General features: G+C 62.5%; 62 protein-coding genes, 2 tRNA genes and 2 pseudogenes (2 of these 66 cut by a window edge). 30 read left to right on the top strand and 36 right to left on the bottom strand.

Annotated elements, in window-relative coordinates:
• On the top strand, nt 1-403 hold the 3' portion of the coding sequence (locus JQ641_RS23045) for a hypothetical protein (protein ID WP_211998179.1). The gene continues 50 nt to the left of window position 1, outside the view; the window shows 403 of its 453 coding nt (coding positions 51-453); the start codon falls outside the window, past its left edge; the stop codon is at nt 401-403.
• Nucleotides 404-621: 218 nt separating this feature from the next.
• Nucleotides 622-765, top strand: a complete 144-nt coding sequence (locus JQ641_RS23040) for a hypothetical protein (protein WP_211998178.1) — start codon at nt 622-624, stop codon at nt 763-765.
• Between the two features lie 72 nt (nt 766-837).
• On the opposite strand, the gene JQ641_RS23035 is transcribed toward JQ641_RS23040, so the two are convergent.
• From JQ641_RS23035 to JQ641_RS23020, 4 genes are all read right to left on the bottom strand, one after another.
• Nucleotides 838-1,515 carry a nitroreductase gene (locus JQ641_RS23035; protein WP_211998177.1) on the bottom strand — a complete coding sequence of 226 codons (678 nt, stop codon included), beginning with the start codon at nt 1,513-1,515 and terminating at the stop codon, nt 838-840.
• A 227-nt stretch (nt 1,516-1,742) separates the two neighbouring features.
• Nucleotides 1,743-2,564, bottom strand: coding sequence for a universal stress protein (locus tag JQ641_RS23030; protein ID WP_211998176.1), 822 nt, complete (start codon nt 2,562-2,564; stop codon nt 1,743-1,745).
• A gap of 98 nt (nt 2,565-2,662) precedes the next feature.
• Nucleotides 2,663-3,490, bottom strand: coding sequence for a cell envelope integrity protein TolA (gene tolA / locus JQ641_RS23025; RefSeq protein WP_211998175.1), 828 nt, complete (start codon nt 3,488-3,490; stop codon nt 2,663-2,665).
• 64 nt (nt 3,491-3,554) lie between these two features.
• Nucleotides 3,555-4,373 (bottom strand): aldo/keto reductase, encoded by an 819-nt coding sequence (locus JQ641_RS23020; protein ID WP_211998174.1) that lies wholly within the window; start codon nt 4,371-4,373, stop codon nt 3,555-3,557.
• A 297-nt stretch (nt 4,374-4,670) separates the two neighbouring features.
• Here JQ641_RS23020 and JQ641_RS23015 point away from each other — a divergent pair, with 297 nt between their 5' ends.
• Entirely contained in the window at nt 4,671-4,979 is a 309-nt protein-coding gene (locus JQ641_RS23015; protein WP_211998173.1) for a DUF1127 domain-containing protein, read from the top strand.
• On the opposite strand, the gene JQ641_RS23010 is transcribed toward JQ641_RS23015, so the two are convergent.
• Both JQ641_RS23010 and mgtE read right to left on the bottom strand, forming a co-directional pair.
• Nucleotides 4,976-5,323: a helix-turn-helix domain-containing protein gene (locus JQ641_RS23010; protein WP_211998172.1), complete on the bottom strand. Its 348-nt coding sequence runs from the start codon at nt 5,321-5,323 to the stop codon at nt 4,976-4,978. The two genes, JQ641_RS23015 and JQ641_RS23010, sit on opposite strands and share 4 nt — an antisense overlap.
• A 167-nt stretch (nt 5,324-5,490) precedes the next feature.
• Entirely contained in the window at nt 5,491-6,924 is a 1,434-nt protein-coding gene (gene mgtE / locus JQ641_RS23005) for a magnesium transporter (RefSeq protein WP_211998171.1), read from the bottom strand.
• A 101-nt stretch (nt 6,925-7,025) separates the two neighbouring features.
• Between mgtE and JQ641_RS23000 the strand changes: the two genes are divergently transcribed.
• The gene (locus tag JQ641_RS23000; RefSeq protein WP_211998170.1) at nt 7,026-7,844 is read left to right on the top strand and encodes a polysaccharide deacetylase family protein; all 819 of its coding nucleotides are present in this window, start codon (nt 7,026-7,028) and stop codon (nt 7,842-7,844) included.
• A gap of 148 nt (nt 7,845-7,992) precedes the next feature.
• The gene (locus JQ641_RS22995) at nt 7,993-9,276 is read left to right on the top strand and encodes a polysaccharide deacetylase family protein (protein WP_502754984.1); all 1,284 of its coding nucleotides are present in this window, start codon (nt 7,993-7,995) and stop codon (nt 9,274-9,276) included.
• Between the two features lie 10 nt (nt 9,277-9,286).
• On the opposite strand, the pseudogene JQ641_RS22990 reads toward JQ641_RS22995, so the two are convergent.
• Together JQ641_RS22990 and JQ641_RS22985 are read right to left on the bottom strand one after the other, a co-directional pair.
• Nucleotides 9,287-10,694 (bottom strand): annotated as a pseudogene (locus JQ641_RS22990) (aspartate aminotransferase family protein).
• A 176-nt stretch (nt 10,695-10,870) separates the two neighbouring features.
• Complete coding sequence (locus JQ641_RS22985; protein WP_211998168.1) at nt 10,871-11,257, bottom strand: hypothetical protein; 387 nt, start codon at nt 11,255-11,257, stop codon at nt 10,871-10,873.
• Nucleotides 11,258-11,471: 214 nt separating this feature from the next.
• On the opposite strand from JQ641_RS22985, the gene JQ641_RS38070 reads away from it, so the two are divergent.
• From JQ641_RS38070 to JQ641_RS22965, 5 genes are read left to right on the top strand one after another with little or no spacing between them, the layout of a single operon-like run.
• On the top strand, nt 11,472-11,864 hold the full coding sequence (locus JQ641_RS38070) for a type II toxin-antitoxin system RelE/ParE family toxin (RefSeq protein ID WP_349628607.1): 393 nt from the start codon (nt 11,472-11,474) through the stop codon (nt 11,862-11,864).
• Nucleotides 11,783-12,157 carry a hypothetical protein gene (locus tag JQ641_RS38065; protein WP_249150611.1) on the top strand — a complete coding sequence of 125 codons (375 nt, stop codon included), beginning with the start codon at nt 11,783-11,785 and terminating at the stop codon, nt 12,155-12,157. Before JQ641_RS38070 ends, JQ641_RS38065 begins: the two co-directional genes overlap by 82 nt.
• A 1-nt stretch (nt 12,158) precedes the next feature.
• Complete coding sequence (locus JQ641_RS22970) at nt 12,159-12,725, top strand: type II toxin-antitoxin system VapC family toxin (RefSeq protein ID WP_211998167.1); 567 nt, start codon at nt 12,159-12,161, stop codon at nt 12,723-12,725.
• Nucleotides 12,722-12,925, top strand: coding sequence for a type II toxin-antitoxin system RelE/ParE family toxin (locus JQ641_RS38060; RefSeq protein ID WP_502754980.1), 204 nt, complete (start codon nt 12,722-12,724; stop codon nt 12,923-12,925). The genes JQ641_RS22970 and JQ641_RS38060 overlap by 4 nt, the downstream gene beginning before the upstream one ends.
• Nucleotides 12,925-13,191, top strand: coding sequence for a helix-turn-helix domain-containing protein (locus JQ641_RS22965; protein WP_349628606.1), 267 nt, complete (start codon nt 12,925-12,927; stop codon nt 13,189-13,191). The genes JQ641_RS38060 and JQ641_RS22965 overlap by 1 nt, the downstream gene beginning before the upstream one ends.
• 96 nt (nt 13,192-13,287) lie before the next feature.
• Here the strand turns inward: JQ641_RS22965 and JQ641_RS22960 are convergent.
• Nucleotides 13,288-13,372: transfer RNA gene (locus tag JQ641_RS22960), tRNA-Leu, on the bottom strand.
• Nucleotides 13,373-13,469: 97 nt separating this feature from the next.
• On the bottom strand, nt 13,470-13,712 hold the full coding sequence (locus JQ641_RS22955; protein ID WP_074276133.1) for a FliM/FliN family flagellar motor switch protein: 243 nt from the start codon (nt 13,710-13,712) through the stop codon (nt 13,470-13,472).
• A 74-nt stretch (nt 13,713-13,786) separates the two neighbouring features.
• On the opposite strand from JQ641_RS22955, the gene lipB reads away from it, so the two are divergent.
• Together lipB and JQ641_RS38055 are read left to right on the top strand one after the other, a co-directional pair.
• On the top strand, nt 13,787-14,515 hold the full coding sequence (gene lipB, locus JQ641_RS22950) for a lipoyl(octanoyl) transferase LipB (protein ID WP_211998166.1): 729 nt from the start codon (nt 13,787-13,789) through the stop codon (nt 14,513-14,515).
• Between the two features lie 17 nt (nt 14,516-14,532).
• Nucleotides 14,533-14,670: pseudogene (locus JQ641_RS38055) on the top strand (LysR family transcriptional regulator); the annotation flags it as partial.
• On the opposite strand, the gene JQ641_RS22945 reads toward JQ641_RS38055, so the two are convergent.
• Genes JQ641_RS22945 through JQ641_RS22930 form a run of 4 tightly spaced genes read right to left on the bottom strand, consistent with a single transcriptional unit; the run spans nt 14,667 to nt 17,825 of the window.
• A complete protein-coding gene (locus JQ641_RS22945) occupies nt 14,667-15,113 on the bottom strand; it encodes a hypothetical protein (protein ID WP_211998165.1) in 447 nt (148 codons plus the stop codon). The pseudogene JQ641_RS38055 and the gene JQ641_RS22945 overlap by 4 nt on opposite strands.
• 10 nt (nt 15,114-15,123) lie before the next feature.
• Nucleotides 15,124-16,557, bottom strand: a complete 1,434-nt coding sequence (locus JQ641_RS22940) for a TIGR01777 family oxidoreductase (protein ID WP_211998164.1) — start codon at nt 16,555-16,557, stop codon at nt 15,124-15,126.
• The gene (locus JQ641_RS22935; protein WP_211998163.1) at nt 16,554-17,231 is read right to left on the bottom strand and encodes a DUF4166 domain-containing protein; all 678 of its coding nucleotides are present in this window, start codon (nt 17,229-17,231) and stop codon (nt 16,554-16,556) included. Before JQ641_RS22935 ends, JQ641_RS22940 begins: the two co-directional genes overlap by 4 nt.
• A 36-nt stretch (nt 17,232-17,267) precedes the next feature.
• A complete protein-coding gene (locus JQ641_RS22930; RefSeq protein ID WP_211998162.1) occupies nt 17,268-17,825 on the bottom strand; it encodes a GbsR/MarR family transcriptional regulator in 558 nt (185 codons plus the stop codon).
• A gap of 177 nt (nt 17,826-18,002) precedes the next feature.
• On the opposite strand from JQ641_RS22930, the gene JQ641_RS22925 reads away from it, so the two are divergent.
• From JQ641_RS22925 to JQ641_RS22910, 4 genes are all read left to right on the top strand, one after another.
• The gene (locus JQ641_RS22925) at nt 18,003-19,526 is read left to right on the top strand and encodes a PAS domain-containing hybrid sensor histidine kinase/response regulator family protein (protein ID WP_211998161.1); all 1,524 of its coding nucleotides are present in this window, start codon (nt 18,003-18,005) and stop codon (nt 19,524-19,526) included.
• A gap of 173 nt (nt 19,527-19,699) precedes the next feature.
• Nucleotides 19,700-21,652, top strand: a complete 1,953-nt coding sequence (locus tag JQ641_RS22920; protein WP_211998160.1) for a diguanylate cyclase — start codon at nt 19,700-19,702, stop codon at nt 21,650-21,652.
• Nucleotides 21,653-21,843: 191 nt separating this feature from the next.
• Entirely contained in the window at nt 21,844-22,068 is a 225-nt protein-coding gene (locus JQ641_RS22915; protein WP_211998159.1) for an MJ0042-type zinc finger domain-containing protein, read from the top strand.
• A 70-nt stretch (nt 22,069-22,138) separates the two neighbouring features.
• The gene (locus tag JQ641_RS22910) at nt 22,139-22,954 is read left to right on the top strand and encodes an RMD1 family protein (RefSeq protein ID WP_211998158.1); all 816 of its coding nucleotides are present in this window, start codon (nt 22,139-22,141) and stop codon (nt 22,952-22,954) included.
• A gap of 27 nt (nt 22,955-22,981) precedes the next feature.
• Here the strand turns inward: JQ641_RS22910 and JQ641_RS22905 are convergent, their stop codons facing one another.
• From JQ641_RS22905 to JQ641_RS22885, 5 genes are all read right to left on the bottom strand, one after another.
• Complete coding sequence (locus tag JQ641_RS22905; RefSeq protein ID WP_192733768.1) at nt 22,982-23,122, bottom strand: hypothetical protein; 141 nt, start codon at nt 23,120-23,122, stop codon at nt 22,982-22,984.
• A gap of 66 nt (nt 23,123-23,188) precedes the next feature.
• Nucleotides 23,189-23,488 carry an acylphosphatase gene (locus JQ641_RS22900; protein ID WP_211998157.1) on the bottom strand — a complete coding sequence of 100 codons (300 nt, stop codon included), beginning with the start codon at nt 23,486-23,488 and terminating at the stop codon, nt 23,189-23,191.
• Complete coding sequence (locus JQ641_RS22895; RefSeq protein ID WP_211998156.1) at nt 23,489-24,355, bottom strand: isocitrate lyase/PEP mutase family protein; 867 nt, start codon at nt 24,353-24,355, stop codon at nt 23,489-23,491. It abuts the gene before it with no gap.
• 114 nt (nt 24,356-24,469) lie between these two features.
• Nucleotides 24,470-26,485 carry an acetyl-CoA carboxylase biotin carboxylase subunit gene (locus tag JQ641_RS22890; protein WP_211998155.1) on the bottom strand — a complete coding sequence of 672 codons (2,016 nt, stop codon included), beginning with the start codon at nt 26,483-26,485 and terminating at the stop codon, nt 24,470-24,472.
• A 161-nt stretch (nt 26,486-26,646) separates the two neighbouring features.
• Entirely contained in the window at nt 26,647-26,856 is a 210-nt protein-coding gene (locus JQ641_RS22885; protein ID WP_211998154.1) for a hypothetical protein, read from the bottom strand.
• A 168-nt stretch (nt 26,857-27,024) separates the two neighbouring features.
• Between JQ641_RS22885 and JQ641_RS22880 the strand changes: the two genes are divergently transcribed.
• The 3 genes from JQ641_RS22880 to JQ641_RS22870 all read left to right on the top strand — a co-directional run bounded on the left by JQ641_RS22880 (nt 27,025) and on the right by JQ641_RS22870 (nt 30,940).
• On the top strand, nt 27,025-27,570 hold the full coding sequence (locus JQ641_RS22880) for an HD domain-containing protein (protein ID WP_349628605.1): 546 nt from the start codon (nt 27,025-27,027) through the stop codon (nt 27,568-27,570).
• A gap of 81 nt (nt 27,571-27,651) precedes the next feature.
• Nucleotides 27,652-28,419, top strand: a complete 768-nt coding sequence (locus JQ641_RS22875) for a thermonuclease family protein (RefSeq protein WP_211998152.1) — start codon at nt 27,652-27,654, stop codon at nt 28,417-28,419.
• 67 nt (nt 28,420-28,486) lie between these two features.
• Nucleotides 28,487-30,940, top strand: a complete 2,454-nt coding sequence (locus JQ641_RS22870; RefSeq protein WP_249150610.1) for a hybrid sensor histidine kinase/response regulator — start codon at nt 28,487-28,489, stop codon at nt 30,938-30,940.
• 16 nt (nt 30,941-30,956) lie between these two features.
• Here the strand turns inward: JQ641_RS22870 and JQ641_RS22865 are convergent, their stop codons facing one another.
• The 5 genes from JQ641_RS22865 to JQ641_RS22845 form a co-directional block, all read right to left on the bottom strand.
• The gene (locus tag JQ641_RS22865) at nt 30,957-33,605 is read right to left on the bottom strand and encodes a bifunctional diguanylate cyclase/phosphodiesterase (protein WP_502754983.1); all 2,649 of its coding nucleotides are present in this window, start codon (nt 33,603-33,605) and stop codon (nt 30,957-30,959) included.
• Between the two features lie 165 nt (nt 33,606-33,770).
• Nucleotides 33,771-34,280 (bottom strand): hypothetical protein, encoded by a 510-nt coding sequence (locus JQ641_RS22860; protein ID WP_211998149.1) that lies wholly within the window; start codon nt 34,278-34,280, stop codon nt 33,771-33,773.
• 142 nt (nt 34,281-34,422) lie between these two features.
• A complete protein-coding gene (locus tag JQ641_RS22855) occupies nt 34,423-34,863 on the bottom strand; it encodes a PPC domain-containing DNA-binding protein (RefSeq protein ID WP_192733778.1) in 441 nt (146 codons plus the stop codon).
• Between the two features lie 90 nt (nt 34,864-34,953).
• Nucleotides 34,954-35,253, bottom strand: a complete 300-nt coding sequence (locus tag JQ641_RS22850; protein ID WP_211998148.1) for a hypothetical protein — start codon at nt 35,251-35,253, stop codon at nt 34,954-34,956.
• Between the two features lie 123 nt (nt 35,254-35,376).
• Nucleotides 35,377-35,751, bottom strand: a complete 375-nt coding sequence (locus JQ641_RS22845; RefSeq protein WP_211998147.1) for a tautomerase family protein — start codon at nt 35,749-35,751, stop codon at nt 35,377-35,379.
• A 111-nt stretch (nt 35,752-35,862) separates the two neighbouring features.
• Here JQ641_RS22845 and JQ641_RS22840 point away from each other — a divergent pair, with 111 nt between their 5' ends.
• Nucleotides 35,863-36,720 (top strand): LysR family transcriptional regulator, encoded by an 858-nt coding sequence (locus JQ641_RS22840; protein ID WP_211998146.1) that lies wholly within the window; start codon nt 35,863-35,865, stop codon nt 36,718-36,720.
• Here JQ641_RS22840 and JQ641_RS22835 read toward each other — a convergent pair.
• The 3 genes from JQ641_RS22835 to JQ641_RS22825 form a co-directional block, all read right to left on the bottom strand.
• Nucleotides 36,698-36,952: a hypothetical protein gene (locus tag JQ641_RS22835; protein ID WP_249150609.1), complete on the bottom strand. Its 255-nt coding sequence runs from the start codon at nt 36,950-36,952 to the stop codon at nt 36,698-36,700. The two genes, JQ641_RS22840 and JQ641_RS22835, sit on opposite strands and share 23 nt — an antisense overlap.
• Nucleotides 36,953-37,076: 124 nt before the next feature.
• Nucleotides 37,077-37,688 (bottom strand): LabA-like NYN domain-containing protein, encoded by a 612-nt coding sequence (locus JQ641_RS22830; RefSeq protein ID WP_211998145.1) that lies wholly within the window; start codon nt 37,686-37,688, stop codon nt 37,077-37,079.
• 165 nt (nt 37,689-37,853) lie between these two features.
• A complete protein-coding gene (locus JQ641_RS22825; RefSeq protein WP_211998144.1) occupies nt 37,854-38,117 on the bottom strand; it encodes a hypothetical protein in 264 nt (87 codons plus the stop codon).
• A gap of 571 nt (nt 38,118-38,688) precedes the next feature.
• On the opposite strand from JQ641_RS22825, the gene JQ641_RS22820 reads away from it, so the two are divergent.
• The 3 genes from JQ641_RS22820 to JQ641_RS22810 all read left to right on the top strand — a co-directional run bounded on the left by JQ641_RS22820 (nt 38,689) and on the right by JQ641_RS22810 (nt 41,569).
• Nucleotides 38,689-40,386: a PAS domain-containing sensor histidine kinase gene (locus tag JQ641_RS22820; protein WP_249150608.1), complete on the top strand. Its 1,698-nt coding sequence runs from the start codon at nt 38,689-38,691 to the stop codon at nt 40,384-40,386.
• Nucleotides 40,383-41,048: a response regulator transcription factor gene (locus tag JQ641_RS22815; protein WP_211998142.1), complete on the top strand. Its 666-nt coding sequence runs from the start codon at nt 40,383-40,385 to the stop codon at nt 41,046-41,048. Before JQ641_RS22820 ends, JQ641_RS22815 begins: the two co-directional genes overlap by 4 nt.
• Nucleotides 41,049-41,182: 134 nt before the next feature.
• The gene (locus JQ641_RS22810) at nt 41,183-41,569 is read left to right on the top strand and encodes a response regulator transcription factor (protein ID WP_211998141.1); all 387 of its coding nucleotides are present in this window, start codon (nt 41,183-41,185) and stop codon (nt 41,567-41,569) included.
• A gap of 907 nt (nt 41,570-42,476) precedes the next feature.
• On the opposite strand, the gene JQ641_RS22805 is transcribed toward JQ641_RS22810, so the two are convergent.
• From JQ641_RS22805 to JQ641_RS22795, 3 genes are all read right to left on the bottom strand, one after another.
• Entirely contained in the window at nt 42,477-42,656 is a 180-nt protein-coding gene (locus tag JQ641_RS22805) for a helix-turn-helix domain-containing protein (RefSeq protein ID WP_192733787.1), read from the bottom strand.
• A 107-nt stretch (nt 42,657-42,763) separates the two neighbouring features.
• Nucleotides 42,764-43,000 (bottom strand): hypothetical protein, encoded by a 237-nt coding sequence (locus tag JQ641_RS22800; RefSeq protein ID WP_211998140.1) that lies wholly within the window; start codon nt 42,998-43,000, stop codon nt 42,764-42,766.
• 668 nt (nt 43,001-43,668) lie between these two features.
• Nucleotides 43,669-44,247 carry a hypothetical protein gene (locus JQ641_RS22795; protein ID WP_211998139.1) on the bottom strand — a complete coding sequence of 193 codons (579 nt, stop codon included), beginning with the start codon at nt 44,245-44,247 and terminating at the stop codon, nt 43,669-43,671.
• Between the two features lie 426 nt (nt 44,248-44,673).
• On the opposite strand from JQ641_RS22795, the gene JQ641_RS22790 reads away from it, so the two are divergent.
• A complete protein-coding gene (locus JQ641_RS22790) occupies nt 44,674-45,333 on the top strand; it encodes a peroxiredoxin (RefSeq protein WP_211998138.1) in 660 nt (219 codons plus the stop codon).
• Between the two features lie 196 nt (nt 45,334-45,529).
• On the opposite strand, the gene JQ641_RS22785 is transcribed toward JQ641_RS22790, so the two are convergent.
• Nucleotides 45,530-47,266, bottom strand: coding sequence for a methyl-accepting chemotaxis protein (locus JQ641_RS22785; RefSeq protein ID WP_211998137.1), 1,737 nt, complete (start codon nt 47,264-47,266; stop codon nt 45,530-45,532).
• 109 nt (nt 47,267-47,375) lie between these two features.
• Between JQ641_RS22785 and JQ641_RS22780 the strand changes: the two genes are divergently transcribed.
• On the top strand, nt 47,376-48,815 hold the full coding sequence (locus JQ641_RS22780) for a cryptochrome/photolyase family protein (protein ID WP_211998136.1): 1,440 nt from the start codon (nt 47,376-47,378) through the stop codon (nt 48,813-48,815).
• A gap of 1 nt (nt 48,816) precedes the next feature.
• On the opposite strand, the gene JQ641_RS22775 is transcribed toward JQ641_RS22780, so the two are convergent.
• Together JQ641_RS22775 and JQ641_RS22770 are read right to left on the bottom strand one after the other, a co-directional pair.
• Nucleotides 48,817-49,692, bottom strand: coding sequence for a DMT family transporter (locus tag JQ641_RS22775; protein WP_211998135.1), 876 nt, complete (start codon nt 49,690-49,692; stop codon nt 48,817-48,819).
• 210 nt (nt 49,693-49,902) lie between these two features.
• Nucleotides 49,903-50,349: a hypothetical protein gene (locus JQ641_RS22770; protein ID WP_192733794.1), complete on the bottom strand. Its 447-nt coding sequence runs from the start codon at nt 50,347-50,349 to the stop codon at nt 49,903-49,905.
• Between the two features lie 244 nt (nt 50,350-50,593).
• Here JQ641_RS22770 and JQ641_RS22765 point away from each other — a divergent pair, with 244 nt between their 5' ends.
• The 3 genes from JQ641_RS22765 to JQ641_RS22755 all read left to right on the top strand — a co-directional run bounded on the left by JQ641_RS22765 (nt 50,594) and on the right by JQ641_RS22755 (nt 51,427).
• Nucleotides 50,594-50,848: a hypothetical protein gene (locus JQ641_RS22765; protein WP_211998134.1), complete on the top strand. Its 255-nt coding sequence runs from the start codon at nt 50,594-50,596 to the stop codon at nt 50,846-50,848.
• A 53-nt stretch (nt 50,849-50,901) separates the two neighbouring features.
• A tRNA-Arg gene (locus tag JQ641_RS22760) sits at nt 50,902-50,978 on the top strand.
• A gap of 50 nt (nt 50,979-51,028) precedes the next feature.
• Nucleotides 51,029-51,427: a hypothetical protein gene (locus JQ641_RS22755; RefSeq protein WP_211998133.1), complete on the top strand. Its 399-nt coding sequence runs from the start codon at nt 51,029-51,031 to the stop codon at nt 51,425-51,427.
• 56 nt (nt 51,428-51,483) lie between these two features.
• Here JQ641_RS22755 and JQ641_RS22750 read toward each other — a convergent pair whose 3' ends face one another.
• Together JQ641_RS22750 and JQ641_RS22745 are read right to left on the bottom strand one after the other, a co-directional pair.
• Nucleotides 51,484-51,915 carry a hypothetical protein gene (locus JQ641_RS22750; protein ID WP_211998132.1) on the bottom strand — a complete coding sequence of 144 codons (432 nt, stop codon included), beginning with the start codon at nt 51,913-51,915 and terminating at the stop codon, nt 51,484-51,486.
• A gap of 147 nt (nt 51,916-52,062) precedes the next feature.
• Nucleotides 52,063-52,542, bottom strand: a complete 480-nt coding sequence (locus JQ641_RS22745) for a hypothetical protein (protein WP_211998131.1) — start codon at nt 52,540-52,542, stop codon at nt 52,063-52,065.
• A 359-nt stretch (nt 52,543-52,901) separates the two neighbouring features.
• Here JQ641_RS22745 and JQ641_RS22740 point away from each other — a divergent pair, with 359 nt between their 5' ends.
• On the top strand, nt 52,902-53,285 hold the full coding sequence (locus JQ641_RS22740) for a VOC family protein (protein ID WP_192733798.1): 384 nt from the start codon (nt 52,902-52,904) through the stop codon (nt 53,283-53,285).
• A gap of 112 nt (nt 53,286-53,397) precedes the next feature.
• Nucleotides 53,398-53,745 carry a GrlR family regulatory protein gene (locus JQ641_RS22735; protein WP_192733799.1) on the top strand — a complete coding sequence of 116 codons (348 nt, stop codon included), beginning with the start codon at nt 53,398-53,400 and terminating at the stop codon, nt 53,743-53,745.
• 26 nt (nt 53,746-53,771) lie between these two features.
• Here JQ641_RS22735 and JQ641_RS22730 read toward each other — a convergent pair whose 3' ends face one another.
• A protein-coding gene (locus tag JQ641_RS22730; protein WP_211998130.1) for a cupin domain-containing protein crosses the window boundary here: on the bottom strand, nt 53,772-53,941 show its final stretch. 184 nt of this gene lie beyond the right edge of the window; the window shows 170 of its 354 coding nt (coding positions 185-354); its start codon lies beyond the right edge, outside the window; the stop codon is at nt 53,772-53,774.

The following is a 53,941-nucleotide window of genomic DNA, read 5'->3' as shown; positions in this document are numbered from 1 at the left end:
CCTGGCATTCCTGTCGATCCCGTCGGCTTTCGCAGCTGACATCCCATCGGAGCGCGATCAGGATGTGATGATCCGATCGACCCTGGCCTCGTTCAATGATGCCAACATCGCCAATAACTACACCGTGTTCATGGCCAAGACATCGCGGCAGCTCCAGGCGCAGGTGACGCCGGAAAAGCTTCAGACGATATTCGTCTCGTTCCGCGAAAAGCAGATGTTCTTCGACGACATCGTCACCGCCACGCGCGTCTCCTCCGAGCCGACCAAAATCGATGAAGAAGGCGTGCTGGTGCTCGCCGGCGCATTCAAGACCGACGAGATGAAGGTGACGTATCGCCTGCGTTTCGTCATGAATGCCAAGGTCTGGAAGCTGCTCGGCATCAACGTCAATACAAACACCTGAACCAAATTCTCGATTATCAGGCCGGTGACATCGATCACCGGCCTGCCGCGTCGCGATGCCGCGACCTACGGTTCCGACGGGACGTCGATGATGGCCAACGCTCGAGGGCGCACCACTACACGTTCCCTTGAACGAAACCGTTCTTCGACACGACGAAACGCTCCGGAAACAAAGCTGTCGCAATATCTGCCCATCAGCACCCGGAAAAGGAGGATGGAATGCGTAAATTCATTCTCGGAGCCATTCTGTTGGCAGTAATCTCAGTGCCTGTTTACAATTTCTTCTCGGCAGCCCGCGATACGAAAGCGGCAACCTTCTCCGAGCGGTTTGCTCCCATTCTCAAATCGCCGACCGCGAGCTGACGGGATAAAGGCAGTGAACTTGCTGGCATTTTGGCCGGCATTGGCCTCATGCATGCCGGCCCGTCTGCGCGCCTAATTCTCGAAACCGACGAACACCGTGGCTTCCTCGACAGACTTGCGTTCGGACACGACCGCATTTGCCGGGAAACTCTCATCCGGCCAGCCTAGCGCGATGCTTTTCATGATGACCTGATCGTCGGCTATTCCGGCGTGCTCGCGTACCACAGGCGATTGCATGATGCCCTGACTGTTGATCACGGCGCCCAGCCCGCGAGACCAGGCGGCATTGACCAGGGCGGTCGCCACGGCGCCGCAATCGAAGGGCGTATCGTCGCTACCGTCAAGCACGCGGTCATAAGTGATAATCACGCATACAGGCGCGTCGAATTGACGGAAGCCGCGCAACACCCAGTCCTGGCGCCTGTCCTTGTCATCGCGCGCGATCCCCATCGCGGAGAATAATTGCTTGGCGACCCCGACCTGCCTGTCGCGGTGCGGACCTGCAAAGGCCTGACCGGTGCGGAATTCGCGCGACTGAGGTATGCCCGCCACCATCCGCTCGGTGTTGCCGGCGCGGATCCGGTCCAGCGGTTCGCCGGTGATGACATAGAAATTCCAGGGCTGGGTGTTCATCGACGACGGAGCGCGCATCGCCAGGGCGATGATTTCCGCAATCAGCTCCCTGGGTACCGGATCGGGCTTGTAACCGCGGATACTTCGGCGACCGAGGATAACGTCATCAAACTGCATGTGTCTAAGTTTCCCGAGGTGACTTCTGAACTGGCCTGGATTTTCGCGGTTTCCTCGCCTTCGCGCAAGCCGGAGGTCGGCCGCCGTAGGGAGGATTAGCGACAGCGTAATCAGCCGTTCGGTCGAACACAAAAGCGGCAGATTACGCCTTCCGCCCTCCTCTTCGAGCTACGGCGGGACAAGTCGGCTCAATCCGCCGTACCAGCTGTCACCTTAATAAGGTCCGATCAATGCGACATCAATGTCGGTTTGGTCATCGAGGCAAGCATGCCACGCGTCGTCCCACCCAGAATAAATTCCCGCAGCCGGGAATGGCCGTACCCGCCCATGACAATGAGGTCGGCAGCTGTATCGGCCGCATATGACAGGATTGCATTGTAAACATCGATCTTGCTGACGGGGATGCGCTCAATCGTGGCGTTTACTCCGTGACGGGTCAGGTGGGTCGCGATGTCAGCACCCGGAAGGTCTGCGCTTTTGGCGCTCTGGGTGTCCGCAGCAACAATACTCGTCGTGCCGGAGCGGATAAGAAACGGCATGGCATCGGCGACCGCTCGGGCGGCTGCCCGGCTGCCATCCCAGCACACCATGACATGATCGAGTTTGAGCCGCTCCTTCTGAATAAAAGGCACGATCAGCACCGGTCTTCCGGATTCGAACAGCGCGGCCTCAAGGACGATATTCGTGGTTCGATGATCCCGGTCCCCTTCAAACTGGCCAATGACGGAAAGATCGAATCGTCTTGCGATAAGCGCAAACTGGGTTGGTCCGTCGCGGACGTCAGTTTCAATTCTGCGTGTTTCGGCTGAAACGCCGGCGCGACGCGTCGCCTCGTCAAACGCGTTGGCCGCGGCCTCTGCGCGTTTGTGAGCTTCAGCTTGCTGGGCTCGAATAAAGTTAGCGGACAGGTCAATGCCACCGAGCACTGCCGGATAGAAGGCCGTCCCCATGATGTGCGCGCCGAATGTTTCCGCAACCGACAGGGCGTAATTGGAAACGCCATCTTGCGACGTACCGTAAGACAGGTTGACAAGGATGTCTTTGATCATGGCTCTGCCTCCAGTTAGGTGATCGCGCATCTACCCGTTCATTTATCCAGGGCCGGCTACTCCCGTTAGTTCGCATCAAGAAAACGCATCGAAAAGTATCACGAACCCGCGAAATCCTGCACCGTAAAACTGAGGTCGAGCACCTTCCACTCGCCGTAACGGTCGGCCGGCAGCATCGCATAGGGCTGGCAGGCTTGCAGCGCGCTGATCGCGCTGCGCATCAAGAGCGGGCCCTTGGCGGAAGCGCTGGCCTCGATCAGCTGCGGCTCCGCCGCGAGCTTGCCGTCCTGGCCCATGAACACGCGCAGCTTGACCTTGACGTCGTCGGAGCCTTTCAACGCGGGCGGAAGTTTCGAGCAGGTCCGCAAGTGCCGCCGGAACGCCGCGACGACGCTTGAATTGATGTCGGCGGTCGTGGTCGCCGGCGCGTCGAAATTGTCTTTGCCCTTGTCGGCCGCTGACGGCGCGCTCGGTTCCATCGGCGGCGGCAGACCGAGCATGACGTTGTATTTGACCGACAGATCAGGCTCGGGCGGCTTGTAGGCCGGCGTCTGCGTCACTTCCTGCGGCGGCGCGGCGGGCTGCGGCGCCGGGCTCGGTGCGGCCAACGCCTGCTTCTGCGGCGGCGGCGGAGGTGGCTGTTGAACCGCAGGCGCCGCCGCGGCCGCGGGCTTGTCGAGCGCAGTGAAATCCGGTTGCGGCGTCGGGCTCGCAGCCGGTTCCGGCGTCTTCTCGATCTCGGCCTTCTGGGGGATGTCCTGCTTTTCAGGAATGTCTTGCGGCGCGACGATATCGACCGCGATCGACTCAGGTGCGGCCGCGCCGAACGGATGCACGTCGGAGAACACAAGCAGCAACGCCAGCAGCGACAGATGGGCAATCACTGAAGCCGTCATGTCCGAAGGTATGATCTGGCGCAGGTTCATCGTACCGAGACAATCGAAGGGCCTTGCGATGGGCTTTGAGCATACCGCCCGGCGCGACCGCTGCTCAATCCCATTTCGGGGCGAAGCCGAAATCGGTGAGCCGGCGATTGGCACTGCCCATCTCGGAAATCTCGCGCATGTCGGCGTCCGACAGTTCGAAATCGAAGATCTCGATATTTTCAGACAGCCGCTCCAGCTTCGACGTCCGCGGGATCGCCGCCACGTTCTGCTGCACCAGCCAGCGCAGGCAGACCTGCGCTGACGTCTTGCGGTAGCGGTCGCCGATCCGCAGCAAGGCCTGGTCGTTCTTGACGCGGCCCTTGGCGACCGGGCTATAGGCCACGACAGCCATGCCATGGCGCGCGCAGGCTTCCCTCACCTTGGCCTGGTCGAGATAGGGATGGTATTCGACCTGGTCGCAGACCAGCGGTTCCGGGCACGCCGCCACCGCCTCCTCGATCAGCGCCACGGTGAAATTGGAAACGCCGATATGCCGGGCAAGCCCAAGCTGCTTGACCCGCGCCAGCGCGCCCAGCGTTTCCGAAAGCGGCACCTGCGGATTGGGCCAGTGCAGCAGCAACAAATCGATCTCGGTCAGGCGCAACCTGGCGAGACTTTCCTTGGTCGATCGCTCGAGGTCGTTGGGCGCGAAATGCGTGGTCCAGATTTTCGTCGTGACGAACACCTCGCCGCGCTTGACGCCGGAGCCGCGCAGCCCCTCGCCCACTTCGCGTTCGTTCTCGTAGACCTGCGCGGTGTCGATGTGGCGATAGCCGAGCCGCAGCGCCTGCTCGACCAGCCGCGCGCAGGTTCGTCCGCGCAGTTCCCAGGTGCCGAGCCCGATCGCCGGGATTTTTGCGCCGTTGGCTTCGATGAAGTGCATCGCCCATTATGGGCCGTCGGCAGCTCAGTGCCAACCCGCGCAATACGTCGCTCGCCTCCAGGATGCGAGTCACAGCGGCACATCCCTTGATTTGGCGCGATTTCCGTGGTAGCTACGCATCATGATCAACGTCGTACGCACCGCGAACCGTAAAAACATGACCCGCTCTCGCTGGGCCGTGGAAGGAGTCGTGCGCTAGAAATTCGACGACGCGATCTTTTCACCAGGCCCCGCCGGCATCGGACGGGGCCTTTTGTTTGGCCATGCTCCCTGCCGGCGCAACAGCAGGAGCATCCGATGCCACCCCAACAGACGAACATCACATCCGGGACCGAGCGCGACGCCGCAGGGCTCGGCCTCGACCTGCCCATCGCATTCCCAGCGGCCACATCGCCGCGGAGCGTCCTCGGCTTGCTCAAGCGATATTGGCGTGCGTTTCAGGAGCGGCGCCAACGCCAGGGCTTGCGAGCCGGCTTGGATTGCCTGAGCGACAGACAGCTGATGGACATCGGCCTGACGCGCGGTGACGTCGACTGCATCACACCTCAACACGCCATCGACAGGATCAGAGATAGCGCGATGTACCTGTTGAGCCGTGGTGGCTAGATGGCAGCCGATTCCGTGGCGAGCGCGGCGAAAACCGTCTCCGGCGAATGGGCGATGACGGCGAGCAGCGCCCGCGCCGGACCGCGCGGCGCGCGTTTGCCCTGCTCCCAGTTCCGGATGGTCTCGACCGGCACGCCGAGCCGGGCTGCGAATTCGAGCTGGGTCAGGCGTGAGCGGCGGCGCAGGTCACGCACGGCCGGCAGCGGTGCGTTTTCGACGGCCGCAGCGGAGACAACGGCAGGCACCGCAAGCGCGGGTCCGGTCATAGCAGGCGCGAGCGGGAACTCCTGCCCGTCGCGCAGTTCCACGATCCGTCCGTCTGCCTTGAGCCGCAAGCGCTGCATGTTCGATTCCCGATCCGGGAATCATCGGCCAAGCGCGTTAAGGCCCGATTAACGATAGCCAGAGCGTTTTCAAGCGAAGTGGATACCGGTTCGCACAGCAATCAAGTTTACGCAGATTGCGTAGACTTATCTGCGGTAGAAAACGCGTCAAATAAAGACCGCCCACCTCACTTCAGCCCGAACCACAGCGTGGCGATGCCGAGGAACGAGAAGAAGCCGACCACGTCGGTGATCGTGGTGACGAAGGTGCCGGAGGCCACCGCCGGGTCGGCCCGCACCCGCTCCAGCACCATCGGGATCAGGATGCCGCCGAGCGCGCCGGCGATCAGGTTGACGACGATCGCAAGCCCGATCACGACGCCGAGGCCGGGGATCTTGAACCACGCCACCGCGGCGACGCCGGTGATCACGGCAAAGGCGAGGCCGTTGACGAGACCGACCATCGCCTCGCGCAGGACCACGCGGAGCGCGTTGTTAGAATGGAGTTCGCGGGTCGCCAGCGCCCGCACCGCCACCGTCATGGTCTGGGTCGCGGCGTTGCCGCCCTGGCTCGCCACGATCGGCGCCAGCACGGCCAGCGCCACCATCTTTTCCAGCTGGCCTTCGAACAGGCCGAGCACCGAGGATGCCAGGAACGCGGTCGCCAGATTGACCAGCAGCCAGTTGAAGCGGGCGCGCGCGATGGTCCAGACGCTGTCGGACAATTCTTCGTCGCTGGTGACGCCGCCGAGCGCCTTCAAGTCTTCGTCGGCCTCTTCCTCGATCACGTCGACGACGTCGTCGATGGTGATGACACCGACCAGCCGGTTGGTGGTATCGACCACGGGGGCTGCGACCAGATTGTATTTGCCGAACATCCGCGCGACCTCTTCCTGGTCGTCGAGCACGGAGACGCGGCGGCGGTCTTCCTCGATCAGGTCGGCGAGCGGCACCGGCCGCCTTGCCCGCAGCAACGTGTCGAGCGAGACCGCGCCCTGCCAGTGCTGGTTGCCGTCAACAGCGTAGATTTCATAGAACCGCTCCGGCAGGTCCGGGGTGTCGCGCATGTAGTCGATCGCCTGCCCGACCGTCCAGTCCGGCGGCACCGCGATGAATTCGGACTGCATCCGCCGGCCGGCGGAGTTTTCCGGATACAGCAGGCTGCGCTCCAGCGCGTCGCGCTCGGACGGCGGCAGCTTTTCGAGGATTTCTTCCTTGTCCTCCTCGTCGAGGCCTTCGAGCAGTTCGACAGCGTCGTCCGATTCCAGTTCGCGAACGCCCTCCGCAACCGTCTCCGGTTCCAGCTCTTCGAGGATTTCCTCGCGAACGGTTTCGTCGACCTCGTTGAGTGCGGAAAAGTCGAAATCGGTACCCGTCAATTCGACCAGCGCCACGCGGTCGTCGGGTTCGAGCGCGCCGATCACATCGCCGAGATCGGCCTCGTGCAATTCGGCCACAAACTCGGAAAGCGACGGGCGGTCGGCGGCCTTGATGGCGCGTGTGATGTCCTCGACAAACTCATGGCGGATTTGGCCGTCTTCGTCCCGCATCAAGGCGGGATCGAGCGTGGACCCGTCAACGGGTCGCGCGCCGGCTTGGGCAACGTCGATATCCTCGGCCATGCCGCGCCTCGCCGGTTTGACAGAACTTGCGTTTGAGTTATCGCTGCACGCATTACCCAATCGGGAACGCAAAGCGCAATGCTAAAGATGCACAACGGCTGATGACCCTAGGATTCACCAGGACGCTCTGCACAGCCATCGCGGCCGCGACGGTGTGGACCGCTGCGGCAAAGGCTGCCGAATGCCCGCGCAAGGACGCGCTCGGCACCTCACGGGTTCTGCGCGTCGATGCCGCTACCTCGCCGCGCGTCGGCCTTAAGAGCTTTCCGCAGACCCTGCCGTTGCAAGACCACGAGGTGGTCCTGACCTTCGATGACGGACCGTGGCCGGGCACGACGCCGAGAGTGCTGGCCGCGCTCGCGCACGAATGCGTGCTCGCCACCTTCTTCATGATCGGCAGGTCGGCTTCGGCGTACCCGGAACTGGTGCGCAGGATTGCAGCCCTTGGCCACACGGTCGGGCACCACACCTGGTCGCATCCCAATATCAAATACATGAAGCCGGATGCGGCCGTGGCCGACATCGACAAGGGCATTGCGGCGGTTGAAAAGGCGCTTCATGGCACCGCCTCGACCCCGGGGATCGCAGCAACCCCGAGCACGCCGTTCTTTCGCTATCCCTATTTCGAGATGACGCCGGCGACGCTGGACCTGCTGCAAAACCGCGGCATAACCGTGTTCGGCGCCGACCTCTGGGCCAGCGACTGGGAGCCAATGAAACCGGCCCAGCAGTTGAAGCTGCTCACCGAGCGGCTACAGGCCGCCCGCAAGGGGATCATCCTGCTGCACGATCCGAAGGCGCAAACCGCGGCCATGCTGCCGGCGTTCCTGCGCTATCTGAGAGACAACGGTTACCGCGTGGTCCATATCGTCCCGGCAGCCGCGGCGAGCACCGCCAGAGCTGTCCAAAACCCGAAATAAGTGTGGTATTTCGGCTATTAAGGCGGCATTCATGGCCCGCCGTTAAGGATTGCAAACAAGGCATTTTTCGAGTGAACCGAATACCGGTCCGCGCGGACCAAAGTTCGATTGGGAATGAAGCCGGGGTTCAATGATCGCTAGCGCAGGTATGGGGCTCCGTCAGCGGGCATCGATTAGTTTTTCAGCCGCAATTTCAGCCGCAGTTTTCCTGGGAGTGCTGACCGGCGCCACGGCGCAGGCCGCGCCGGCCGCCAATTGCCCCGGGCATCCCGATGCGATCGGCACGTCGCGCACGCTGGTGGTCGATCCGCGGCAATATCCGCTGATCGGCACCATGCAATATGCCAAGACGCTGCCGCTGGAAGATCATGAGGTAGTCCTCACCTTCGACGACGGTCCGCTGCCGAAGTACAGCAACCAGATCCTCGACATCCTCGCCGCCCATTGCGCCAAGGCGACCTTCTTCCTGGTCGGACGGCAGGCCAACGCCAACCCCGAAGGCGTGCGCAAGATGCGCGATGCCGGCCACACCATCGCCACCCATACCCAGAACCATCCCGGGAACATGAACCGGCTTTCGATCGATGGCGCCAAAAAAGAGATCGAGGACGGCATCGCATCGATCACATCAGCGCTCGCCGACGGCACCGCGCCGTCGCCTTTCTTCCGCATTCCGGGCCTCGGCCGTTCCGACGTCATCGAGGCATATGCCGAAGCAAAAGGCCTGCAGATCTGGAGCGCCGATTTTCCTGCGGACGACTGGCGGCCGGTCTCCTCGCAGCGCGTCTATGATCTCGCGATGCAGCGGCTCGAGGCCAAGGGCAAGGGCATTTTGCTGCTGCACGACATCCAGGCGCGCACCGTCGCCGCCCTGCCGCGAATTTTGCACGACCTGAAGGCCCGCGGTTACCGCCTCGTCCATGTCGTGCCGGCAACGCCGGACCGGCCCGCGACGCCGACCGAGCCGTCGCAATGGCAATTGCATCCGGTATCGGAGCAAGTGGCGACGTCACGCTGGCCCAAAATTCCGAATTTCGCCTATACCGCGGCTGCGGCCCTGCCCGCGCCCGCGCTGGCGGATTCCGATTGGCGCAATACGGCCCCGGTGGACCGCGCGCAGCGGCGCGCCTTGCGCGACGCGTTGTGGTCGCGGCAGGTGACGCTGGTGCTTGATCCGCCTGCGCTGCCGGTGCCGGCCCCCGGCGTGTTCAAGCTTCCGGAATCGATCCGCGTGACGATGCTGTATTCGCCGCCATCCGCGCGCAAGCTCGAGCCGACCGCGCCTGCCGCGCACGAAGTATCCGCCAAGCAGGCCGCACGCCCTGCCGAGCAGGCCAAGCACGCAAAACATGGCGGCAAAGGTGCCGCCAAACATGCTGCGCAGGTCAAGCCGGCCAAGAAGGTGCGCATGGCCGGCTTGAAGAAGCGTTAGAACTTCGGCTCTACCCCGCCGCCGACTGCGCACGGCCCAGCAAGCCGCGTTGGTCGGCCACCGCGTGCGCTTCGTCGAGCGCCGCCGCCACGGCGTCCATCATCTCGTCGATCTGCTCCGTCGTGATGATCAGCGGTGGGCAGACGAACACCGCGTCGGGACCGGCACGGACGATGACGCCGCGCGCCATCGCGCTCTGCTGGATCAATGCGCCGATGCCTTCGGCCGGCGGCAGCGGCCGGCGTGTCGCCTTGTCGGCGACCAGTTGCAGGGCGCCGATCAGTCCGACGCCGCGCGCTTCGCCGACCAGCGGATGCGAGCCGAGCGCACGCAGTCGCGATTGCAGATGCGGCGCCAGCGCTTTCACCTGGCTGACGATGTCGCGCTCCTTGTAGATGCGCAGCGTCTCCAGCGCGACGGCGGCAGCGACCGGGTGACCCGGCATAGGTGAAGCCGTGGGCAAAATTGCCGACCTTGCCGGCATGCGCGGTGATGACCTCGGCAATGGTGTCGCTGATGATGGTGGCCGAGATCGGCAAATAGGCCGATGACAGCGCCTTGGCCACGGTCATGATGTCGGGTTCGATGCCGAACGTATCGCAGCCGAACATCTCGCCGGTGCGGCCGAAGCCGCAAATCACCTCGTCGGCGATCATCAGGACGTCGTATTTGCGCAGCACCTGTTGAATGCGCGGGAAATAATCCGCCGGCGGCACGATGACGCCGCCTGCCCCGTTCACCGGCTCGGCGATGAAGGCGCCGATCGTATCCGGCCCCTCGCGAACGATCATGTCCTCGAGATTGGCGACAAGGCGGTCGACGAACTGCGCCTCGCTCTCGCCCGGGCGGCCGTACAGATAGTGGCTCGGGCAATCGGTGCGCAGGATGCCACCGACCGGAAGATCCCATTCGACGTGGTTGGCCGCCAGCCCGGTCATGCTGCCGGAAAACACCGTGATGCCGTGATAGCCACGCACGCGGCCGATGATGCGCTTCTTGCGCGGCCGGCCCAGCGCGTTGTTGTAGAACCAGACGATCTTCGCCGCCTGGTCGTTGGCCTCCGAGCCGGAATTGGCGAACAGCACCTTGCCGAGCCCCTTGGGCACGATCTTCAGCAGTTCCTCGGCGGCCTCGATGCTGGGCTCGGTCGAGCGGCTGTTGAAGATGTGATAGGTCGGCAATTGCTCCATCTGGCGGCGCGCGGCCTCGACCAGGCGCTTTTCGCTGAAGCCTAGCGAGGTGCTCCACAGCCCGGCCATGCCCTCGAGATAGCGCTTGCCGGTTTCGTCGTAGACATAAACGCCCTCGCCGCGCGCGATGACGAGCGGCCCGTCGGTCTTGTGCTTGTCGAGGTTGGTATAGGGATGGATGAGCGAGGCGACATCGCGAGCCGCCAGGGAGTTGGGTCTGCCCGTCATTGGATTAGTGCTCCGGTTTTTATTATCCTGATGAAGTAGAGCACAAAAAAGCGTTCGCCCGAAGGCGCAAGCGGCTAGAGCCTTTTCCGTTCCGATGGAATCGGAACGGGGCTCTAGATTCTTGATTCGACGCGTTTTCTTGACGCGAACCGGTATCCACTTCGCTGGAAAACGCTCTAATTCGTCACGATCTTGGCGATGCAGAGCAGGATGACGAGGGCGAGGAACAGCAGGTCGATATAGGCCTTGATCTCGCCGGCGTGGCGAAGCCCGCTGACCTCGGAGACGATCTGCTTGCGCGAGGCCCCGGCGGAAGCAGCCGCGCTCGGCCCCTCGGCGGCGACCTTGGCCAGACGCCGCGCCTCGATCTCCAGCCGCTCGATGCGCTGAAAGAAATAAAACGAACGCAGCGCCGAGGCCGCGTGCATGGCGGCATAGACCAGCACGAGAACCGCCACCACCGCGCGCTGTGGATATTTGTCCAGGAAGTTAAGGGCGAAATAGACCAGCGCCAGGAACACGAAGTTGGAGACGAATCGATAGGCGTAGCCCAGGAAAACCATTCACGTGCCTCGGGTGGATTTGGGGGTGCCGAATTACGGTCATCGGACCGGGTAGCCGGCGATGCCCTGTTGTTTTACGCGAAAGGTGTAACAGTAAGGCTACTTCCGCGTGCCCTGGCGATTCCCAACATGATTTTGTCGTGTCCTCGGAGGGCAGTCGCATTGCAATTTCAATAGCTTATGCGAATGCCCTAAGCTCCAGCGTAGCTATCAAATCAGAGCGTCTATTTCCACACTTAATATCATATCGTCTGGCTCAGCTTCTCAGCATTTCGGATGTCGAAGCCTTTCCGAGCGTCAGGCGTCCGGTGCCTACCGGATCATCTACCTGACAACAATCGGCGACGTTGTTCACGTGCTGCACGAGTTCCAGAAGAAAACACTAGGCAACGGCCAAGCGGGACATCGATCTCGCCAAGCACGGTTCAGGCAGCTTCCAGGCTTCCCTTGGCACCTTGAAGATGGGGTAGCAAAACGTTATGTTAGACAAAATTCATTTTTGTCTAACATACGGGGGAAAATTCCATGGCAAAGGCATCAGCTAACAAGCCCCCACTGCTTCGGACGAAACGGAGGAGAGCTGCATCCAAGCGCAGCTCGGTACTGATAAAGACCTTCAAGCGGGCGCTTGCGACCAGCGGGCTTGTCGTAAGCAAGGCACGATTTGAAGCGGTCATGCTGGCGGCGGAACAATCTGGCCTTCTGAGCGAAAAAGGCAGCCGCATCGGTGGCCGGGTAAGTCCGGCCTTGGTCCGGCAGGCCAAGCGCCAGACGGGCATCGAGACGGATACGGACTTGATCGAGTTTGCGTTGGCGACGGTCGCACTTGAGGACAATTTCGCGGAAGCCTTCAAGGAGTCTCGGGGCAAAGTCGATCCAACGTTGAAGCTCGGCTTCTAAGGTGGCGGAATTCGACTTTGACGCGGCGCGACGTTGGGCGCGGTTCGATCCGGAAGACACGCTGGCACGGCGCAGCGACGGTGAACTTCCATTCGTCAGCGCCAGCCTGACCGCCGGACAGGGACTACTGCTCGATACCTGCGTCTACATCGATCAAATGCAAGATCGTGCGCCTCAGATCCTGGACGACCTGATCGCGCAGCGGCAAGTCAACCATTCGACTGTCGCGATCCAGGAGTTGATGCACACGGTCGGCGTGCTAAATCCGTCCGACGCGCGAACCGTCTCTGTCGTCGATGTGATCGGGAAGCAGATCAAAGCGATGCCGCCACATCGGATCTTTGCGCCGGACATAGAGGTGCTGGGACGAGCCGCGCTGTTATCGGGGATGCTCTGCCGCCTCCAAGGCTACGCAAAGGACGGCAAGCTGCGCGCGCTCCAGGACTGCGTGCTGTTCCTCCAAGCGCAGAAGCTCGGCTTGGTGGTCCTGACTGCAAATGTCGGCGATTACGATATTCTACTCCAGCTCATTCCAACCGGACGCGTGTTGTTCTATCGCTCGAAATGAGCCCATTGATGTTTGAAAAAATTACGAGATTTCGCGAGATCAGGATACGTCAGGCGTCCGGCGCCTACCGGATCATCTACCTGACAGCAATCGGCGACGTCGTTCACGTGCTGCATGCGTTCCAGAAGAAAACACAGGCAACGGCCAAACGGGACATCGACCTCGCCAAAGCGCGGCTCAGACAGATCAGGTGCCGATAGTGGCAAGATCAGTATTCCACGACCTCTTCTCCGAGGAAGAAGCTGCAGAACTCGAGATGCGCGCCAAATTGCTTTCCGGCATCAACAAATGGTTGAACAAGTCCGAATTGACGCAGACCGAGGCGGCGAAACAACTCGGCGTTACTCAGGCCCGGATATCGGAGATCAAGAACGGAAAGATCAACCGGTTCAGCCTGAGCCTGCTGGTCCGGCTTGCGCAGCGCGCCGGACTGCGACCCGGCATCAAATTACAGAAGGCAGCGTGACGATCGAGATAAGGCCCATAGGGAGAAAATGGAAAAATTTGGCCCTTGGACGTGCCGACGGGAAAAGGCCTTAGAAATCAATCTGAAAACTGGGTGTGGTGCGCTCGGAGGGACTCGAACCCCCACGATTTTACTCACTGCCACCTCAAGGCAGCGCGTCTACCAATTCCGCCACGAGCGCTTGGGATACCGGCTGGAAGGATTGCGGCCTGCCGGATCAACGGCGCCGATGTAACAAATCAGAGATGGAGGGACAAGGCGGTTTTGCGACCGAATAACTACCTAACACCCGGTAATTTCGGCAGCATTTGCTTGACTTCGACCGCAATCCGGTTGCGATCGACCAGGACCACGCCGGAAGCCACCGGAAGGTTGTTGGCGAGGATCTTGACCTCGTCCGCCTCGGTGGCGTCCAGTTCGATGATGGCGCCGCGGGACAGCCGCATCACCTGGTGGATAGGCATCGTGGTGGTGCCGAGCACCACCATGAGATCGACGCTGACTTTATCGAGGGTGGCCACTAAGAAACCGCCAAACTTGGACTAGATCTTGGACAAAATTGGGTGGTTTCACCTGACCACGTTATGGTTAGCCAATGGTTAATGACCGCCAAAGCCTTGATTTGACGACCTTCGCGCAAGCCCCCGGTGGCAGCGATGTCGAATGGCGGATTGCGGCCAAACCGGTGCCCTACCCCGACGCCGTGGCCGAGATGGAGATGCGGGCAGCCGCGATCGCGGCCGGGCAAGCGCCCGAACTGGTGTGGCTGTTGGAACATCCGCCGCTCTACACGTCCGGAACCAGCGGCAAGGCCGGCGATCTCCTGGACCCGCGCTTTCCGATGTATGAGACCGGGCGCGGCGGCCAGCTCACCTATCACGGCCCCGGCCAGCGGGTAGCCTATGTGATGCTCGATCTGAAGCGCCGGCGGCCGGACGTGCGGGCCTATGTCGCTGGGCTGGAGGAATGGATCATCCGCACGCTCGCCGCCTTCAACGTACGCGGCGAACGCCGCGAGGACCGCGTCGGGGTCTGGGTCAACAGGCCGGACAAGGGCCCCGGCCATGAGGACAAGATCGCGGCGATCGGGGTGCGGCTGCGGCGCTGGGTCTCGTTCCACGGCATCGCCATCAATGTCGAGCCGGAGCTGTCGCATTTTTCCGCGATCATCCCCTGCGGCGTCGCCGATGCCAGATACGGCGTCACCTCGCTGGTCGATCTCGGCCTGCCCGTGACCATGGAAGACGTCGACGTCGCGCTCCGGCAGGCCTTTGAGGACGTGTTCGGCGCGACCAAAGCCCGCCTGCCGGAAGCGACGGTCTAGGATCGCTCCTCTCGGGCATCGGGATAGCGGAGAAACTGCCGACACTTGGCGCTTCAAAGGTGATGTTACACTCGAAGGTGAGCGACCGCGCCAAACTCGCCGGGCTGCGGACATTGGCGGCGACGTTTCGCAGCGTGGTAGCGACCGCCAACTAGGTTGAAGTCGCACCAGGCTGACGATCGCAACCTGCGTGCCTGCCGGCAACGCGCCAATAGACCAGACCGGCAGCCACCCCAGCAATCGCGAACAGCAAGTTGACGCCGGCCGGCCACCGCGATCCAGGCCCTTGCCGCAGAAGTTCCACGCTCAAGGTTCCGATCACGGCACCGGCACTACCGAAGAACGCGATCGCGCGTATCCGATATTTTTCGCTAGCCCATATGACGATAGCGGCGGGAAGACCTGTCAGCAGGCATATGAAGAGGAAAACCCAAACCATGAGAACAAGAGCAACAATACTTGCGCTGGCAAATGCGACGATGTCGCCGCCGAATGCGAGCGTCAGGCCGACCAAACCAACGCCACCATAGACCGCTGTCGCCGCGCCACATCCGGCGAGCCAGCCAGCAAATCCACGAGCGCAACGATCGGAAGTCATCTTCGTTTTCTCACAAGATCGCCTCGAATGCGCTGCGAAGCGTTTCATGCCGAAACTTGAATCCGTTGCTCAACGCCTTGTTCGGCAACACCCTCTGCCCTCCGAGCAGGAGTTCATTTGCAAAATCGCCGCCGACCCAGCGTAGCAGTGCATCCGGAATCCGGAACACGGCCGGACGATGCAGCCGCCGGCTGAGTTCTTCGGTGAACTTCAGATTGGTGACCGGGATCGGCGCGGTGGCGTTGATCGGCCCTGAGATGCCAGGGCTGGCGATGACATGCGCGATCAGCCGCACGAGGTCGTCACGCTCGATCCAGGACATCCACTGCTTGCCTGAGCCGAGCGGCCCGCCGAGGCCGAACTCGAACGGCGTCAGCATCCGCGTGATGAAGCCGCCATCGGTTCCGATGACGAGGCCGATCCGCAAGTAGGCGACGCGCACACCATGTTCGGCCGCCGGGCTCGCCGCACGCTCCCAGGCGTCGCACAATTCATGGCTGAAGCAGGCGTGGGATTTCGCGGACTCGGTCAGCACCTGATCCTGCCACAGCCCGTACCAGCCGATCGCGGAACCGGACACCAGCACCTTTGGCTTGCGTTCGAGACGGCCAATCAAATCAACGACATCACCGGTCATCTGAATCCGGGATTCGAGGATCTTGCGGCGCTTTGCCTCCGTCCACAGCCCGTTGCCGATCGGCTCGCCGGCGAGATTCACGATGGTGTCGATTTTGGCATCCGCAGGAATCTGGTCGAGGCTGGTGATCAAGGTAATCGGCGGCAGCAGTTCCGCTTTCGCCGGGTTACGGACCAGCGCAATGACCTGATGGCCCGACGCGGTCAGGCTCGCGACGAGGCGACTGCCGATGAAGCCGGTGGCGCCGGTGACGAGCACGGTCTGGCGATCAGGCAATTTTTCCACGAGGCCAACCGCAGGCGCGCTGTGCATCCGGCCGAGACGCCGGGCCGCGGTAAAATCCCGTAATCCGCACAGCCCCGCGCCGAGGGCGGCGGCCGCCGCTGTCATGCTGAGCCACCCCGCATAGGCCGATTTGACCCCGGTCGGCTGCATTGCCCAGTCGATCAGGACCGGCAGCAGCAGCACCAGGATGGCGCCGTAATTGATCGCCAGCAGCGTGTGGTTGATGCGCTCGCTCGCCGGCAGTTTCCGGCTCATGTCCTCCTCGACGAAATCCATCAACGTGATGATGACTTCCGCAACCAGCACCGCGATGATGGCAAAAGCGAAAATGCCGTAGACCTCCAGCCAGCCGAGCACCAGGAACAGGAACGCGTACATCATGTTGCGCACGCCGTGGAGCTGCAGCTCGTAGCGCTGCGACGGGCGCCAGGCCAGCCGCTCGGTCAGCTCATGGTGATAGAACGTGTCGAACACGCCCATCACGATCTGAATGGCGATCAGGGTCCATAGCAACGATGTCATGACGTGGCCTCCCGGAACACGGCGGACTGACGAATGAGCCTGCCAAAGCGCGGATGAATGATATCGAGCGTGAAGCGGAACGTGCCGCCGCCGAGATCTGCATGGGTTACGGTGAGATCGCCCGGCGTCAGCCAATCCGGCAACGCCAGCCGCAGCGGCCCGACCTGGAACGAGTAACCGACACTGCGAAACACCAGCGCTTCGTGCTCGACGAAGATCCGCAGCGCCATGCTGATGCCGTGGCCGACATATTCCTCGAGCCCGGTCGGCCCGGCGAAGCGTTTCGACGAGTGAATGACTTGCGGAAATCCGTGTGAGCGGGCGCAGATGCGGGTCCAGATCTGGCCGCCGCTCGCCGCGTCCTCCGTCACCGTCACGACCATCGGCACCCCGGTCTCGGCACCCGTCGGCAGCGGCCCGCCGACCAGCCGCGCCAACTGCGCCAGCCACCAGCCGATCCTGTTGAAATAGGCCTCCTCGACCTCGCCGACATAGACGACGGTTGCACCATCAACGTGGCGCTTGGAGAAACGCCGCCAGACCGCCAGCGGCAATCGCCCCCAATCGGCGTCGGACAGCAGCGCGTGGAACCTGTTATCGTCGAGCAGTATGTCGCTGGAAGGCTTGTGATGCGGATTGGACGCTGGAAGTCTTGAGATCCTGGCTGATGCCATCGAACGCTCCTGCTACTCTCCCCGCCACGCCCTGCGCTATTTGGTTTTTCCCATCGGCAGGAAGCTGACGATCTTCTCGCCAAGCTTGATCAGGGCGACCAATCTCGGCCGCGGCACTTTCAGCATCTGCACGTACCAGCGGTCGACCAGCTCGGTGAATTCCAGCATCTCCCTCAGCCGCTTGCTCGCGACCGCGCTTATGGTCGGATCATCGGCGGCATCGGAAACGCAGGCGCGCAGTGCATCGACCGCGGGGTCGATCTCGCGCTCCTTGCGGCGGGACGCGATCCGCGCCGCCACTTCCCAGATGTCGGTCTCCGCCTCGTAATGATCGCGGCGGTCGCCGAGGATCGGCACCCGGCGGATCAGGTTCCAGGACAGCAGCTCCTTGATGGAGTTGGAGACGTTGGACCTGGCCATGCCGAGCGTCTCGGCGATATCCTCGGCCGTCATCGGTGCCTCGGCGAGGTACAGCAGGCCGTGGATCTGGCTGACCGAGCGGTTGACGCCCCACTCGTCCCCCATGTCACCCCAGTGCAGGATGAACCGCTCGACGGCGGCGGGGAGTTTCTTCTTTTCGGTTATTTCTGTCATGACAGAAATATCTGACATTTCTGGATCGACGTCAAGCCCCTATCGGATCGGACAGATTCGCCAAGGCGAGCCGTGCCCCTGCCCGATCGCGCCCCCGGCTAAAATGTGCCTAAAACTTGTCCATTGCCGGAACCATCCGGCATCCCGCGCGTTTCGGCCACTAGGTTAGGGGTTCAGATGGCCGAAATAGACCAACGACAGCAGCGGGATCTGTTCGAGAGCGAACGCAGTTTCCGGCTTCTGGTGGAGGGGGTCGCCGACTACGCGCTGTACATGCTCGACCCCACCGGCATCATCACCAGCTGGAACATCGGCGGCGAACGCATCAAGGGCTATTCGCCGGCGGAGATCCTGGGCCGGCACTTCTCCTGTTTCTACACCGAACCTGACCGCGCCAACGGCAAGCCAACGCGCGCGTTGCGCATCGCGCGCGAAACCGGCCGCTATGAGGAGGACGGCTGGCGCGTCCGCAAGGACGGCACCTTCTTCTGGGCCAGCGTTGTCATCGACCCGATCTACGAGAACGGCAGGCTGGTCGGCTTTGCCAAGATTACCCGCGACATCTCCGAACGCCGCGAGGCCCAGCTCAAGCTCGATCAGATGCAGGCGCAGTTGGCGGAATCCCAGAAGCTGGACGCGCTCGGCCAACTGACCGGCGGCGTGGCGCACGATTTCAACAATCTCCTGATGATCGTCAGCGGCAGCCTCCATACGCTGAGGAAGGGCGTCTCCGACGATCCCAAGATGGAGCGCGCGCTGGCCGCTATCGACGGGGCGACAAAGCGCGGCGCAGCCCTGACCAGCCAGTTGCTGACATTCGCCAGGCGACAAAGCGTCAATCCGCAAACCGTCGATGTCACCGAAAGAATCAATGCGGTACGCGATGTTCTGCGCACCGGCGTCGGCGGCACGGTGACATTGCAATTCGACCTCGACCGCAGCGTCTGGCCGGTCATGGTCGATACTACCGAATTCGAGACCGCGCTGGTCAATCTCGCGATCAACGCGCGCGACGCCATGCCCGACGGAGGCATCATCAAGGTTGCCGCCGATAACACAGGGCTGAGCGAGGAAGCCCATAGCGGCGACTACGTCGCCATTTCCGTGGCGGATACCGGCACCGGCATCGCGCCGGACGTGCTGAGCAAGATATTCGATCCCTTTTTTACGACTAAACCGATCGGCAAGGGCACCGGATTGGGTCTTTCGCAGGTGCATGGCTTCGCCCATCAGGCCGGCGGAACGATCAGGGTTGCCAGCGAACTCGGCAAAGGTACCAAGATCACAATCCTGCTGCCGCGACAGGAAGGCGGTCTGCCGGTTGACGATGTCAGCGTGGCCGAAACCGGTGGAAGCGGCACCGTGCTGCTGGTCGACGACAATCCGGAAGTCGCCGCGGTCAGCACCAGCCTGCTCGAACAACTCGGCTACACCGTCCGCAGGGTAGCGAATGCCGAGGCCGCCTTGCGCGAGATCGAGAGCGACGGGATCGACCTCGTATTCTCCGACATCGTGATGCCGGGCAAAATGGACGGCCTCGGCCTGGCGCGCCGCCTCAAGGCGATGCGGCCCCAACTGCCGATACTGCTGGCGACCGGCTATAGCGATGCCGCCCTGAATGTGCGCGGCGATTTTCCCATCCTCCGCAAGCCCTATGAGATCCATCAGTTGAGCCAGGCGATCGCAAAATTGCCGCGGTGACCGCCGGCCCCGCGCCGTCCCGGTTCCACCGGGATCCCGGCCGAAATACCGGCGTCTCCGTTGTTTTCCCGATCGATTTATTAACCGCATCGCCACCTATTGGCCGGTAGATTCGGGCCACGCATTTAGCTTGCCGGTCAGAATGATTTGGCACTCCCCCATCAAGGCGGAAGATGCCCGATCGACACCTCGCAAACCAAAACGCCTTCCTGCGGCGGATCACGCCGGCGATGGTCGTGGTGTTCTTTGCGCTGGTCATGACGGCCTGCATCCTGGGCGTCGTGGTCTGGAAGGCGCTCGAAGCCAAGTCGGCCGCGCTGTCGCGCGGCTCCACCGACATCAAGAACCTCGCCCATTCCCTCGCCGAACACGCCGCGCACACCATTCAGGCGGCCGATATCGCGATGGGTGGCATGGTCGATCTGCTCATGTATCAAAGCCCCCTGCCGGAGCGGTTCAACAAATACATGGCCGACACCGTGGCCGCGCTCCCGCAAATACGCGAGATCGGCGTGCTCGATACCAACGGCAATTGGCGCTACTCATCCCTGCCGGAAACACCGCGCTACAACAATGGCGACCGGCCCTACTTCGCCTACCATCGCGACACCGCCGGCAAGGCGCTTCGTATCAGCGAAATGTTTCAATCCCGCCTTACCGGGCGACCGACCATCCTGCTCTCAAAGCGTGTCACCAAGCAGGACGGCAGCTTTGGCGGCGTGCTGACGGCCGCGATCGATAGCGATTACTTCAGCAGCTTCTACAGCGCATTCCAGCTCGGCCCCGACGGCGGAATCAGCCTGCTGCGCAATGACGGCGCCGTCCTGTCCCGCTGGCCGCTTTCGAACAGAAGTGCGGACCTTTCCAAAACGGCCTTGTTTACGAAACACCTCAAGGCGAGCTCGGTCGGGTATTACAAGATCACCTCGCCGTTCGATGACGTCGTCAAATATTTCGGATACGAGGGAACGCCGCAATATCCGCTGATCATCACGGTGGCGATGTCCGAGGACTGGTTGCTCTCGGCCTGGTCGACGGCATTGCGCACCGATGCGCTGGTGGCAACGGTACTCCTCTGCATGATCGTGCTGCTCGCCGCATTGCTTTCGGCGCAGTTCAATTTTCGGATCAAAACCGAGCGCGCGCTGCGGCAGAGCGAGTCCCACTATCGCCTGCTCGCGGACAATATCGCCGACGTCGTCATCCTGCTCAACGGCCGCGGCACGCTTCGTTATGTGTCCCACTCGGTCGAACAGATGCTGGGCGTTCGCCCGCAGGACCTCGTCGGCAAATCCTGCTTCGACATGGTTCACGCCGAGGACAAGCCAGGCTTGATGGCCGCGAGCGCGCAGCTGAACGGTTCGGGCGCCGTCAGCACAGCCGAGTTCCGGACCTACCGTGCCGACGGATCGATCGTGTGGGTCGAAAGCAACTTCAAGCAGGCATCGGAACGCGACAACCCCGCCGAGGCCGAGTTTGTCGGCGTGCTGCGCGACATCACGGAGCGCAAGCGGATGGAGGATGAGCTGACCCTGCTCAACCGTCGCCTGACCCAGCTCGCGGCCACCGACGGTCTGACCGGATTGACCAACCGCCGCACCTTCGACGGTTTTCTGGCGCGCCAGTTTGAGGCCTGCAAAGAGATTTCAGTGCTCCTGTTCGATATCGACAACTTCAAGGGTTACAACGACACCTATGGACACCAGGCCGGCGACCGCTGCCTGCAGGCCGTGGCCCGGGCCATCGGCGATGCGACCTCAAATACATCGGGCCTCTCCGCGCGCTATGGCGGCGAGGAATTCGCCGTCGTGCTGCCGAACACCTCCGAAGACGATGCATTGAAGGTCGCCGAATCGATCCGGCTGACCGTGCGCGCCCTCGGCCTTCCCAACACCGCCGCCAACCGTGGCTTCGTCACCATCAGCGCCGGCATTGCCACCCGGACGCGCGCGACATCTGGTGAAGCTGCGCTGGTCGGGGAAGCCGATGTCGCGCTTTATGAAGCCAAGCGGCTCGGCCGCAATCGCAGCTTCGTCTATTCATCGCCGGTTCTGCGCTATGTCGAGGCCGAGTCGATCCAGCACGATCCGGAACAGGCGCCCGCCGAACGGAAGCTGGCGCATTAAAGCGCGTGATCGCGGATCAAGATCTTTGGTGAGACCGTCCACATATCAGTTCTGCATGTCAGCCCTGCTGCCATAGCGGCCGGACTTAGCGCGTGCGCACAAATTATATGCTGAGCGCATCAGCCTGGACCCTTCTGATGCCACATTGATTCAGAACAATCGTTCTGCTGAAAACACCACAGGTTCCGCCAATGAAAATATCCGATTTCACCTGCCCATCCTGCGCGTCTGCTTACGAGGTCGCGGAATCAAGTTCACCGATTGGACGGCCGGGCCGGATTGAATGCGCGACCTGCGGCCAGCTTCTCGATGTTTGGCAGGATTCCAAGCTGAGGGCCTATCGGCTGGTGATGTCGTCGGAACACAAGTATCGGCACATCGATGCGCCGCCCTCTCCGCTTCGCGCGACCGCATAACCCGATATCGCATCGCGCCTGTCATCGAACGCGCGTAATCTCGGGGCATCGGCCTTGAGGAGACGGCGAGATGACCAAACCCGAATTCATTCCCGCTGAAATCGGGACGCGGGTCACGGCACACGCGCTGCATGTTGGCGACCGCATCAATACAATCGGCTTCGAAACAGAAGCGCTCTCGGCGATCCCGCTCGCGATCCGGGTTGGCACGAGCGGCGTCGCGGTTCTGTTCCGCTACGGTGTGGCGGTCCTGATCGGCCTTGCGCCGGAAGAACAAAGCCGCTTCCTGGAAACGCTGAAACCCCGGATCGACGGCAAGCTGGCGCGCCGTGAAGAGGAAGCCGCCATTCTCGCCTTCGCCGGCGAGGCCGAGGATCAGGTCCTGTCCGGCGGTCCGATACAGTTGCGCGACATGTCGCCGGCAAGGCTTCTTGTCGTGGCCGACGTGCTGGCCAAGAGCGTCGTGCTGGCGCACGACGAACGCGAAGTGGCGAAGGTATTCGAGATCATCGAACCGTTTGCCAAGGAGCTGGCAGACCATGGACGAACGAGACGCGATCGAAAAGGGATCATGCGACTGATCGGAAGCGCCCTGCTGGTCCAGCACAGGGTCTCCGGCCGCGTTGCGATCGGAGAGAAGCCTGATGCGCTGTGGGATCGTCCCGACCTCGAGCGGCTTTATGCGCGGCTTGAAGACGAATACGAGCTCAAGGAGCGCCTCGATGCCCTCAACCGGAAACTTGCCGTGGTCGCGGAGACGGCCAACACCCTTGCCGATATCATCGACACGCGCCGAACCCTGCGCCTCGAACTCATCATCGTCGCCCTGATTGCGTTCGAAGTCATCATCACGCTGTATCAGCTTTACATGGGCAAGCCCCACTGACCCCGGGCTTGGCCTGACTCCCGCTCGCTATCGCGTCCCCGGCCGCCACGACAGATCATCCGACCACAGATAGATCGCGATCGCGGCAAGGCACAGCACGAGGCCGACCCAGAACATCGGCGAATGATGGATCTGCCTCCAATCGCGTTCGGAAGTCGGCGGCTTCATGGATCACCTCGTTTGGCGGGTTTCGGCCAGTGGCGACTATGGCAACGAACTTGATCCGCGCCAATGTCAGATCGTCGGCAACAGCGAGAAGCGCTCCCCTGGCCGCAGCAGCTTCAGCGCGTCGGGATGGGCGTCCTCTTCCCTTACCGCGTCGACCCGCGCCACGGGCGGCCCGCGCCGGCACGCGGCGATCATGTCGGCGACGACGTCTGCAGGCCCCGCAAACAGCGCCTCGACGCTGCCGTCCCTGCGGTTGCGTACCCAGCCCTCGACATCACGTGTCATCGCCTCGTCCGCGACCCAGGCACGGTAGCCGACGCCCTGTACCCGGCCCGTGACCGTGACATGGCGGATCGCGCTGGTCATCTATTTCTTCAGCCCCAGAAATTCGGCGCTACGCGCCTTCACTTCGGCTTCGCGCATGGCCCGCCCGGTCAACTCTGACGACGCCAGCCCCTTGAGATTTTTCGGCGAGGTTCCCTCGCGCAGCGCTTTCAACGTTTCGTAGACCGCCTGCGTCGCCGCGGCGAACGGCGCGTGGCCCTGCAGCGCGATCCGCACCCGCTGGTCGCGGAGGTAGTCCAGCGCGGACATCTCCTCCGGTGCGCCACCCAGCACGATCGGCAATCTGGTTGCGGCCGAGATCGCTTCCAGTTCTTCGCGATTCTTGATGCCGGTGAAGAACAGCGCGTCGACGCCGACCGCCTCGTACGCTTTGGCGCGCGCAATGGCGTCGTCGAGACCGGTGATCGAGGCCGCGCCCGTGCGGCCCATGATGACAAGCGAGGGATCGCCGCGCCCGTCGAGCGCGGCCTTCATCTTGCCGACGCCCTCTTCACGTGAAATCAACTGCGTCTTCGCCTGCCCGAAGGCCTGCGGCAGCAGCGTGTCCTCGATCGTCAGCCCGGCGGCGCCGGCGGCTTCGAGTTCCTGTACGGTGCGGCGGACATTGAGCGCATTGCCATAACCGTGATCGGCATCGACGAGCACGGGCAGCTGCGCGGCCCGCGACATCCGGCGCATCTGTTCGGCGAGTTCGGTGAGCGTGATCAGCGCAATGTCGGGATCGCCGAGCACCACCAGCGAAGCGACCGAGCCGCCGAACATGCCGAGTTCGAAGCCTAGGTCCTCGGCGATCCGGATCGAGGTCGCGTCATAGACTGATCCGGGCCGGATGCAGGTCGATCCGTTGAGGATGGAACGCAATTTTTCACGGCGTGTGCGGAAGGCCATGGTGTCCCTCAGTTCTATCCGCCGTCATTGCGGGCGCAGCGAAGCAATCCATTCTTTCTTTGTGCCGCGCTGTGGATTGCTTCGCTGCGCTCGCAATGACGGTGTTTGTGTTGCCTAAGCAAACTCCAGAATCAGCGCGTCCACCGCGAGCGTGGCGCCGGCGGCGGCGTGAATCTTCTTTACCGTGCCGTCGCGTTCGGCGCGCAGCACGTTCTGCATCTTCATCGCCTCGACCACGGCCAGTGTTTCGCCGGCCTTGACCTCCTGCCCTTCGGCAACCGCGATCGACACGACAAGACCGGGCATCGGGCACAGCAGCTTCTTGCCGGTATCGGCCGCCGACGTCACCGGCATCAGCCGGGCGGCCGCCGCCTCGCTCTCGGTGAAGACGTTGACCGGGACTTCAAAGCCCTGATGCGCCAGGCGGATGCCGTTCGGGATCGCGCGCACCTGCATCGCCACGTAATGGCCGTCGATGGTGCCCTGCCAGACCGGCTCGCCCGGCGTCCAGTTCGAGACCAGTTGATGCGGATTGCCCGGCAGATCGTCGGCGCCGATGAAGCGCACCGCGATTCCATCGGCTTCGCGCGCGACGTCGAGCGCGATTTCGGCGCGATCGAGCCACACTGCGCGGCGGCGCTCGCGCTGCACCGCCCGGCCGTTCAACTGGCCGGAAATCTGCCGCTTGCGTTCGCCGAGCACGTGATCGATCGCAGCTCCGACCGCGGCCAGCCGCCGCGCGATCTCGCCCTCGGGTGGCCGCGCCGCAAATCCCTTCGGGAACTCCTCGGCAATGAAGCCGGTGGACAGATTGCCCTCGCGCCAGCGCGGATGGCTCATCAGCGCCGACAGGAACGGAATGTTGTGGCGGATGCCGTCGATATAGAACGAATCCAGCGCCGCCGACTGCGCCTCGATCGCGGCCGCCCGCGACGGCGCATGCGTCACGAGCTTGGCGATCATCGGATCGTAATGGATCGAGATCTCGCCGCCCTCCTGCACGCCGGTGTCGTTGCGGACCGTGATGCCGTCATGGCTCGCTTCCGCGGGCGGGCGGTATTTCACCAGCCGGCCGATCGAGGGCAGGAAATTGCGGAACGGATCTTCGGCATAGACGCGCGATTCCACCGCCCAGCCAGTCAGCGTGACGTCCTTCTGCGCGATCAAAAGCTTCTCGCCGGCGGCGGAGCGGATCATCTGCTCGACCAGATCGATGCCGGTGATCAGTTCGGTGACGGGGTGCTCGACCTGCAGGCGGGTATTCATTTCCAGGAAGTAGAAGCTCTTGTCCTGGCCGGCGACGAATTCCACCGTGCCGGCGGAATCATAATTCACGGCCTTGGCCAATGAGACCGCCTGCTCGCCCATCTTGCGGCGGGTGGTCTCGTCGAGCAGCGGCGACGGCGCCTCCTCGATGACCTTCTGGTTGCGGCGCTGGATCGAACATTCGCGCTCGCCGAGATAGATCACGTTGCCATGCTTGTCGCCCAGCACCTGGATTTCGATGTGGCGGGGATCGACGATGAATTTTTCGATGAAGACGCGGTCGTCACCGAACGAGGATTTGGCCTCGGCCTTGGCCAGATTGAAACCTTCGGCGACTTCGGATTTCGAATGCGCGATGCGCATGCCCTTGCCGCCACCGCCGGCGGACGCCTTGATCATCACGGGATAGCCGATCTCGTCGGCGATCTTCACCGCATGCTTTTCGTCCTCGATGACGCCGAGATGTCCCGGCACCGTCGAGACCTTGGCCTTGGCGGCGGCCTTCTTGGATTCGATCTTGTCGCCCATGGCGGCGATGGCGCCGGGGTTCGGACCGATGAAGACGACGCCCGCCTCGGCCAGCGCGCGCGGAAAGGATTCGCGCTCGGACAGGAAGCCGTAGCCGGGATGCACGGCCTGCGCCCCGGTCTTGCGGCAGGCCTCGACGATCTTCTCGATCACAAGGTAACTCTCGGACGCGGCCGGCGGGCCGATCAGCACCGCGTCATCGGCCATTTCGACATGGACCGCATCACGGTCGGCCTCGGAATACACGGCTACCGTTTCGATCCCCATGCGCCGCGCAGTCTTGATGACCCGGCAGGCGATCTCGCCGCGATTTGCGATCAGAATTCGTTTGAACATGTGCTTCTTGCTTGAGCTTTATTCTAAGGCTGGGGGCAGGATCCTCACCCGCAATGTGACATGCGGAGACGCGGCTAACAAACCCGTCGTACAGCAAAAATCGACCGAGGCAACGGTCCTGTTTCAGGCCTTCTGCTCAGGCCGCGGCCCGCTGGCGCCAGTCAGCCCGAATAGCTGTGAAACCGGCCGCGCGTATAGGCGTGCGACACCGCTTTCATCAGTTCGCCGACCTCGGTTTCCAGATACTCGTTGGCCACGATCAGCGCGCGGATGGTTGCGCGCATATCGCCGCCACAGGCCGAAATGGCCTGATCCACCGCCATTTCCAGTTCGTCATTCGGTTCGATGGCTGGCTTGGAGGAGGAAGGCATGGAGTTGATCTCGCGGCGGAGCGTTATGTTCCTATTTTGTTCTCATGAAGTCAATGAATATGCGCGGCGCATGATGCGATGTCCCTCGCTTGTGGATGGAGACGCGCCGCGTCGCCCATTTCCGCCGCATCCGCATTGCATTACATCTTGTGGATGTCCAAGGACGCATTGATCGCCGCCTATTCGGCTCCGGGCCGCCACTATCACAATCTGGCGCATATCGAGGATTGCCTCGACCTGTTGTCATCAGTCGATAACCTTTCCGCGGCCGAGCGTGATCTGCTCGTTCAGGCCATCTGGTGGCACGACGCGGTTTACGACCCCAAGAAATCGGACAATGAAGAACAGAGCGCCCTGCTTGCCGAGCAAGCCGTGGCTTCGGATGTTCGGGAAGAAGTCGGCCGACTGATCCGCCTGACAAAGTCTCACCAGGTCGCGCCCGGCGACCGCCTTGGCGCTATTCTGATCTCGATCGACCTCAGCATATTGGGAGCTGAACCAGACCGGTACGACGCCTATGCCTCGTCGATCCGCAAGGAATTCTCCCATGTTCCGGATGCCGCCTACCGGTCCGGGCGTTCCGACGTCCTCCGACGCTTCATGGCGAGGCCCGTCATCTTCCCCGACCCCGGTTTTGCAACGCGATACGACCAGCGCGCCCGCGCAAATTTGGCGAGAGAAATCGCGTCCTTGAAGGATGGTGACACCTCGTAGCGCCGACAGCCCCTTGGTTCCGGGATGCCGGCATGTGCTAGAAGGTTCGCGCGAACACGAAAGAGATTTGAAGTGAGACACATGCGGTCACGGGTTGTTCTGATTGTTGCGCTGTTATTGGTCTCACTTTCCTCGTCCCCGACCTGGGCCGCCACGGCGACCGTCAAGGATGGCGGCACGCTTCAACTGGGCAACGTCACCTACCGGCTCGACGGGATCGACGCCCCGGCATTCGATCAGCTCTGCATCGACGAACACGCCGACAGCTGGGCTTGCGGCATCGAGGCGCGCGATCAGCTGACAAAACTGATCGGCGGCCGCCAGGTCCGCTGCGACGATCTCGGCGCCGATCCCACTTTCAAGAAGCGGCGCCTCGGCGTGTGCAAGATCGAGGGCGGCGACCCCACCAGCCTCAGCCAGTTGCTGGTCCGCCAGGGCTTCGCCCTGAATATCGACGCCTCTGCAACCGGGCGTTTCAAGACCGACGAGGCCCGCGCCAGGGACGATCGTCAGGGCCTTTGGAAAGGCTGTTTCGCAGCGCCGCAAGAGTTTCGCCGCGGCCAGAAGGACGGCACGCTGCTAGGCGCCGCATGCCGCGCCGATCGCGACCGCCAGATTCGCGAGGCCCTATTCCCCGAGGATTTCGTGATGCCGTCCGGCTGCAACATCAAGGGCAAGTTCGCGGTCCGCGCCCGCGTCACGGGCAATCTCGGCATCTATCATCTGCAGGCCTGCCGCAGCTATCCGGGACTGACCAATCCGGACCGTTGGTTTTGTTCAGAAGAGGACGCCCAGGCCGGCGGGTTCCGCAGAGCCTATAATTGCCGGCCCCCCGCCAAGAGCAAATGAAAGCAAATGATGCTGGCAAACGTTGCGCCTCTTGTGTGAGAGTGCCGCAAGAGGCTTGCGGGCGCGTATGACTCCTCCTGATCATTCCAACCCACTTCCCGAAGCAGCCGCTGCGGAAAGGCTGCGTCAACATCTCGAAGAAATCGCGCACGAGCGCGACCGGGCTCATCGTGCGCTGCAAGAACGCGAGGCGGAGCTGGCGCGGATCCAGCGAATAGCCGGTGTCGGCGGGCTGGAAATCGATTTTCGCGACGGCGTCAAGAACCGCCGCTCCCCGGAATATCTGCTCGTTCACGGGCTGCCGCCTGAGGCGGCCAGCGAGGCCTATTCGGACTGGGTCAGTCGAATCCATCCCGAAGATCGCGAGCGGACGGTCAAGCATCTGTTCGGCGTGCTGCGGAGCGAGAGCGAGGACTATACGGCCGAATACCGTATCATCCGGCCGAATGACGGCGACATCAGATGGATCCGCGTCGTTGCCAAGATCGAGCGCGGCCGCGACGGTCGCGCGCTGCGCCTGGTCGGCGCCGATCTCGACGTGTCAGGCCAGATGCTGGCCCAGGAAACGCTGCGCGAAAGCGAGGAGCGCTTCCGCCTGATCGCCGACAGCGCCCCCGTCCCGATCTGGGTCACCAAGCTCGACCGCACGCGCTCTTTCGCCAACCAGGCCTATGTCGATTTCCTCGGGTTGCCGTTCGAGCAGGCGATCGGGTTCGACTGGCGCAAGGTGCTGCATCCGGACGATCTGCCGCGCATCCTGCAGGAATCGGTCGCCGGCGAGGCCTCCCTGAAGCCGTTCGTGCTGGAGGCCCGCTACAAGCGCGCAGACGGCGAATGGCGCTGGCTGAGGTCGGAATCCCAGCCGCGCTGGGACCCGACCGGAAATCACATCGGCTTCATCGGCGTCGCCCACGACATCACTGCCGCCAAGCAGGCCGAAAGCGATCTGCGGAGGCTGAACGAAACCCTGGAACTGCGGATTACCGAGCGGACGGCGCAACTGGAATCCAACGAAGCCCAGATGCGCGCGATTTTCGAGACCAGCCATCAGTACCAGGCGCTGCTCAATCCACATGGCGATGTGCTCTACGCCAACAAGACCGCGCTGGACGGCATTCGCGCCGAAGCCGCCGACGTGATCGGCAAGCCGTTCTGGGAAACGCCGTGGTTTGGCACCACCGAGGGCATGCCTGACGCCGTCCGCAATGCCTTCGTCGCGGTCATGAGGGGCGATGAGGTGAAGACCGAGATGCGGCTGCATCTGCCCATCGGCGAGCGCTATTTCGACTTCGCGATGCGCCCCTTGCGCGACCAGCACGGCGCGGTCATCGGTGCGGTTCCCGAAGCCATCGATATCACCGAGCGCCGCAAGGGCGAGGAAGCGCTGCGGCAGTCGCAGAAAATGGAAGCGGTCGGCCAGTTGACCGGCGGCGTCGCGCACGATTTCAACAATCTCCTGACCATCATCCGCTCCGCCACCGATTTCCTGCGTCGCCGCGACCTGCCGGATGAGCGGCGCCGCCGTTACATCGATGCGATTTCCGATACCGTGGAACGCGCCTCGAAACTGACCGCGCAATTGCTGGCGTTTGCCCGCCGCCAGCCGCTCAAGCCCCAGGTGTTCGATGTCGGCTCCCAGGTCGAAGCCGTCGCCCAGCTGGTTCGTCCGCTTGTCGGCTCCAGGATCAGGATCGAGGTCGATATATCAGCGCCCGACTGCTTTGCGATTGCCGATATCGCGCAGTTCGAGACCGCGCTGATCAATCTCGCGGTCAACGCGCGCGACGCCATGGAGGGCGAAGGCCGGCTCGCCATCAGCGTCAGGAAGGCTCATACCATCCCTGCCCTGCGTGCCCAGAGCACGCGCAGCGGCGACTTCGTCGCCATCGCCATGACCGACACCGGCCTCGGCATCACCCCCGAGCACATCGAGGCGATCTTCGAACCGTTCTTCACCACCAAGGAAGTCGGCAAGGGAACCGGGCTCGGCCTCAGCCAGGCCTTCGGCTTTGCCAAGCAATCCGGCGGCGATATCGCGGTTATCAGCGAGCCCGGACAGGGCGCGACCTTCACCATCTACCTGCCGCAGGCCGCGATGCCGACGCAGGCGGCGGAAGCCGCGGCTGCGGGCCAGGAGCCCGGCCCGCGCGGACGCGGCTACCGCGTTCTCGTGGTCGAGGACAATGACGACGTCGGACAGTTCTCCACCGAGCTGCTGGAGGACCTCGGCTACATGGTGCGCCGCGCCGACAATGCCGACACCGCGCTGGCGATCCTGGCCGAGGACGAGTTTGCCGCCGACCTGGTATTCTCCGACGTCATCATGCCCGGCATGAACGGGGTCGAGCTCGCCGGCGTCATTCGCGAACGTTATCCGGGCCTGCCCGTGGTGCTGACCAGCGGTTACAGCAACGTACTGGCGGAAAACGCCCATCGCGGCTTCGAGCTGATCCAGAAACCCTATTCGGTCGAGTCGCTGTCGCGCATCCTGCGGAAGGCGATTTCAGACGCGCGGCTTTAGCTGTTATCGGCAGCCGTTACGCCGCATCCTCGACCGCGGCCGGGCACGCGGCCAGCAGCGCGCGGATTTCATGCGCCGGCCGCGCCGCGCTGAACAGATATCCCTGCATCTGGTTGCAGCCGAGATTCTGCACGGTTTCGCGCTGCTGCAAGGTCTCGACGCCTTCGGCCGTCGTGATCATGTTGCGGTCGGCCGCGATGCTCACCACCGCCTTGATGATGGAGGCCGAGCTCGAATTGCAGGTGACTTCCTTGACGAAGCTGCGGTCGATCTTGATCTTGTCGAACGGGAAGCGCTGCAGATATTGCAGCGAGGAATAGCCGGTTCCGAAATCGTCGAGCGCGATGTGAACCCCGAGCGCGCGCAATTGATTCAGCGCAACAAGCGCGGCGTCATCGTCCGCGATCAAGACCGCCTCGGTGATCTCAAGCTCCAGCCGGCGTGGATCGAGCCCGGTGTCGGCGAGTGCCGCGGCGACCTTCAGCGACAGCGACTGTGAACGGAACTGGATCGGCGAGACGTTGACGGCGACGCGCACATGCGCCGGCCAGGTGGTCGCTTCGGCGCAGGCGGTCCGCAGCACCCACTGTCCGATCTCCTCGATCAGGCCGGTCTCCTCGGCCACCGGAATGAAATCGGCGGGTGAAACCATCCCGCGCAGCGGATGCCGCCAGCGCAACAGCGCCTCGCACCCCCTTACCTCGTCGTTGCGCAAATCGACCAGCGGCTGGTAGTGCAGTTCGAATCCGCCTTCGACCAGCGCCGCGCGCATATCGCTCTCGAGCTCGCGGCGATGGTTGGCCTGCTTTTCCATGGTCGGTTCGAAGAAGCGATAGGTCCGGCGGCCCGCCGCCTTCGCCGCATACATCGCCAGGTCAGCGCTCTTCAGCAGCGCGAACAGATCGGAGCCGTGGCGCGGCGCGACTGCGACGCCGATGCTGGCGTCGCTGGAGAGGCGATGGCCGTTGCAATCGAACGGCGTGCGCATCCGATCGTAGATCCGCGCGACCAGAATGCTGACGTCATTATCACACGTGACGTGACGCTGCACGACGGCGAACTCATCGCCGCCGAGACGGGCGACGAAGTCTTCGGGCCCGACCGACTGGCGCAGGCGATCCGCGACGCCCTTGAGAAATTCGTCGCCGATCAGATGCCCGAGCGAATCGTTGATGCGCTTGAACTCGTCGATATCGATGTAGAGGATCGCGAATTGCGTAGTTTCGGATTCGAGCAGCAGTCCCTCGGCATGGCGCTGGAACAGCGTACGGTTCGGCAGATTGGTCAGCGCGTCGTAATGGGCGAGATGCTGGATCCTCGCCTGGACGCGCCGCCTCTCGGTTACGTCCTCCAGCGTCGTCGCCCAGCCGCCGTCGGGCGAGCGCTGGTAGATCAGCTGGATCGTGCGCCCGTCAGGTGTCGTCGTCTCGACGATCCGAACGCCGTCGTCCGTGGGGTTGAGAAATCTCGCGCAATAGGCGTCGACGTCGCCGGCGAAGGTGCCCTGCTCCTGGCGATGCAGGATGATGTCGCGCAGATGGCAACCCGGTTTGACGATGTCGGGCGATACGCCGAACATGTCGATATATTGCTGGTTGCAGACGACGAGGCGGGCCGAGGAATCGAACAGCAGCAGGCCCTGAGTCATGTTGTTGATGGCGGCGTCCAGATGCTGGGTCTTTTCCGACAGCTTGTGCTGGGCTGCCGCATGCTGGCTGCGCAACTGGCGCACGATCAGGAAGATCATGACGACAACGACGATGATCGCGAGCGCCGCCGCGCAAAACTGCAGTTTGGTCTGCGCCCGCCAGTCGGCCAGCGCGGTTTCCGTCTTGGTGGTCGCAACGATCAGGATCGGAAAATGCATCAGCGAGCGGACCGCACCGACCTTGTCCTCATTCTGCGACGAACTGGTGAAGCGTCCCGAGATGTTGCCGTTCAGGGCGAGCGCCCGCTGAAACGACGGCGACTTGGCGACGTTCACGCCGAGCATCTTGGCGTCTTTCGGATAGCGGGCGATGATGGTGCCGTCGCGGTGGATCATCGAAATCGCGGTATCGCCGTCCAGCGCCAGCGAGCCGACAAAATCCTCGAAATGCGACGGCTCGACGCCGCGGCTGGCAAAGCCGATGATCTCACCATTGCGGCCGACGATCCTGCGCGCGAACACCGTGGTCCAGACTTTGGTGACCTTGCTGACGACCGGTTCGACGATCACGTCGGGCGTCGGCTTTCCCGACGTGAATTCCTGGAAATAGCGCCGGTCGGAAATGTTGACGTCCCCCACCGGCCACATATGGGAGGTATTAATCAGCCAGCCCTTGGCATTGAACACATTGAGCGCGCCGACATGCGGCAACGTCGCCAGCCTGGCGCGCACCATCTCATGCGCGCTCAAGGTCGACATTTTCTTCTCGAATTCGTCTGGTGTGTTGACCCCGTCCGCCCGGACATAGTTCAGGACGTCGTCGTGCACGTGCTGGAGATCGCGGAGCTGCTGGTCGAAATGGCGCGACAGCAGCAGCGCGGTGTTGTTGAGTTCGCGCTCGGCGACATCCAGCGCGCGCTCGCGGAATTGCAGCGCGAAATAGCCGGTGCCGACCATGATCGCGATCACCATCGCCGCGGCGCACAGAATGAGCCACTGCACCACGCCGAGGCGCATCCGGGGCAGCACGCCGGCGATTGACCGCCGCAGGCTCCCCGCGATGACGCTATCCGATGCACTACCCGGCATTTTGCCCGCCCCCACGGTCGCTTTTGTACGGGAAGACAACCCAAGAGGGCGTTAGCAAAATCAGTTATTGCGGGGTTAAAGCGCTCGCCCGGATCAGGCCATTTCCGGAACTTCCGCCTCTTTCAAGCTGCACTCGATCAAGGCCCCGTCGATCGCGAATGCCGAGAAAGGCGAAAGCTCCGTCACGACCTGCAGCGCCGCGAAGAACTGTGCGTCGCCGGGGCTCTTGAGGAAGAACCGGACATGCCCCGCCGACAGCGTGTCGCGCGACAACCATACGATCCCGGAGAACAGGGCGACCATGGTCTGCGCGTATTGGCCTGATGTAGCGACCCCGAGCTCATAGAGCGGCGAGACCACGACAAAGCGCGCGCGCAGGATCGGGGTCGGGAATTTGCTCATCATCAGGCGGCTGACCTGGCAGGCCGCGTGAATCTTCTCTCCGTCCGAAAGGCAATACAGCGTCGGGTTGTCGCCGTCCTTGGTCAGGGCGTCGAACGCCGCGTAGCTTCCGTTCGAAAACGTGGAAAAGTCTTCGCCGACGCTTTCAGCGTCCTTCTTCCATTGCGCCTTGATCGAACGCCAAGACTTGTCGGAGCTCATCGGCAGGAGGCGCATGATTAACCGGTGGTTAACACAGGACGTGGTCACCGGTATTTTATAGCCTTCGGCTAAACGTTTGCTTACGGCCCGGGTCCGGCGGCAAACATTTGCGACGGCTTGCGAGATACCACCGAAGCGCCGATCAGCCGATATCGATGAGGGCAATGCCGAGGTCGGCCCGCTTCTTGCGCCGCAGCCGGGTCGGGACTTCGGTCAGGACGATCTCGAGTGTCGGCCTGACGGTGCCCGCGATCAAGTGCCCGCCCCGCGTCGAACCGTCGGACAATCCAAGCACGATATGAATATGAAGGCTGGCTTTGCCGTCGTCCCCAACGGCAACGTCGCCCATCGCGCTCAACACTTCGCATTGCTCGGCCACTTCGATCTTCTTGTAGGTCTTCGAGGTGAAATCGAACCAGCCGACGGTGGCCTTCTCGAACGCCCCGATCGCCGTCACGGACGCCGCTTCAATTTTCGTCTCGTTCGCAAACCGCGTCAGCGCTGTGAACGCCTCTTCTCCGGAATCCAGAATGACGACGTGGATCCGCCCGCCGGGGTCGTCGGAAACAAGCTTGGTTTTCATCTCGATATCCTGCATTCGGTCCGATGCACGGCCCGGATTGCGTAAGCGGCCATTCACACCGCGTCTCTCGCCTCGTCGGCGAGCGAGCGCCTAGGCCTTCTTGCCGGGCGGATCGCCGCCCTTGTCCACGCGGCTCACCTGCTGGGCGCGCGCCTTGTCCTTTGGCTGTTCCTGTCCGCGTTCATCGCGGACGATGCCCTGATCCGCACCCTTGGCGCGATCCTCATCTCGATCCTTGGCGCGATCTTTGGCCCGATCCTCGGATGGTTCAGCCTCACTGTCCGCTTTCCGCAACCGCGACTGGCCTTCTCTCACCAGCAACTCATCGCCGAGCATCTGTCCAATCACCTGCTCGGTCTGCGCCTCTGCTTTCTCTCTGAAGGTGCTCATGGCAATCTCCTTCAAAAGAGAACGGCCGGGCGCGGTAATGTTTCCGACCCTGCCGATCAAAGATCTGCATACGAATGGGTTCCGTCTGGATACGAGACGGTTCCGAGCTGAACGATCCTCTGCTCACGCAAACGCGAGCCCGTGGCCGACGGACCAATTCTCTTTCGCCGCGTCGAGCACGTTCACGAACACGTCCTCCGGCCGTATGCCGGGGCGCTCGCCAAGCAACGCCGCGATCCGCCGGAACAGCGCCTTCTTCTGTTCCGCGGTGCGGGTGTCGAACACGGTGATCTGGATGTACACGAGGTCGTCGCTCCGGACGACGCCAAAGGCATTGCCGTAACGGAAGTTCGCTGCGTCATGCTCCGTGATAGTCATGAACTGGTCGTCTTCGGGCACGTTCAACGCTTCGCGCATCGCGCGATAAAGGCTGTCGAAGATGGCCTGACGGTAGGCTGCCGGCTTTCCGGCGCGCAGTGAGATGTGAAGCAGCGGCACAGTTGATCCCTTCCATTTTGTCCTGGTTCATTTTGTCCTGGCCCGAACGCTAAGCGCCATCAGGCTATTTTGGTATGCTATGGATACGGATATCAGCTATAATGGCTGGAAATGACCGAACGCCCCCTCGACCTCGATGCCGTCAAGGCTTTCGTCCGCATCGCCGAGCTTGGCAGCTTCACGCGCGCGGCTGAGGCCATGCGGACGACGCAGGCCGCGGTCAGCCTGAAGCTGAAGCGGCTCGAGGAGAGGTTCGGCTGCCGGCTCATCGAGCGGACGCCCCGCTACGTGCAGCTTTCGGCGCACGGTGCCACCTTCCTCGAACACGCCCGCGAACTGCTGGCGGTGCACGATCGCGCGCTCGCCGTATTTGCCGGCGCCCGGCAGCGCCTCACCATCGGCATCAGTGATCATGTTGCCGGACCGGAGCTATCCGCGCTGATCGCGCGCATGAACGCGCAGGACCCGCAGCTGCTGATCGAAATCCGGATCGGATCATCGGCCGACCTGCTGCAAAGCTTCGACCGGCGGGAACTCGACACGGTGATCGTCCGCTTTGAGGCAGGCCGGAGCGACGGCGAAATTCTCGCCGAAGAAAAGTTCGGCTGGTTCGCAGCACCTGGCTGGCAGCACCGCGCGGGCGAGCCCTTGCCGCTGGCCACGATGGCCGAGCCTTGCGGCGTGCGTGCGATGGCCGGGCGGCTGCTCGATGCGGCGAACGTGCCCTGGACGGAAATTTTCGTCGGCGGCGGCGTTGCGGCGGTCGCAGCCGCCGTCATGGCCGGGCTCGGCGTCGCGGCATTGGCGCCGCGCATGCTGCCATTCGGCGCCGTTGAGGTCGGCCCCAAGCTCGGGCTTCCCGATCTGCCACGCTTGCCGGTCTTGCTTCACTCCAGGGTCAAGGACGGCCGGCCGCGCGATGCGCTTGCCGCGCTTTCGGCTGCCTTCAGGAGCGTGGTCCGAGGTTAGCCAACGCCTCTGGTTCACGCGGCAAGGCGCTGGCTCGCGAACTCACGTCCGGCTCAAGCCGCTTCGCCGACGGCTGGCGCAGCCACTTCAGCAGCTCGCGGGCGCTGAAGGCGATCACCACCTCATGGTGCCGCATGCCCTTGCCGCCCTTGACGAGGCCGAGATCGCGCACCACGCAAAAGCGCCCGCTGCTCATGCGGGCCAGGCGGCAACCTTTGAAGAAACCGAACATCGCACAATGATGCATCGGGACGCGATCCCGTCAATTCTTGACGGTTCGCGAATCCCTTATGCGCGCGGGGATTCGTCGTTGGAACAAACACAGCACGGATGAGCGGGACGACATCCCGGAGACATCATGACCTGAGGTCATTTCCATTGATCGTCACGTGCGACGGGATTTGCGACGATTGCTGGCGTATCTCACGTGGCGCCGGCCGCTCCGACGGATCACGCCCGAGCACCGGCTTCAATTCGGCAAGATCGACAAAGGCGTCGGCCTGGCGCCGCAGGTCATCCGCCACCATCGGCGGCTGGCTGACAATGGTAGAGATGACGGTCGCGTGGACGCCGCGGCGCTGCACCGCTTCGAGCAGCGAGCGGAAGTCGCCGTCGCCCGAGAACAGGAACATCCGGTCGACATGATCGGCAAGCTCCATCGCATGGACGGCGAGCTCGATATTCATGCTGCCCTTCACCTTGCGGCGGCCGCTGGGGTCGATGAACTCCTTGGTGAGCTTGGTGACGACGGTGTAGCCGTTATAGTCGAGCCAATCGATCAGGGGGCGGACCGATGTGTATTCCTGATCCTCGATAATGGTCGTGAAATAGAATGCCCGCAGCAGCGTACCGCGGCTCTTGAATTCCTTGAGCAGACGCTTGTAATCGACGTCGAAACCGAGCGCTCTGCAGGTCGAGTAGAGATTGGCGCCATCGATAAACAGCGCGATCCTGTCGGACGATGACATCAGGCACCAGCCCCCCAATTCGAGATGCGCAGCTCAGCAGAGTGACCGGCTTCGGCTCCACGGACAAGTTGTAGGACACCGTAGCGGGCCCACGCGGGTGGCGTTGACGACCCGGAGCAAGGGATCATCGACGCACCACGCATGGTTCGGGCGTGCCTTGTCAATTTAGCGGGTCTTTTCATGATCAGTCCACCTGGAGCCGCCGAGAACGGCCGCACTCGCCTCAAGGAAGGCAAGATAGTTTCTATAGCAAACCAGAACGCCAAAATCGACCAGATCAAGCGCGGCCTCCCAAGAACGCTCGCCCGGCACGGATCGCGCGCCTCCAGGAATAACGTATGGTTGGAAGGCGGCGCTGTCCTGCCGGCGTTTTGCAGCCGGGCGAATATCGTTCGAGCAGTGGATCAATTGCAGGCTTGGCTTTGGCATCTCAATCCCCGAATTTGTGGCGGCACGAGACGGCGGTCGTTACGCAAGCGATGTTTACAATGTTATCCCGGACAGCGGCGCCGAGGTTCGACGTTCAATCAGCAAGAGCAATGGCGCGAGATAGCTGCTGCTTGCTCGGCTATCGCGCCAGCCTAGTCGCGGAGAATCGCCGAACCATTGAACGGAGGTTGATATGCACGTTACATTTGGGTGAGAGGAGCATACTTAGGTTTAGGATCAGCCGCATGAGCCTTGCGAGGAGAAGGAGCGCCCACCTCCTCCCGCAGCGATATCCAGTTGTCGACGTTGCGCGTTCCGCGATTGTCAACCGAGGCTTGCAGGCGCGACGAACGGCCGCGACCGTCAAGCGCTCTGAGCCACCTGCGTATCGCGATGCACCATACCTCCGGGCCGGGAAAAGCTGCTAGGATGCGGCCTATTCGTGGGGCCACGTGTTGCCGTCGATGGTGATGATCACCTGACGACGCGGCGCGGGGCCGAACGGCCGAATGCCATGCGTAACCAGATACTAAAATCCCGGCGCTCGGCCGAGCAATCGCTGCTCGGCGGCATGGCGCTGGCATCGTTGACGGCGGCTTGCATCTGGCTCGTGCTCGGTCCCGCCCCGGAGGTTGCCGACTATCTGATTGCCGTCGTGCTGCTGTTCGCCCTGTTTCTCGCCTCATTGATCGTGATGCACCTGGTAGGAAGCACCCGCAGGCAAATGGAAGCCGCGCTTGAGAGCCGGGCAAGCGCCGAACAACGCGCAATAGAAGCCCTGCGCGAGAGCGAGGCGCAGTGGAAGGAGGTCTTCGAGCACAACCCCGTCATGTACTTCATGGTCGATGCGGACGGCATCGTCCTTTCGGTCAACACTTTTGGCGCCGCCCAGCTCGGCTATCTCGTCAGCGAACTACGGGGACAACCGGTGCTCGGGGTGTTCTTTGAAGCAGACTGGGACACGGTGCGAAAAAGCGTTGAAATCTGTCTGGCGCATATCGGGCAAACGCATAGCTGGGAGATCCGAAAGGTCCGCAAGGACGGTTCGGCGCTGTGGGTTCGTGAAAACGCAAAAGCCGTGCGACGGCAGGATGACCGGCTGATCGTCCTGATCGCATGCGAGGACATCACCGAGCGCAAGGAGGCTGAAAACGCCTTGCGGCAGAGTGGGAACTATTTGGCCGAAGCACAGCGATTGAGCCACACCGGCAGCTTCGGCTGGCGCGTCGCCACCGGCGAAATTATCTGGTCGGACGAAACCTTCAGGATATTCGGCGTTGAAAAGGCACCTTCGGTCACACTCGACATGGTCATTCAACGCATTCACCCCGATGATCGAGCGGGCGCGCAACAGACCATCGACCGGGCGTCCCGCGACGGCAGGGATTTCGATCACGAATATCGATTGCTGATGCCCGGCGGCTCGGTCAAATATGTCCATGCAACCGCGCACGCCGTAACCGATGCATCTGGTGGCATCGAATTTGTCGGCGCGGTGACGGACGTCACCGCACGAAGACGAGCGGAGGAGAAACTGCACGAAGCTCAGGCTGAACTGGCGCATGTCACGCGCGTGACGGCGCTCGGGGAGCTGGCCGCGTCGATTGCCCATGAAGTGAACCAGCCGCTGGCCGCCGTCGTCGCCAACGCCTCGGCCGCGCTGCGTTGGCTCAACCGCGACACTCCCGAACTGCAGGAGGCGCGCAGCGCCCTGGTCTCGATTATCGATGACGGCAACCGGGCGGGCGAAGTGATCCAGCGCGTCCGCGGGCTGGTAAGCAAGACCGCCGATCAGAAAGCGCCTCTCGACATCAATGCGGTCGTCAATGAGGTGGTCACCTTGCTGCATCGCGAACTGTTCAGCCACCGGATCGTGCTGCGGAAGGACCTCGCTCCTGCCCTCGCCCCTGTCCTCGGCGATCGGATTCAGCTGCAGCAGGTCATCCTCAATCTCGTCATCAACGCCATTGAAGCGATGCAACCGGTCACTGACCGGCCGCGCAAGCTGGCGATCCGGACGCACCAGGAGGACGCCCGCGAGATTCTGGTCACGGTAACAGACTCCGGTGTCGGATTAGCCGTTCAGAATGCCGACCGGCTGTTCGCCCCGTTCTTCACCACCAAACCCGACGGCATGGGCATGGGCCTGTCGATCTGCCGATCAATCGTCGAGTCCCATGGTGGGCGATTGTCGGCCTCCATCAATGTCGGGCCCGGCGCCACGTTTCAGTTCAGCCTGCCGATGCATCGAGAGGACCATACGCTGTGACCGGCCGCTCAAACTCGCCTCGCAACATTGGCGGCCCGGACGAGCCGATCGTCTATGTTGTCGACGATGACGTGTCGGTGCGTGAAGCGCTCAGGAATCTTTTCCGCTCGGTGGGCTTGCGGGTCGAAGTGTTCGGTTCGGCTGCTGAATTTCTGCAGAGCAAGCTGCCGGACGTTGCGAGCTGCCTGATCCTTGACATCAGGCTGCCTCGACTGAGCGGCCTCGACTTTCAGGCCGACCTTGCCAAGGCAGGCATTCACATTCCCATCGTCTTCATGACCGGCCACGGCGATATCCCGATGACGGTCAGGGCCATGAAGGCCGGGGCTGTCGACTTTTTGACCAAGCCGTTCCGCGATCAGGACATGCTGGATGCCGTGACCGCGGCAATCGAACGCGATCGAAATAGCCGGAATGAAGCAAAGATCCGCTCCGACCTGCACGCGCTGTTCGCGACCTTGACTGCCCGGGAGCGGGAGGTGATGGCGCTGGTCACGACCGGGCTCATGAACAAGCAGATCGCTGCCGAAATCGGCATTGCCGAGATCACCGTGAAGATACACCGCGGAAACATCATGAGAAAAATGGCCGCGAAGTCGCTGGCCGAGCTGGTGAAGATGGCCCAGGCGCTCGAAATACAGCGCCCGGCGCCGCCGCAATAGCGGCGGGTCGTGGAGCGATCCACACCCCGTCCTGCAAACCTAAGTATGATTTTCCGCCCCTGATTTGCGACGCACTCTGCCCTCAAGCGGCTTGCAGCAAGAGGCATTCTGCCGGCACGTCAGGAAGCACCGCTTTGGCCAACCCACCCGTAGTTTCAATCATTGACGATGACGGCTCCGTTCGCACCGCGACCTACAATCTCGTGCGGACGCTTGGATACGTCGTTCACACCTTTGAATCGGCCGGGGCGTTCCTGCGGTCGCCTCATCTGCATGACACCTCGTGCGTGATCGCAGATATTCAAATGCCGGTCATGACCGGTCTCGAGCTGCAAGCTCACCTGGTTGCCGACGGACACCGGCTGCCATTCATTTTCATCACGGCTTTCGCGACCGAGAACGCGCGCATGCAAGCACTGAAGGCCGGCGCGAGCTGCTTTCTCACCAAGCCCTTCACGGGAGAGGCATTGATCAACTGCCTCGACGCCGCGCTGCGCGGGCACGGCGAGGAAAAGAGCTGATGACCCGATCCGATCGGGTTAGCACCGCATTCTGGCGCCGCTATTCCGATCGGTCCGGCGACAGGGCCAAAACAACAATCCCATCCCACCGAAATGGCGGTTTCGAACCGGTCATACCTAGGGATAGGGCGATCAACCATCTAGACAAGTTGAATATGGGGCGGGACGGAACGAGAGTGCGGCATCGTCGCCCTCCGGTCATCCGACGGCACGACAACCAGTACACCACGATCAGTGAATGGCAATTCCTCAGGAGGAGGTCGCCATGCGTACAGGCCCACGCTGTTCCGAATGCGACAGTGAAGAACCCAAGATAGTATGCCTGCGAAATCCGGCGCGTGAACGTTACTGCGGACGTTCTTGTCTCGGCCAGGGCCAGGAAAAATTCATTCGCTTGATCCTGCGAACGAATGCGGAGGCCGCATCATGACAAATCGTTGCGACAATCCGAACTGCGACCGCCCCTTCGGGCTGGTCCGTTTCAGCTGGCGTTTCGGGCAATTCTGCTCGTCCAGGTGCCGCGAACAGTGCAAGCGTCAGCGGGATCGTAACAAGGCCTATTGGAGATGGCTCTACAAATGCCCCGAGCCGTCTGTCGCAAACCAAAAATAATCCAGCGATGCGGCAGCTCCAGACTGGAGACTGTCTCTCGGACCGAAATGAGCCGAAACCGTTGAGGTGAAAATTGTCGATAGCGTAAGTGGAGGAGCCAACATGACAAGCGCGCAAGCGATGTTGATCGGAGCACTACTCGCCTGGACGCCTTCGGTTCTTGTGCTCGCCTGGCTCTTGCGGGACATTCGAGACACACGCGGCCGGGACTAGCCGCGATCCAGCTTCGAGCCGACATCGATTTTCGGCGCGGCGACTTGTATGCCGCGCCGCGCCATCATCCGGCGAGCCGCCATCATCCGGCAAGCCATCGTCCCTTGTGGATGTCGAATTTCACCAGACCCTCGTCGCGCATTTTGAGCAGCAGCGACTGGCAGGCTTCCTCGTTCGGAAGATTGGCGCGTTTCATGATCTCGTAGACCTTGAGCGGCTTCTCGCGAAGCGCATTCAGGATATTCTCGCGATCCTTGAGCATGACTGTTCCCTGTAGACCAAAACCGACATTGATTGTTGAACGAACTATAGCGTTTTCGAGCGAAGTGGATACCGGTTCGCGTCAAGAAAACGCGTCAAAACAAGAATCTAGACCATGGCCAGTTTGATTTGACCATCGTCAAGGATGCCGGTCGCGAGGGCCTCGCGCGCCATCCGCTCGATCACGGGCCAATTGGTGAGCAGATATTTGTGGGCCAGCGCCTGCGTCGGAAGATCGGTTTGCAGAAGGCAGCGCTGCCGCGCGTTCCCGTTCGCGATCTGAAAGGATACCGCTTGCGGCCCCTCGATGATCTCTTGTTCGGTGGGTTTGGCAACCAGCCGCATACGCTATTCCCTGTGAAACTTGTGAGGCCAAGAAGTTCGGATCGACCGCAACTGCCGAGGATAAATCGTCGGGCGGCCCCTCAGGACTGATCGTTCTCGACCTTCGGGGAGCGTTTCGGCTTCTCGTCAGCACCCGGCTGCGTGTTGCGGACTGCGTCGGTCAGCATATCCCGCAGTTCCGCCTTGGTCATTGGTGGTTGCCGCGCGACAGATGCTTTCCATTGTGCCATGGGATTCTATATGGGGTGCCGGATCGGGAATTAAAGCCCTCTGTATGCTCGTGTGCTCATTCTTATGCACACATGGCACATCGAGACCGCGGGTGCAGCACGCAGCCCGCATTCTCTGCGCCCTCTGATTTGAAAGGCGAACGCTTCAAGCCTCGGGCGCACCGCGCCCCGAGAATGCGGACACATATTCAGTTGTCATCGCCCGCCACCGGGTCGCGCGAATGCGCGCCCGATGACAGGCTCCGGCGGGCGATCCAGTATTCCAGAGACGTCAATGATTGAATCGAGAGGCCGCGGCGTACTGGATCACCCGACTTTGCGGGTGGTGACAGTTGCGTGTGGGGCCCGTCACCATCGCGGTCCAACCACCCTGCCCCACCAAACAAAAACGGCGGGGAAAATCCCCGCCGCTTTGAATTCAACGATGCGAGAATGACGTTACATCATCCCCATGTCCAGCATGCCCGGCAGCTGCGCGAGCGGCAGTGCGGCGGCGCCGACCAGGGTCGCGACCATCGCGGCCAGCGCGTGGTTGGAGCGGCGCTTGCCGCGCATCTGGGCGGCAATCCACTCCAGCACCTTGGTGTCGATATTGACGGCCTTGGCTGGGGCCCAGCTTTCGATGTCGGTGTCCGGCGACAGGGCGATCGTGCGCGGCGGCACCGGCAGGCCGGATTCGGACGCCGCGTGATGAGCGACCGCCTTGGCCAGCAGATCGTCGAAACGGCCACCGTCGCTGCGCTCGGCGGCGGCGTCGCTGATTTCGAACAGCGCCTCGGCTTCGGCGCGGCTGACCGGCTGATGCTCGACGGCGGATGCGGTCAGGATGCGGGCGCACCAGGCGGCGTCATCGGCATCGAGCGCGCGGGAAAAATGGATACGGCCCTTGGTGGTCGGGCCCTCGCCGGTGATGACGCCATCGCGCACGATGGTCAGCGCGTGGGCGGCGGTCTTGCGGCAGGAAGGCTGGAGAACGGCGAACGCTTCAATAGACTTGGTAGTATTAGGGGCAGACATAGCTTGCACTTCTCAATTTCTTTTTCTGGTCCAGCATTGCGATGCCGGCGTAAACGAGTGGTTAACGATTCGGAACTTGGGTTCCGAGATTTTTAGATGGTTGCCAATTAGTCGCTGTGACTCCAGTTGGTCGCTGTGACTGATGTCACGGTTCAGTTGAATGACCGATGAACGCCGCCTTGAACGACCCTTGGCAACCGGGACCGGGGTCTTGCGGACCATAAAAGGCGATATCGGGGCAATCCGGGCGATTACCGCCGCTGTGGATTTTTCGTCGCAGGGGCGCAGATCGAAAGAAGGTGCTAGGAGTTCCCTATTCGCGGAGAAGGATCTCGCCTTTTTTGGCCGGAGGTTCACTTCGACCCCGTTAGGGCTTATACAGATTAACAGAAATTCTCCTGCAACTTTAATAAGATGAGGTGTACCATGGCACTCCAGATTGGCGCAGTCGCCCCGGACTTCGAAGCCCAGACCACCGAGGGCAAGATCAAATTCCACGACTGGATCGGCTCAAATTGGGCGCTGTTGTTCTCGCATCCGAAGGATTTCACCCCGGTTTGCACCACCGAACTCGGTGCTCTCGCAAAGTTGAAGCCTGAGTTCGACAAGCGCGGCGTCAAGCTGATGGGGCTCAGCGTCGATCCCGTCGACAAGCATTCGAAATGGTCGGAGGACATCAAGGAGACGCAAGGCGCGGCGCCGAACTATCCAATGATCGGCGACACCGATTTCAACGTCTCAAAACTCTACGACATGCTCCCCGCCTCCACGTCGGGCGATGTCGCGACGCGCACCGCTGCCGATAACCAGACCGTGCGCAACGTCTTCATCATCGGACCGGACAAGAAGATCAAATTGGTGCTGGTCTATCCGATGACCACAGGCCGCAACTTCCAGGAAATCTTGCGCGTGATTGACTCACTGCAGATGACGGCCAAGCATCGGGTCGCGACGCCGGCCGACTGGAAACAGGGCGAAGACGTCATCATCGCCGGATCAGTCACCGACGACGAGGCCAAGACGATCTATCCGCAGGGCTGGAAGTCGCCGAAGCCGTACATCCGGATCGTGCCGCAGCCGAAATGACGCGCCGAAGACGCGTCATCCCCGCGCAAGCGCGTTAGCGCTTGTCGCTGGGGGCGCGAAACGAACCTCCGATGCGCAATTGCGCATCGGGGGACCTCGAGATTCCCCGGTGCGCAATTGCGCACCTGAGGTCTGGTGCTTACGCACCATCCCGGAATGACGAACTCTGGCCTTTGACCGCCGGTTGAGTCCGCGATCAGGCCGCGCGAACGCGGTCCAGGAACTTCTCGACCTCGGCCTTCAGGTGCAGGCTCTCGCCCGACAGCGCCTGCGCCGAGGCAAACATGCGGTTGGAGGTCTCGCCGGTCTCACCCGCGCCCTGCGCGGCGTTGCGGATGTTGACGGCGACGTCGGCGGTCCCGCTCGCGGCGGCCCGCACGCTCTGGGCGATGTTCGCCGTCGCACCGCGCTGTTGCTCGACCGCGGCCGAAATCGAGGTCGCGATATCGCTGATGCGCTCGATGGTCTGGCCAATCGCCTTGATCGCGCTGACCGACTCTTCGGTCGCAAGCTGCATGCTGCCGATCTGACTCGAGATCTCCTCGGTGGCCTTGGCGGTCTGGCCGGCGAGGCTCTTGACCTCCTGGGCCACCACGGCAAACCCGCGGCCGGCATCGCCGGCGCGGGCGGCCTCGATGGTCGCGTTGAGCGCCAGAAGATTGGTCTGCTCGGCGATCGAAGTGATCAGCTTCACCACGTCGCCGATCCGCGCGCCCGCCTCCGACAACTCGTTGATGCGCTGGTCGGTATCCGCGGCCTGCTTGACGGCGTCGGCCGCGATCCCGTTCGATTCCTGGACGCGGCGGGTGATCTCGGCAATCGAGTTGGAGAGTTCATCGGAAGCAATTGCTGCGGTGCGGACATGCTCGGAGGCGGTCTCCGACGCGCCCGCCGACTGACCCGAAAGCCCGGCGGTAGTCCGCGCGGTCTCGGTGAGTTGCTTGGCCACGCGCTCGAATTCACCCGAGGAGTTCAGCACCTTGTCGAGGATGCCGCCGACGCTGGTCTGGAACTCGTCGACGAACCCGCGCAGTTCGGCCTTGCGCTGTTCGACGGCGGCAGAAGCGGCCGCGGTCTGTTCGTCGCGAAGCCGGCGGCGCTCGAGCGAGTTGTTCTTGAACACCGCGACCGTGCGCGCGATCTCGCCGATCTCGTCCATGCGTTCGTGATGACCGACCTCGACGTCGCTGTTACCGTTGGCGATGGCCGTCAGCGTCGCCGTGACCGAGGTCAGCGGCTTGGTGACGCGGCGTACGATCAGCATCGTCAGCAACATGACCAGAAGCGCTGCTATGGCCGCCGCGATCGCCATGTCGCGAATAGCCTCCGCGAGCATGGTTTCGAATTGCGCCATCGGAATTCCGACATAGAGAACGCCGATCACCTTTCCGGTCGAATTCGCAATCGGATAATAGGCCGTCATGAACGTCTTGCCGAACAGCGTGGCCGGCCCCTTATAGGCCTCGCCGCGACGCAGGATCGGCTGTCCCGGATGGTCGGGCGCAAGCTGGGTGCCGACGGCGCGGTCGCCGTTTTCCTTCTTCACGTTGGTGGAGCGGCGGACGAACTGGTTGCTGGCCTCGTCATAGACGAACAGCGTCGCGTTGCCGCCGACATAGCCGACCGAGCGATCGACGATCGCGTGGTCCTTGAATTCGGGCATCTTCGCCGCTTCGGCCTTGGCGACCAGGCCGTCCTTCAGCGTGATCTTGGCGTCGGGATAGGTCTCGGCAAAGGACAGCGCCAGGGTGCGCAGATTGACCTCGATGTCGCGAAGCGCCCGGTCACCGAACTCAGAGTTGAGCGACCAATAGGCCGCGCCTACAACCAGCGCGGTATTCACCGCAATCAGGAGAACGGCGGAAATGACCGCCTTGGTGCCGAGACGAAGTTTCAGCGACGGCAGGAGTTTTCCGAACGACGGCAAGGACATGTGCAATTTTCCCCAAAATCGGGCTCAATTTGACGGTTCTTGCTTACGATCGCATTAATGACTGCAACCCTAGGCAAAGGCTCAGGAATTTGATGAAACTGATGCGCGCATGACGAGTCCTCGCCCGGCCATCGTCTGGTACCGCGACGACCTCCGCCTTTCGGACCATGCCGCCCTGCATACGGCCGCCAAAGCACAAGCGCCGGTTGTATGCATTTTCGTGCTCGACGAGAGGACGCCGGGCATTCATCCGCTCGGAGGTGCTGCCCGCTGGTGGCTGGCACAGTCACTGCGCGCATTGCAGGAGAGCCTCCAGGATCGGGGCGCGTCCCTCGTATTGCGCCGAGGGGCGGCCTCCACGGTCATTGCCGCCCTCGCGCGCGAGGTCGATGCCGGCGCCGTCTATTGGAACGAGATTGCACAGGCGCCCCGCCAGCGGGAGGCGGACCAGGTCGCGGCGGCACTCGGTGATGTTGCCACTCACAGATTTCCAGGCGACCTGCTGGTGGCGCCGAGCCAGATCCGCAACAAGGAGAACCGCGGCCTGCGGGTGTTCACGCCGTTCTGGCGGCGGGTGCAATCCCTCGGCGATCCGCCAAAGCCGCTGCCGGCGCCGAAGAAGCTGAACGGCGTATCCGATATCGCCGGCGATGCGCTCGAAGACTGGCACCTCGAACCCAGCCGCCCCGATTGGGCCGGCGGCTTGCGCGAAAACTGGCGGCCCGGCGAAGCCGCGGCGCAGGCGCGGCTCAAGGCCTTCCTCGCCGGCAGTATCGCCGGCTATTCCGGTGATCGCGACCGCCCCGACCGCGAGGGCACCTCGCTTCTCTCGCCGCATCTTCGCTTCGGCGAGATCAGCCCGCGTCAGATCTGGTACGCCGCAAAGTTTGCCGCCGCCGAGCACCCTCGCCTGTCATCCGATATCGATAAATTCCTCAGCGAACTCGGCTGGCGTGAATTCTGCCGTCATCTGCTCCACGACGTGCCGGATCTCGCAACGCGCAATCTGCAGGCATCGTTCGACGCGTTTCCCTGGAAGCGTGATACCAAGGGCTTGCGCGCCTGGCAGCGCGGGCATACCGGATATCCCATCGTCGACGCCGGCATGCGCGAACTCTGGCACACCGGCGTGATGCACAACCGTGTGCGGATGGTGGTGGCCTCGTTCCTCGTCAAGCATCTCTTGATCGACTGGCGCGAGGGCGAGCAATGGTTCTGGGACACGCTTGTCGATGCCGATGCCGGCAGCAATCCGGCCAACTGGCAGTGGGTCGCCGGCTGCGGCGCCGATGCCGCGCCCTACTTCCGCGTCTTCAATCCGATCCTGCAGGGCGAGAAGTTCGATCCCGATGGCGTCTACGTCAGGCGCTGGGTGCCGGAGCTGAAGCAACTGCCTGACAATTTGATCCATCAACCCTGGAGCGCGACACCGCTCGAACTGGCAAGCGCCGGCATCGAACTCGGCAAAACCTATCCGCGGCCGATCATCGATCACAGGGTTGGTCGTGAACGCGCGCTCGCGGCCTATGCGAGTATTCGCAACGGCTGAACTAGGGGGTGCGCCGGTTGACCAGAAACACCGCGGCCGCGCACGCGGTCATTCCGACGATCGCGATTCCATCGAGCTGCTCGCCGAACAGCACATAGGCCATCAGCGCCGTCACCGCCGGCACCAGATAGAACAGGCTCGCCACCGACGTCGCGGCCGAGCGGCGGATCAGCCAGTACAACAACCCGATCGATCCGATCGACAGCACCACGACCAGCCAGCTCAGCGCGAGCACGAACTCCGTGGTCCAATGCACCACATTGTTCTCGAACAGCCATGCCCCGATGCCGAAGAAGATCGTAACCGCGATGTATTGCACAAGATTGCCCGCACGCCAGTCGATCGCGTTGCAGTACCGCCGCTGGTAGAGTGTGCCGAGCGTGATGCTGATCAGCGACACGCCGGAAGCGAGCCAACCCCAGCCCGCGTCGCCGCTCATCGGCCGATTGTGCAGGATCAGCACCACGCCCGCGAGCCCGAGCAAAAGTCCGGCCCATTGAATGGCCGTGACGCGCTCGCCGAGCCAGCGGTTGGCGATGGTCGAGGTCAGGATCGGCTGCAGGCCGGGGATCAGCGCGGACAGCCCCGCGGGGATCGAATGCGCAATCGCAATCGCGGTGCCGCCGAGATAGAAGCCGTGCACCAGAATGCCGGCGACGGCGCTGTGGAAGATGCCGATCCGATCCGGCCAGCGGGGCCGCGCGATGGCGACGATGCCAGCCATCAAGACGACCACCAGCGCCATCCGGATCGCGAGATAGGTCAAAGGGTCGGCGTTGTTGACGACGTATTTGGTGGCGATGAAGCCGGTGCTCCACAGCACGACGAAAATCGCCGGCGCCGCCCGCGCGGCAAGATCTTCAAGGTCACGGTTCATTTGCGGAAGCGTAGTGCCCGATCATACGCCATGCGGCAAGGACTGATCGGGTCCGTCGCGCTGCGTTCGGCGGCGCGCGCGGCCGCACCGACGTGCCGAAGATCGTCGACTGGTACATGCAGCGGCAAAGATCCAGATCGACCCGACGATCACGCATGTGGGTGACGTTTTAGGGGGAAACGACGCAGAGCCGGCGCGATTGCGCCCGGCTCAAAACGCTTCCGGACAGGGATCGACGATCTTCCAGAGCTCGCCACCGTTCTTGATCTTCTTCATTTCGGTGGTGAGCCCGCCATTGCGGCGGATCCAGTCCTTCACGGTATCCGGATAATAGGACATCAGGTCCGACGTTCCGTCGGAGCTCGTGACCTTGATGCCGAAGGTGAAGGCCTTGTCGTAATAGGCCTGGTGAAAGCCGAGGCTCGCCTTCGGCGTCACGCAGATCTTGTTCATCGGCACGATGCCGAACACCAGTGTGCAGGCCGAGTTGCAGATGCCGTCGATAATGACGCGTTCCTTGCGGTCGCGGATCCGCTTGTACTTGACCTTATATTCCTCGACGTAGCCGCCATGGTCGCGCGTGATGTGCAGATCGGCCCGCGCCGGGGTCGCGACCAGAACCGAGAGAGACAACAGGGCAAGGGACGTGATGCGCATGGTCGATCGGGAACCGGATAGCCTTGTCAAAGCGGAGGGTGGCCCTTGAAGCCCGGACCACACCGCAGAACCTTGGCCGGACTGTGTTGGGATTTCGTTAAGCATCCCTTAGGGGCCAAAAATAGGCAAGCTTCCGCCAATTTTCCCAAGCTTTTCCGGAGCTTTTCCCGTCGTTTTGCGTAAAATGGCCCCCGGAACGGCCAAAAAAGTCTAGTTTCCAGGTGGGATCTTCCGGAGAATCAAAATGCCCAAAGCCAAGTTTTTAATCGCCGCCGCCCTGTTTGCTGCCGCGGCCCTGGCGCCGAGCCTGGCGGACGCCCGCCACAACCGGCACCACCGCCAGCACTGGCCGTTGCCCTACCCGATCAGCTACCTGCACAATTACGGGCCCGGCCTCCAGCCCGGCACTTTTGCCTATTATGACGGCCCCTCAACCAACCGCTGCCGCCAAGGCGCGGCCGCCTATATCGGCCAGGGCGGCCGGCACCCCTGTTACTAAACGTTCCGCTGCTGGCCCTGCCCGGACAAGTCTGATAATCGGGCGGGCTACAGGCACTCGTAGCTCAGCTGGATAGAGCATCGGATTTCGATTCCGAGGGTCGGGAGTTCGAATCTCTCCGAGTGCGCCATTTCGGGGCTGAGGCCACGCCGGCAAACCACGCATTCGAGAGCGATTGACATGAGAAAGATGATCCTGGCGCTGGCGATCCTCTATCCGGCCGCAGCCTTTGCTCAGGGAACGGCTACGCCCGCCCCCGCCAACCCGGCCTCTCCTCCGACCGTTGGCGGCAAACCGCTGGTGCAGGTCGGGCCGAAAAAGCCTCCAGCCGAGAAGAAGTCGGCAAAGGCGGCGCCCGCCAAGCCCCTGTCTCCCGCCCAGAAACTGCAGGCGTGTCAGGATATCGACGACGCGACCAAGGAACGCCTGACCTGCTACGACGCCGTCTATGCGCCGCAGCCGAAACCCAAGCCGGCGGCCGCCAAGACTGTCAGTGAATGCCGTTTCGTGAAGGAAGAAGACGAGCGGCTGACCTGTTTCAACAAGTTTGTCGACAAGCTTCCGCAGTTGCCACGGTAACCGTCAAGCCGGTCGGCCCGAAGGCGGCCGAACTCGCAACCGGCTAGGTCCCTACCCTACCAGGTGTTGTTCCCGAAGAAGCCAAAGCCAAAGTGCTGCTGCTGGGCGACGCGCATCGGCGACGGGTGAACCGAGCGAGCCTTGGCGACCTTGCGCTTGCGCGGAGCCTGCGGCTCAACCTTCTTGGCTTCAGCCGGTACGAACTGGGCAAAGGTGTCACGCACCCGAGCCTGCGCATCGGCAATCGGCGCAGCGGGAGCTGCTGCAACCTGGGTGGTCACAGCCGGCGGAACAATGGTGGGAAGGCTCATGTCATAAACCACGCGTTCCGGCGGTTTCTGGTCGGAACGGATCCGCACCACGGTCTTGTCGATCGAGCCTGCCGAATTGCTGGCCACGGCGACCTGTTGCGGGGCAAAGGCATCGAGCGCGAACAACAGCGCGATCAGCGCTGCGCCGACAAAGAGGAAATAACGCGCTACGGGCATTGACGTCGCTCCCCCCGCACCATTCGCGCGGTTCATTCGGCTAACTGGAGATATGGTCATTAGTTCCTGGGGCATCCCCAAGGTTCAACGGCGGCGATCACATTTTCGGGTTCGCAAGGTTGGGTTTCGCAGGGGCTAAGTTCGACTTTAAGTTCGACTTGCCGTCACCAGCGAACATTTCGCCTTGTTTGCGTTAACATTGACGAAGCCGACCAGCACACCTGAATAGTGCTTCCGGCTCCTGGTGTTCACGGTGTCCGGGATCACCCGCCGCCGGTCGGTCAAATGGCTGCCGTCCCTGCGGGTAAAGGCACAGGCGATTTCGACGTCCTTCACCGGATAATCATTGGCGTTTCGCAGCGTGAAGGTCACGAGCGCCTTCGAGCCGAGGCCGCCCCTTCGCCATGATTGCGAGGAAATCCTCAAACCCTCGATCGGCGACTTCGATTCCGGCGCAATCGACAACGGTGCGGTCACCGCGGCGGGCGTCGCCATCTGGTCCGGATTTGCCAGGGAAGTCGCGGCGGGAACCGCCCCATCTTCAACCAGGGATACATTCTGCGCGTAGATGGTCGGGGAAGGTTCTGCTGCGGCGTAGCCCTCGGCGTCGCCTGGCCCCGGAAGCATCATCCATATCGTGCATCCCACGAGTGCGATGGCCGGCAAAGCGAGCAGTCGTGCTTGCGGGGCTCCGAGCGACCGTCCAGCGATCATCATGGCCATGCCCTCACCCGGCGGCGATATCGGTCGCCGCGCCCGCACATGAAAAAGGCCCCACGGGCGTTACACCGTACGGCCTCTCACACGACTGCCGCTGTACGGTTCCGCCGCTAGCTCAATAATCACCCACGGCCAGAATGGTTGCACGCAGGCTCGACAATTTTGCGGCCGCACGGGCGCACGACAGGGGATGGAATTGCGGGCGGCCGACCGCTAGATTGGCGGCGCTGCAATACTAGCGGCGAAGACGCCTGGGGGAGACGAATATGCCGACAGTAACTTGGGACCATGTCCATTTGCGCAGTCCCGATCCGGAAGCGACCGCGGCCTGGCTTGCCGATATTTTGGGCGGCGAGATCGTCCGCGGCCCGGGCAGGATCGACGTCAAGCTCGGCGGCGCCAACGTCTTCATCGCCCCGGTTGCGGCCGGAGACGGCGTCAACACCCCGCCGGTGACGCCGTATCAAGGCCTCGATCATTTCGGGCTGACGGTAAAGGACATCGACGCCGTCGCCGCCGAGATCAAGGCCAAGGGCGTCGAGTTCACCAAGCCACCGACCACGATCCGGCCCGGCGTACGCATCTGCTTCATCCGCGGACCGCAGGGCATTTCCATCGAACTCCTGGAGCGCGACCAGAAATACGCGTGATCCACCGCGCTACGCGCGCGCATATTTACGGCCTGCCACGTTGACGCCGCCGGTGCCGCTTTGGCATAAAAGCTAGCCGGGTTCCGTGGGCGCGGAAGCCGATTGGGACGTCATGAAAAACGGTCTGTATTCGATCCACGTCAGCCTGCTGGATGGGCGATCCGGCAAGGGCAGCGGTGTGATTCTGTTCCGGGATGGCCAAATCCTCGGCGGCGATGCCTATCTGTTTTACACCGGCAGCTACACCGTGAAGGGCGATACCTTCAAGGGCGAGGTGCTGGTGCAGCGTCACACGTCGAGCCCCGATGCCAATCCGCTGTTCGGCGGGCCGGCCCCCGTCGGCATCGGCGTATCCGGCACGTTCACCGATACCCGCGGAACCATGAACGGGACGGCGCTGGTCGGCAAAGCCAGCCAGATTTTCGGCGCCACGCTGCGCAAGCTGGCCGATACCAACTAGGCCAGCCGCCGCTCATCGGCAGAATATCACACCGTCCTGCGCGGTGCGGCTGTTGCAGCATCGCCGGTGTTGGGCGTGCCGGCGGGCTCGATCAACAGTAGATGGACCTCTTCCCTCGCAACGGGCCGATGCTCGACGCCCTTGGGCACCACATACATCTGCCCCGACTCGAGCGTGATCGTTCGATCGCGCAGCT

The organism is Bradyrhizobium sp. JYMT SZCCT0180 (assembly GCF_018130165.1).
Lineage (GTDB): Bacteria > Pseudomonadota > Alphaproteobacteria > Rhizobiales > Xanthobacteraceae > Bradyrhizobium.
The sequence above is the reverse complement of the archived record's forward strand: the minus strand, read 5'-3'. Positions and strand labels throughout refer to the sequence as shown.

Coding starts and splice junctions, on each gene's coding strand:
- JQ641_RS23040 (WP_211998178.1), top strand. CDS start 622: ATGCGTAAATTCATTCTCGGAGCCATTCTGTTGGCAGTAATCTCAGTG.
- JQ641_RS23035 (WP_211998177.1), bottom strand. CDS start 1,515: ATGCAGTTTGATGACGTTATCCTCGGTCGCCGAAGTATCCGCGGTTAC.
- JQ641_RS23030 (WP_211998176.1), bottom strand. CDS start 2,564: ATGATCAAAGACATCCTTGTCAACCTGTCTTACGGTACGTCGCAAGAT.
- tolA (WP_211998175.1), bottom strand. CDS start 3,490: ATGAACCTGCGCCAGATCATACCTTCGGACATGACGGCTTCAGTGATT.
- JQ641_RS23020 (WP_211998174.1), bottom strand. CDS start 4,373: ATGCACTTCATCGAAGCCAACGGCGCAAAAATCCCGGCGATCGGGCTC.
- JQ641_RS23015 (WP_211998173.1), top strand. CDS start 4,671: ATGCCACCCCAACAGACGAACATCACATCCGGGACCGAGCGCGACGCC.
- JQ641_RS23010 (WP_211998172.1), bottom strand. CDS start 5,323: ATGCAGCGCTTGCGGCTCAAGGCAGACGGACGGATCGTGGAACTGCGC.
- mgtE (WP_211998171.1), bottom strand. CDS start 6,924: ATGGCCGAGGATATCGACGTTGCCCAAGCCGGCGCGCGACCCGTTGAC.
- JQ641_RS23000 (WP_211998170.1), top strand. CDS start 7,026: ATGACCCTAGGATTCACCAGGACGCTCTGCACAGCCATCGCGGCCGCG.
- JQ641_RS22995 (WP_502754984.1), top strand. CDS start 7,993: ATGGGGCTCCGTCAGCGGGCATCGATTAGTTTTTCAGCCGCAATTTCA.
- JQ641_RS22985 (WP_211998168.1), bottom strand. CDS start 11,257: ATGGTTTTCCTGGGCTACGCCTATCGATTCGTCTCCAACTTCGTGTTC.
- JQ641_RS38065 (WP_249150611.1), top strand. CDS start 11,783: ATGGCAAAGGCATCAGCTAACAAGCCCCCACTGCTTCGGACGAAACGG.
- JQ641_RS38060 (WP_502754980.1), top strand. CDS start 12,722: ATGAGCCCATTGATGTTTGAAAAAATTACGAGATTTCGCGAGATCAGG.
- lipB (WP_211998166.1), top strand. CDS start 13,787: ATGGTTAATGACCGCCAAAGCCTTGATTTGACGACCTTCGCGCAAGCC.
- JQ641_RS22945 (WP_211998165.1), bottom strand. CDS start 15,113: ATGACTTCCGATCGTTGCGCTCGTGGATTTGCTGGCTGGCTCGCCGGA.
- JQ641_RS22940 (WP_211998164.1), bottom strand. CDS start 16,557: ATGACATCGTTGCTATGGACCCTGATCGCCATTCAGATCGTGATGGGC.
- JQ641_RS22935 (WP_211998163.1), bottom strand. CDS start 17,231: ATGGCATCAGCCAGGATCTCAAGACTTCCAGCGTCCAATCCGCATCAC.
- JQ641_RS22930 (WP_211998162.1), bottom strand. CDS start 17,825: ATGACAGAAATAACCGAAAAGAAGAAACTCCCCGCCGCCGTCGAGCGG.
- JQ641_RS22925 (WP_211998161.1), top strand. CDS start 18,003: ATGGCCGAAATAGACCAACGACAGCAGCGGGATCTGTTCGAGAGCGAA.
- JQ641_RS22920 (WP_211998160.1), top strand. CDS start 19,700: ATGCCCGATCGACACCTCGCAAACCAAAACGCCTTCCTGCGGCGGATC.
- JQ641_RS22915 (WP_211998159.1), top strand. CDS start 21,844: ATGAAAATATCCGATTTCACCTGCCCATCCTGCGCGTCTGCTTACGAG.
- JQ641_RS22910 (WP_211998158.1), top strand. CDS start 22,139: ATGACCAAACCCGAATTCATTCCCGCTGAAATCGGGACGCGGGTCACG.
- JQ641_RS22905 (WP_192733768.1), bottom strand. CDS start 23,122: ATGAAGCCGCCGACTTCCGAACGCGATTGGAGGCAGATCCATCATTCG.
- JQ641_RS22900 (WP_211998157.1), bottom strand. CDS start 23,488: ATGACCAGCGCGATCCGCCATGTCACGGTCACGGGCCGGGTACAGGGC.
- JQ641_RS22895 (WP_211998156.1), bottom strand. CDS start 24,355: ATGGCCTTCCGCACACGCCGTGAAAAATTGCGTTCCATCCTCAACGGA.
- JQ641_RS22890 (WP_211998155.1), bottom strand. CDS start 26,485: ATGTTCAAACGAATTCTGATCGCAAATCGCGGCGAGATCGCCTGCCGG.
- JQ641_RS22885 (WP_211998154.1), bottom strand. CDS start 26,856: ATGCCTTCCTCCTCCAAGCCAGCCATCGAACCGAATGACGAACTGGAA.
- JQ641_RS22875 (WP_211998152.1), top strand. CDS start 27,652: ATGCGGTCACGGGTTGTTCTGATTGTTGCGCTGTTATTGGTCTCACTT.
- JQ641_RS22870 (WP_249150610.1), top strand. CDS start 28,487: ATGACTCCTCCTGATCATTCCAACCCACTTCCCGAAGCAGCCGCTGCG.
- JQ641_RS22865 (WP_502754983.1), bottom strand. CDS start 33,605: ATGCGCCTCGGCGTGGTGCAGTGGCTCATTCTGTGCGCCGCGGCGATG.
- JQ641_RS22860 (WP_211998149.1), bottom strand. CDS start 34,280: ATGAGCTCCGACAAGTCTTGGCGTTCGATCAAGGCGCAATGGAAGAAG.
- JQ641_RS22855 (WP_192733778.1), bottom strand. CDS start 34,863: ATGAAAACCAAGCTTGTTTCCGACGACCCCGGCGGGCGGATCCACGTC.
- JQ641_RS22850 (WP_211998148.1), bottom strand. CDS start 35,253: ATGAGCACCTTCAGAGAGAAAGCAGAGGCGCAGACCGAGCAGGTGATT.
- JQ641_RS22840 (WP_211998146.1), top strand. CDS start 35,863: ATGACCGAACGCCCCCTCGACCTCGATGCCGTCAAGGCTTTCGTCCGC.
- JQ641_RS22835 (WP_249150609.1), bottom strand. CDS start 36,952: ATGTTCGGTTTCTTCAAAGGTTGCCGCCTGGCCCGCATGAGCAGCGGG.
- JQ641_RS22830 (WP_211998145.1), bottom strand. CDS start 37,688: ATGTCATCGTCCGACAGGATCGCGCTGTTTATCGATGGCGCCAATCTC.
- JQ641_RS22825 (WP_211998144.1), bottom strand. CDS start 38,117: ATGCCAAAGCCAAGCCTGCAATTGATCCACTGCTCGAACGATATTCGC.
- JQ641_RS22820 (WP_249150608.1), top strand. CDS start 38,689: ATGGCGCTGGCATCGTTGACGGCGGCTTGCATCTGGCTCGTGCTCGGT.
- JQ641_RS22805 (WP_192733787.1), bottom strand. CDS start 42,656: ATGCTCAAGGATCGCGAGAATATCCTGAATGCGCTTCGCGAGAAGCCG.
- JQ641_RS22800 (WP_211998140.1), bottom strand. CDS start 43,000: ATGCGGCTGGTTGCCAAACCCACCGAACAAGAGATCATCGAGGGGCCG.
- JQ641_RS22795 (WP_211998139.1), bottom strand. CDS start 44,247: ATGTCTGCCCCTAATACTACCAAGTCTATTGAAGCGTTCGCCGTTCTC.
- JQ641_RS22790 (WP_211998138.1), top strand. CDS start 44,674: ATGGCACTCCAGATTGGCGCAGTCGCCCCGGACTTCGAAGCCCAGACC.
- JQ641_RS22785 (WP_211998137.1), bottom strand. CDS start 47,266: ATGTCCTTGCCGTCGTTCGGAAAACTCCTGCCGTCGCTGAAACTTCGT.
- JQ641_RS22780 (WP_211998136.1), top strand. CDS start 47,376: ATGACGAGTCCTCGCCCGGCCATCGTCTGGTACCGCGACGACCTCCGC.
- JQ641_RS22775 (WP_211998135.1), bottom strand. CDS start 49,692: ATGAACCGTGACCTTGAAGATCTTGCCGCGCGGGCGGCGCCGGCGATT.
- JQ641_RS22770 (WP_192733794.1), bottom strand. CDS start 50,349: ATGCGCATCACGTCCCTTGCCCTGTTGTCTCTCTCGGTTCTGGTCGCG.
- JQ641_RS22765 (WP_211998134.1), top strand. CDS start 50,594: ATGCCCAAAGCCAAGTTTTTAATCGCCGCCGCCCTGTTTGCTGCCGCG.
- JQ641_RS22755 (WP_211998133.1), top strand. CDS start 51,029: ATGAGAAAGATGATCCTGGCGCTGGCGATCCTCTATCCGGCCGCAGCC.
- JQ641_RS22750 (WP_211998132.1), bottom strand. CDS start 51,915: ATGCCCGTAGCGCGTTATTTCCTCTTTGTCGGCGCAGCGCTGATCGCG.
- JQ641_RS22745 (WP_211998131.1), bottom strand. CDS start 52,542: ATGCTTCCGGGGCCAGGCGACGCCGAGGGCTACGCCGCAGCAGAACCT.
- JQ641_RS22740 (WP_192733798.1), top strand. CDS start 52,902: ATGCCGACAGTAACTTGGGACCATGTCCATTTGCGCAGTCCCGATCCG.
- JQ641_RS22735 (WP_192733799.1), top strand. CDS start 53,398: ATGAAAAACGGTCTGTATTCGATCCACGTCAGCCTGCTGGATGGGCGA.